This is a genomic window from Rheinheimera mangrovi, assembly GCF_003990335.1.
Classification (GTDB): Bacteria; Pseudomonadota; Gammaproteobacteria; order Enterobacterales; family Alteromonadaceae; genus Pararheinheimera; species Pararheinheimera mangrovi.
In genome coordinates this window covers 3,276,985-3,334,655 of record NZ_CP034683.1, presented here as the reverse complement: position 1 = coordinate 3,334,655, position 57,671 = coordinate 3,276,985, and the positions used below count along the sequence as shown (strand labels likewise).

Annotated in this window: 51 protein-coding genes (2 of these 51 only partly in view); 18 read left to right on the top strand and 33 right to left on the bottom strand. The window is 45.3% G+C overall.

Annotated elements, in window-relative coordinates; genetic code table 11:
- Window positions 1–937, top strand: the 3' portion of a protein-coding gene (locus EK374_RS15070; RefSeq protein ID WP_127025314.1) for a hypothetical protein. It extends 224 nt beyond the left edge of the window; 937 of the gene's 1,161 nt are visible here — the last part of the coding sequence; its start codon lies off the left edge, out of view; its stop codon occupies window positions 935–937.
- Here the strand turns inward: EK374_RS15070 and EK374_RS15065 are convergent.
- Window positions 918–1,271 (bottom strand): PilZ domain-containing protein, encoded by a 354-nt coding sequence (locus EK374_RS15065; RefSeq protein ID WP_127025312.1) that lies wholly within the window; start codon window positions 1,269–1,271, stop codon window positions 918–920. The genes EK374_RS15070 and EK374_RS15065 overlap by 20 nt on opposite strands.
- A gap of 365 nt (window positions 1,272–1,636) precedes the next feature.
- Here EK374_RS15065 and EK374_RS15060 point away from each other — a divergent pair, with 365 nt between their 5' ends.
- The 7 genes from EK374_RS15060 to EK374_RS15025 all read left to right on the top strand — a co-directional run bounded on the left by EK374_RS15060 (window position 1,637) and on the right by EK374_RS15025 (window position 8,859).
- Window positions 1,637–2,395, top strand: coding sequence for a DUF2971 domain-containing protein (locus EK374_RS15060; protein ID WP_127025310.1), 759 nt, complete (start codon window positions 1,637–1,639; stop codon window positions 2,393–2,395).
- Between the two features lies 1 nt (window position 2,396).
- Window positions 2,397–3,053, top strand: coding sequence for a TnsA endonuclease N-terminal domain-containing protein (locus EK374_RS15055; RefSeq protein ID WP_127025308.1), 657 nt, complete (start codon window positions 2,397–2,399; stop codon window positions 3,051–3,053).
- Window positions 3,043–4,914 (top strand): Mu transposase C-terminal domain-containing protein, encoded by a 1,872-nt coding sequence (locus EK374_RS15050; RefSeq protein WP_127025306.1) that lies wholly within the window; start codon window positions 3,043–3,045, stop codon window positions 4,912–4,914. Before EK374_RS15055 ends, EK374_RS15050 begins: the two co-directional genes overlap by 11 nt.
- Window positions 4,911–5,804 carry a TniB family NTP-binding protein gene (locus EK374_RS15045; protein WP_127025304.1) on the top strand — a complete coding sequence of 298 codons (894 nt, stop codon included), beginning with the start codon at window positions 4,911–4,913 and terminating at the stop codon, window positions 5,802–5,804. Before EK374_RS15050 ends, EK374_RS15045 begins: the two co-directional genes overlap by 4 nt.
- Before the next feature lies 1 nt (window position 5,805).
- Window positions 5,806–6,822 carry a TniQ family protein gene (locus EK374_RS15040; protein ID WP_127025302.1) on the top strand — a complete coding sequence of 339 codons (1,017 nt, stop codon included), beginning with the start codon at window positions 5,806–5,808 and terminating at the stop codon, window positions 6,820–6,822.
- Window positions 6,823–7,177: 355 nt separating this feature from the next.
- A protein-coding gene (locus EK374_RS15030; RefSeq protein ID WP_407691844.1) for an IS3 family transposase occupies window positions 7,178–8,289 on the top strand; the annotation gives its coding sequence in 2 pieces (ribosomal slippage) (window positions 7,178–7,439 and window positions 7,439–8,289; 1,113 coding nt in all).
- 60 nt (window positions 8,290–8,349) lie between these two features.
- A complete protein-coding gene (locus EK374_RS15025) occupies window positions 8,350–8,859 on the top strand; it encodes a hypothetical protein (RefSeq protein ID WP_127025299.1) in 510 nt (169 codons plus the stop codon).
- 169 nt (window positions 8,860–9,028) lie between these two features.
- On the opposite strand, the gene EK374_RS15020 is transcribed toward EK374_RS15025, so the two are convergent.
- From EK374_RS15020 to EK374_RS15000, 5 genes are all read right to left on the bottom strand, one after another.
- On the bottom strand, window positions 9,029–9,754 hold the full coding sequence (locus tag EK374_RS15020) for a hypothetical protein (RefSeq protein WP_127025297.1): 726 nt from the start codon (window positions 9,752–9,754) through the stop codon (window positions 9,029–9,031).
- Window positions 9,755–9,771: 17 nt separating this feature from the next.
- On the bottom strand, window positions 9,772–10,935 hold the full coding sequence (locus EK374_RS15015; RefSeq protein WP_127025295.1) for a hypothetical protein: 1,164 nt from the start codon (window positions 10,933–10,935) through the stop codon (window positions 9,772–9,774).
- Window positions 10,932–13,202, bottom strand: coding sequence for a sensor histidine kinase (locus EK374_RS15010; RefSeq protein WP_127025293.1), 2,271 nt, complete (start codon window positions 13,200–13,202; stop codon window positions 10,932–10,934). Before EK374_RS15010 ends, EK374_RS15015 begins: the two co-directional genes overlap by 4 nt.
- Window positions 13,192–14,523 carry an Eco57I restriction-modification methylase domain-containing protein gene (locus EK374_RS15005; protein WP_127025291.1) on the bottom strand — a complete coding sequence of 444 codons (1,332 nt, stop codon included), beginning with the start codon at window positions 14,521–14,523 and terminating at the stop codon, window positions 13,192–13,194. Before EK374_RS15005 ends, EK374_RS15010 begins: the two co-directional genes overlap by 11 nt.
- 76 nt (window positions 14,524–14,599) lie before the next feature.
- Window positions 14,600–15,037, bottom strand: coding sequence for a hypothetical protein (locus EK374_RS15000; RefSeq protein ID WP_127025290.1), 438 nt, complete (start codon window positions 15,035–15,037; stop codon window positions 14,600–14,602).
- 656 nt (window positions 15,038–15,693) lie between these two features.
- Between EK374_RS15000 and EK374_RS14990 the strand changes: the two genes are divergently transcribed.
- A protein-coding gene (locus tag EK374_RS14990; protein WP_407691844.1) for an IS3 family transposase occupies window positions 15,694–16,805 on the top strand; the annotation gives its coding sequence in 2 pieces (ribosomal slippage) (window positions 15,694–15,955 and window positions 15,955–16,805; 1,113 coding nt in all).
- Here the strand turns inward: EK374_RS14990 and EK374_RS14985 are convergent.
- The 15 genes from EK374_RS14985 to EK374_RS14915 all read right to left on the bottom strand — a co-directional run bounded on the left by EK374_RS14985 (window position 16,791) and on the right by EK374_RS14915 (window position 33,017).
- On the bottom strand, window positions 16,791–18,449 hold the full coding sequence (locus EK374_RS14985) for a hypothetical protein (protein ID WP_127025288.1): 1,659 nt from the start codon (window positions 18,447–18,449) through the stop codon (window positions 16,791–16,793). The genes EK374_RS14990 and EK374_RS14985 overlap by 15 nt on opposite strands.
- A 62-nt stretch (window positions 18,450–18,511) precedes the next feature.
- Complete coding sequence (lipA, locus tag EK374_RS14980) at window positions 18,512–19,495, bottom strand: lipoyl synthase (RefSeq protein ID WP_127025286.1); 984 nt, start codon at window positions 19,493–19,495, stop codon at window positions 18,512–18,514.
- A gap of 1 nt (window position 19,496) precedes the next feature.
- Window positions 19,497–20,150: a lipoyl(octanoyl) transferase LipB gene (lipB, locus tag EK374_RS14975; RefSeq protein WP_407691846.1), complete on the bottom strand. Its 654-nt coding sequence runs from the start codon at window positions 20,148–20,150 to the stop codon at window positions 19,497–19,499.
- Window positions 20,151–20,221: 71 nt separating this feature from the next.
- The gene (gene ybeD / locus EK374_RS14970; protein ID WP_127025282.1) at window positions 20,222–20,503 is read right to left on the bottom strand and encodes a DUF493 family protein YbeD; all 282 of its coding nucleotides are present in this window, start codon (window positions 20,501–20,503) and stop codon (window positions 20,222–20,224) included.
- 218 nt (window positions 20,504–20,721) lie between these two features.
- Window positions 20,722–21,894 (bottom strand): D-alanyl-D-alanine carboxypeptidase family protein, encoded by a 1,173-nt coding sequence (locus EK374_RS14965; protein ID WP_127025281.1) that lies wholly within the window; start codon window positions 21,892–21,894, stop codon window positions 20,722–20,724.
- Between the two features lie 57 nt (window positions 21,895–21,951).
- Window positions 21,952–22,953, bottom strand: coding sequence for a septal ring lytic transglycosylase RlpA family protein (locus EK374_RS21085; protein ID WP_127025279.1), 1,002 nt, complete (start codon window positions 22,951–22,953; stop codon window positions 21,952–21,954).
- Between the two features lie 9 nt (window positions 22,954–22,962).
- Window positions 22,963–24,078 (bottom strand): rod shape-determining protein RodA, encoded by a 1,116-nt coding sequence (rodA, locus tag EK374_RS14955; RefSeq protein WP_127025277.1) that lies wholly within the window; start codon window positions 24,076–24,078, stop codon window positions 22,963–22,965.
- A 100-nt stretch (window positions 24,079–24,178) separates the two neighbouring features.
- Window positions 24,179–26,053, bottom strand: a complete 1,875-nt coding sequence (gene mrdA, locus EK374_RS14950; RefSeq protein ID WP_127025275.1) for a penicillin-binding protein 2 — start codon at window positions 26,051–26,053, stop codon at window positions 24,179–24,181.
- Window positions 26,054–26,055: 2 nt separating this feature from the next.
- Window positions 26,056–26,526 carry a 23S rRNA (pseudouridine(1915)-N(3))-methyltransferase RlmH gene (gene rlmH, locus EK374_RS14945; protein ID WP_008900365.1) on the bottom strand — a complete coding sequence of 157 codons (471 nt, stop codon included), beginning with the start codon at window positions 26,524–26,526 and terminating at the stop codon, window positions 26,056–26,058.
- Between the two features lie 4 nt (window positions 26,527–26,530).
- Window positions 26,531–26,851, bottom strand: coding sequence for a ribosome silencing factor (rsfS, locus tag EK374_RS14940; protein ID WP_127025273.1), 321 nt, complete (start codon window positions 26,849–26,851; stop codon window positions 26,531–26,533).
- A gap of 52 nt (window positions 26,852–26,903) precedes the next feature.
- Window positions 26,904–27,566, bottom strand: coding sequence for a nicotinate-nucleotide adenylyltransferase (gene nadD / locus EK374_RS14935; RefSeq protein ID WP_127025271.1), 663 nt, complete (start codon window positions 27,564–27,566; stop codon window positions 26,904–26,906).
- On the bottom strand, window positions 27,547–28,599 hold the full coding sequence (holA, locus tag EK374_RS14930; protein WP_127025270.1) for a DNA polymerase III subunit delta: 1,053 nt from the start codon (window positions 28,597–28,599) through the stop codon (window positions 27,547–27,549). The genes nadD and holA overlap by 20 nt, the downstream gene beginning before the upstream one ends.
- On the bottom strand, window positions 28,599–29,084 hold the full coding sequence (locus EK374_RS14925) for an LPS-assembly lipoprotein LptE (protein WP_127025268.1): 486 nt from the start codon (window positions 29,082–29,084) through the stop codon (window positions 28,599–28,601). The genes holA and EK374_RS14925 overlap by 1 nt, the downstream gene beginning before the upstream one ends.
- A 1-nt stretch (window position 29,085) precedes the next feature.
- A complete protein-coding gene (gene leuS / locus EK374_RS14920; RefSeq protein ID WP_127025267.1) occupies window positions 29,086–31,674 on the bottom strand; it encodes a leucine--tRNA ligase in 2,589 nt (862 codons plus the stop codon).
- A gap of 176 nt (window positions 31,675–31,850) precedes the next feature.
- Window positions 31,851–33,017, bottom strand: coding sequence for a serine hydrolase domain-containing protein (locus tag EK374_RS14915; protein WP_127025265.1), 1,167 nt, complete (start codon window positions 33,015–33,017; stop codon window positions 31,851–31,853).
- 150 nt (window positions 33,018–33,167) lie between these two features.
- On the opposite strand from EK374_RS14915, the gene EK374_RS14910 reads away from it, so the two are divergent.
- The 3 genes from EK374_RS14910 (at window position 33,168) to yjjG (ending at window position 36,971) form a co-directional block, all read left to right on the top strand.
- Window positions 33,168–33,623: a zinc ribbon-containing protein gene (locus EK374_RS14910; RefSeq protein WP_127025263.1), complete on the top strand. Its 456-nt coding sequence runs from the start codon at window positions 33,168–33,170 to the stop codon at window positions 33,621–33,623.
- Between the two features lie 200 nt (window positions 33,624–33,823).
- A complete protein-coding gene (locus EK374_RS14905) occupies window positions 33,824–36,214 on the top strand; it encodes a Lon protease family protein (RefSeq protein WP_127025261.1) in 2,391 nt (796 codons plus the stop codon).
- A 73-nt stretch (window positions 36,215–36,287) separates the two neighbouring features.
- Window positions 36,288–36,971 (top strand): pyrimidine 5'-nucleotidase, encoded by a 684-nt coding sequence (gene yjjG / locus EK374_RS14900; protein ID WP_127025259.1) that lies wholly within the window; start codon window positions 36,288–36,290, stop codon window positions 36,969–36,971.
- Window positions 36,972–36,986: 15 nt separating this feature from the next.
- Here the strand turns inward: yjjG and EK374_RS14895 are convergent, their stop codons facing one another.
- Together EK374_RS14895 and EK374_RS14890 are read right to left on the bottom strand one after the other, a co-directional pair.
- The gene (locus EK374_RS14895) at window positions 36,987–37,262 is read right to left on the bottom strand and encodes a hypothetical protein (protein ID WP_127025257.1); all 276 of its coding nucleotides are present in this window, start codon (window positions 37,260–37,262) and stop codon (window positions 36,987–36,989) included.
- A 165-nt stretch (window positions 37,263–37,427) separates the two neighbouring features.
- Window positions 37,428–38,333, bottom strand: coding sequence for an EF-hand domain-containing protein (locus tag EK374_RS14890; protein ID WP_127025255.1), 906 nt, complete (start codon window positions 38,331–38,333; stop codon window positions 37,428–37,430).
- A gap of 342 nt (window positions 38,334–38,675) precedes the next feature.
- On the opposite strand from EK374_RS14890, the gene EK374_RS14885 reads away from it, so the two are divergent.
- A complete protein-coding gene (locus tag EK374_RS14885; RefSeq protein WP_127025253.1) occupies window positions 38,676–39,317 on the top strand; it encodes a DUF2959 domain-containing protein in 642 nt (213 codons plus the stop codon).
- 12 nt (window positions 39,318–39,329) lie between these two features.
- On the opposite strand, the gene EK374_RS14880 is transcribed toward EK374_RS14885, so the two are convergent.
- On the bottom strand, window positions 39,330–39,824 hold the full coding sequence (locus tag EK374_RS14880; RefSeq protein ID WP_127025251.1) for a hypothetical protein: 495 nt from the start codon (window positions 39,822–39,824) through the stop codon (window positions 39,330–39,332).
- A gap of 217 nt (window positions 39,825–40,041) precedes the next feature.
- Here EK374_RS14880 and EK374_RS14875 point away from each other — a divergent pair, with 217 nt between their 5' ends.
- Genes EK374_RS14875 through EK374_RS14865 form a run of 3 tightly spaced genes read left to right on the top strand, consistent with a single transcriptional unit; the run spans window position 40,042 to window position 42,700 of the window.
- A complete protein-coding gene (locus tag EK374_RS14875) occupies window positions 40,042–41,883 on the top strand; it encodes a glycoside hydrolase family 3 N-terminal domain-containing protein (RefSeq protein WP_206099217.1) in 1,842 nt (613 codons plus the stop codon).
- Between the two features lie 3 nt (window positions 41,884–41,886).
- The gene (locus EK374_RS14870; protein ID WP_127025249.1) at window positions 41,887–42,300 is read left to right on the top strand and encodes an ACT domain-containing protein; all 414 of its coding nucleotides are present in this window, start codon (window positions 41,887–41,889) and stop codon (window positions 42,298–42,300) included.
- Between the two features lie 13 nt (window positions 42,301–42,313).
- Window positions 42,314–42,700 (top strand): DoxX family protein, encoded by a 387-nt coding sequence (locus EK374_RS14865; protein WP_127025247.1) that lies wholly within the window; start codon window positions 42,314–42,316, stop codon window positions 42,698–42,700.
- Between the two features lie 210 nt (window positions 42,701–42,910).
- Here the strand turns inward: EK374_RS14865 and EK374_RS14860 are convergent, their stop codons facing one another.
- From EK374_RS14860 to EK374_RS14850, 3 genes are all read right to left on the bottom strand, one after another.
- Window positions 42,911–45,712, bottom strand: a complete 2,802-nt coding sequence (locus EK374_RS14860; RefSeq protein ID WP_127025245.1) for a putative Ig domain-containing protein — start codon at window positions 45,710–45,712, stop codon at window positions 42,911–42,913.
- A 375-nt stretch (window positions 45,713–46,087) separates the two neighbouring features.
- Window positions 46,088–46,633, bottom strand: coding sequence for a DUF6436 domain-containing protein (locus tag EK374_RS14855; protein ID WP_127025243.1), 546 nt, complete (start codon window positions 46,631–46,633; stop codon window positions 46,088–46,090).
- Window positions 46,630–48,078 (bottom strand): methyl-accepting chemotaxis protein, encoded by a 1,449-nt coding sequence (locus EK374_RS14850; RefSeq protein WP_164731887.1) that lies wholly within the window; start codon window positions 48,076–48,078, stop codon window positions 46,630–46,632. Before EK374_RS14850 ends, EK374_RS14855 begins: the two co-directional genes overlap by 4 nt.
- A 290-nt stretch (window positions 48,079–48,368) precedes the next feature.
- Here EK374_RS14850 and EK374_RS14845 point away from each other — a divergent pair, with 290 nt between their 5' ends.
- Entirely contained in the window at window positions 48,369–50,069 is a 1,701-nt protein-coding gene (locus EK374_RS14845; protein WP_127025239.1) for an alkaline phosphatase D family protein, read from the top strand.
- Between the two features lie 126 nt (window positions 50,070–50,195).
- Here EK374_RS14845 and lnt read toward each other — a convergent pair whose 3' ends face one another.
- The 5 genes from lnt to miaB form a co-directional block, all read right to left on the bottom strand.
- Window positions 50,196–51,716 carry an apolipoprotein N-acyltransferase gene (gene lnt / locus EK374_RS14840; RefSeq protein ID WP_127025237.1) on the bottom strand — a complete coding sequence of 507 codons (1,521 nt, stop codon included), beginning with the start codon at window positions 51,714–51,716 and terminating at the stop codon, window positions 50,196–50,198.
- A gap of 3 nt (window positions 51,717–51,719) precedes the next feature.
- Window positions 51,720–52,598, bottom strand: a complete 879-nt coding sequence (locus EK374_RS14835) for an HlyC/CorC family transporter (RefSeq protein ID WP_127026567.1) — start codon at window positions 52,596–52,598, stop codon at window positions 51,720–51,722.
- A gap of 117 nt (window positions 52,599–52,715) precedes the next feature.
- On the bottom strand, window positions 52,716–53,177 hold the full coding sequence (gene ybeY, locus EK374_RS14830) for an rRNA maturation RNase YbeY (protein WP_127025235.1): 462 nt from the start codon (window positions 53,175–53,177) through the stop codon (window positions 52,716–52,718).
- A 3-nt stretch (window positions 53,178–53,180) separates the two neighbouring features.
- The gene (locus EK374_RS14825) at window positions 53,181–54,245 is read right to left on the bottom strand and encodes a PhoH family protein (protein WP_127025234.1); all 1,065 of its coding nucleotides are present in this window, start codon (window positions 54,243–54,245) and stop codon (window positions 53,181–53,183) included.
- A 194-nt stretch (window positions 54,246–54,439) separates the two neighbouring features.
- The gene (gene miaB, locus EK374_RS14820) at window positions 54,440–55,867 is read right to left on the bottom strand and encodes a tRNA (N6-isopentenyl adenosine(37)-C2)-methylthiotransferase MiaB (protein WP_127026566.1); all 1,428 of its coding nucleotides are present in this window, start codon (window positions 55,865–55,867) and stop codon (window positions 54,440–54,442) included.
- 198 nt (window positions 55,868–56,065) lie between these two features.
- Here miaB and leuE point away from each other — a divergent pair, with 198 nt between their 5' ends.
- Window positions 56,066–56,710 (top strand): leucine efflux protein LeuE, encoded by a 645-nt coding sequence (gene leuE / locus EK374_RS14815; RefSeq protein ID WP_127025232.1) that lies wholly within the window; start codon window positions 56,066–56,068, stop codon window positions 56,708–56,710.
- Between the two features lie 650 nt (window positions 56,711–57,360).
- On the opposite strand, the gene EK374_RS14805 is transcribed toward leuE, so the two are convergent.
- A protein-coding gene (locus EK374_RS14805; RefSeq protein WP_127025228.1) for an ABC transporter permease crosses the window boundary here: on the bottom strand, window positions 57,361–57,671 show its final stretch. It continues 925 nt past the right edge of the window; the window shows 311 of its 1,236 coding nt (coding positions 926–1,236); its start codon lies beyond the right edge, outside the window; its stop codon occupies window positions 57,361–57,363.

The following is a 57,671-nucleotide window of genomic DNA, read 5'->3' as shown; positions in this document are numbered from 1 at the left end:
GAAGCAAGACGGCTTTTTAGCCGCCGCTGGTTATCTTGAGCGACACCTGCAGCAACAGCAGGGTTTAAACGCGGCAGAGACCGATTTAGCCGCCGATTATGGCATCTGGCAGTATGTGCACAACAGCGTTCAATCTCCAATACACACAAATTCTTCTTGTAGCCTTACTTTGCAACCTGTAGTTCAATCCAGAGCCGGTAGTCGGCAGTTGCATTTGTTGCAGCAGCAGTGGCAGCAGGATCCGCAGCTTTCTTCCTTATCTGTCTGTTTTTTGCCTGAAAAGCGCGTGAACAGTACTGACTTACAATGTAGTTACCAGTCAGGGCAACGTATTCAGTGTCAGTATCCGGTATTAATGTCCGATGTTGCAGAGGGTGGCTTTAGTCAGTTACTTGTTGTCGCAGGGGAAGGCAATGCAAATTACAACAATGGCATAGTGCAACTTGCTGAAAGCAGCTCTTTTGCAGTATTCAGACACGAGTTTGCTCATATTCTGGGTTTTATCGACGAGTACAGTTTAAGTGTACAAGTGGCAGACGCTGAATGTAATAGCGATAAAATCCGACCGAACTTGCTGACCAATAAAAACCAGCTGGATGTATTTTTACAGCGCTGGCAATTGCAACCTGATGAAGTACAGCTAATGCCGGTTGATAGTTGTAACAAAGTGGGATTGCAGGCTTATGCACCTGTAAACAACTTAAGCTTTATGCGTTCACATGAGGCAGAAGTGCCAGGCTTGTATTTTGAGTTGATGCAGAAGGTTTTAGCTCAGCCAGAATTGATTATGCCAGTGCAGTATTTTTATGCCTATTTGGCCAGACAGCAGCAGGACTGGCAGAGCTGGCGCTTATTGATGGAGCACGCTGCTCAACAAGGCTATCCGGATGCAAAACACTCTTTACAGGAAGTGTCGGCTATTCCGACAGCTCCGTAAGTTCGCGACTTAACAAATCGGCGTCACCTAAATTCAGCTCAAGCAAACGGCGTAAATGACTAGCGGAGTCGATATCAATTTTATCGCAGCGGACACCGACACAAGAGCCATTTAAATGCGCTACAGTCACATCCATAAACAAATCCACACCAGACTCATTCAGTTGAAATTGCAGTTGGAAGCTTTGGCCTGGTTCTAACTCAGTTGCTGACTCAAACTTTAATAAAGCACCTTTGAGCGACAAATCATGCAAATGACCTGTATACAGAGTGTCGGCATTTTTCAGTTGTACCGGACCGGAAAATAACACCCGGCTAAAACGTCTGTTGTCCATACCAAATCCTTCAGTTCACTGAGTTGAGCATAGTTGTTCCCGGCATGAAAAGACAGGGCAGGCAGCTAAATTTAACTGCCTGCACAAGGGCTTAGTTAGAAAGTGGCCTGTCACTGCTAATGCCTTAACTGTTTTGGTACAAAATAGCACCGTGCAGTACTATTTAGCGTTGTAATTCACAACTATTTCTGTGAATCACAAAAATCTTTGCTACTGGTTATAGCTGTACAGTTCATTTCTACAAAGGTCTTTGCTACTGTAACTCTTGCCCCAGTTCAACCATACCTTTTTTACAACGCTATTTTGTACTGGGTCATGAAATTAAGCCAGAAGTTTAAGGACCTAACTGATCGGAGCATGATGCTATGGTAAATAAAGACCCTTCCAAAAAAGTACTATTCAAGTTCTCCGATCCGAAATCAAAATTTTTCTTGGTTGAATTTAAACGAAAAGAAATTTACTTCGCTGACCCAGCTACTTTTAACGATCCCTTTGACTGTCAGATAGAGTATGAAAGAGTACTTAGGGAGTCCCTAAGCAATTCCATTTTGGCTGAAAGTGTTCAAATTGAGAATATCGTCAGGAAGGTGACAGATATTGTTAGAGGTATCGGAATCTGCTGTTTTAGTCGCGCTAAGAAAAATCAATTAATGTGGGCTCATTACGCAAATTGTCACACAGGTATATGTATAGGATTTGATGAAGAGGTACTCAAGCGCCAGACGAGTTGTAAGGTGAGCGATGTTACCTATGGAAGTAAGCACCCGATCAAAAACCTTGAATGGCAGTTTGAGTTTCTGTCTGAAGACAGAGAACTGGACGAAAAACTTATTGCAGATTGGGTCTTTAAGTCTTTGGTTACATCAAAATATTGGTATTGGACGTATGAACGTGAAAGACGTTTATTAAAGAGAACCCCTGGTCTATCGTCTATTACTCCAGAAGCAATCAACTCAGTTACCATCGGCTTAAAGACGACTCTTAAAACAAAAAAGAAGCTCCATAAAGTTTTAAGTTCGGATGAATGGTCACATATCCTGCTGTTTAAAGCAGCGAAGAAACCAGAAGCTTATGCTTTGGATTTTGACCGAATTCAGCTCAGCGAACTGCTGAAGGGTGACTGATATGCCAGTCCGCAAAATTCCCAAAAATTACCGTAACGTCACCGGCATTGCTGCCTATTCCAAAGCCGACGGGCCAGCGATGTATGAATCTACTTTAGAGCGTGATTTTATTACGTTGTTGGAGTTTGATCCCGGTATCTCGTCCTTTGAAGTGCAACCTTGGCGCATCGATTGGGAGGATGGAAAAGGAAAACCCAGAAGCTATACACCGGATATGCTGGTTTACTACAAAGCTTCAGGCTGTAAACCAATGCTCTGTGAAGTGAAGTATGCGGACGAGTTACGAACAAATTGGAAGGAGTTTAAGCCTAAGTTTAAAGCTGCTGTTAGCTTTGCCAAGAGACAAGGCTGGCGTTTTAAGCTGATCACTGAAAAGCATATCAGAACCCCTAAATTGGCTAATGCTAAGTTTCTTGTTCCCTTTGTGCGTAGAGGTGCGCTAGCAAATTCTGATACTGAAATACTGCTTACCAGGCTAAATAGCCTCAAGCAAACAACACCTGACCTTTTACTGGCTGCAATTTCAGAAGACCCTTGGCAAAGGGCAGCCTTAATCCCCGCGCTTTGGCATTTGATAGGTACTGGAAAAGTTGCTACTGACTTAGATAGCAAACTGACAATGAGCAGCAAAATATGGAGTATTGCTGATGGCCAATAATAAAACTCTGAAGATTGCTGCTGGGCAACAAGTCGTTTATCGAGGACAGAAACACCGAATATCTCAGGTTTTGTCGTTGGCTGAAGTTGAACTACTGGACGAGCAAACACAACAGCTTTGTACTGCAGATATCAGTGAGCTGGAGTCTGTGGTTGCTATGGCAGATGACTTTAAGCCAGACCTTCAGGTTATCACTGATGAAGCCTGGGCTATTGCTAAATTACGGTACGACATTATCAAACCACTGTTAGATTTACCCTCCAGAACACGGTTGCAGATGGAAGATGCGGCTGCAAAACATGGTATCTACGTAACTACCTTGTACCGCTGGATTAAAGACTACAGTGATTCAGGACTGCTTACCGGATTGTTACCTAAACAGCGGCGTGACAAAGGTCAGGTAAGATTTGATGATCAAGTAGAAGAAGTGATCCGGCAGGTCATTGCAACCGAGTATTTATCTAAGCAGAAGAAGTCAGTACATAAGGTTTGCAGCAGAGTTCGTGAACTTTGTCTCGAGAGAGGTCTTGCTGTACCTCACGCCAACACAGTGCGTAATCGTGTTAAAGCGTTAAGTGGCGAACTTGTAGCTGCCGCGAGATTGGGCAGGAAAACTGCTGATCTGAGTTACAAGCCCCATGAAGGCAAATTCCCAGGTGCGGACTACCCATTAGCCGTTGTTCAGATTGACCATACAAAGTTAGACATTATCCTGGTTGATGATCATTACCGGCAGCCAATAGGGCGTCCATGGATCACTTTGGCTTTTGACGTATACAGCAGAATGATCATTGGGTTTTATGTGTCCTTTGACCCACCGAGTGCGTTGTCGACCGGCTTATGCCTGGTGCACGCCATCTTGCCAAAAGATAAGTGGCTGAATAACTTTGATGTCAAGAATCAATGGCCTGTCTGGGGATTACCGGTCAAGGTACATTTGGACAATGCTAAAGAGTTTCGCGGTCAGATGCTGACCAGAGCTTTCGAGCAATATGGGATTGATATTGAATGGCGACCTGTCGGACGGCCAAATTTTGGTGCCCATGTTGAACGAGTGTTAGGCACTTTTTCCAAAGAAATTCACGAGCTGGCAGGGGCGACTTTCGCTAATGTACGCCAAAAAGGTGAATATGACTCAGAAGGTAAAGCAGCCCTTACACTGTCTGAATTTGAAGCCTGGCTGACTACCTGCATTGTGGATGTCTATCATCAGAAGGTGCACAGTAGTATTGGTATGGCACCAATCGCTGCCTGGCACAAAGGTATCTTTGGAGATGACCAGAACCCAGGGGCTGGTTTGCCGGCAAAGATAACAGATGAATACAAATTGCGACTGGATTTAATGCCGTTTGAACTCAGAACTGTGCAGGACTATGGCGTGCAGATTGACGAGATTCATTATTATCACGACGTTTTGAGACGCTGGATTAATGCACCCGATTTGAAAGAGCCATCAAAAAAACGCAAGTTTACCTTCAGGCGTGACCCTCGCGATATCAGTCAGATTTGGTTTTATGACCCTGAGTTGAGTACTTACTATCCCATACCTTACCGTGACACCTCGCATCCAGCGATTAGCATATGGGAATTGCGGGAAGCGAAAAGCAGAGCTGAAGCGGATGGACGTCGACATGTCGACGAGAGAGCTATATTTGATGCCTATGAACGGATGCGTGAAATCGAGCGCCAATCGATAGACAAAAGTAAGGCTGTGCGTCGGCTACATCAGCGGCGAAAAGGCCACAGCGAAGCACATAAACCGCTGAATGACGTTGTTTCTCCTAAACCTGCAGAGCAATGGCCTACTGATACGGCTGTGCCAGATATTCAGCCTTTCGATGAAATGGATGACTTGTTATGAGTGCAGATCATTTGAATCAGGCTGCAAAGGATGCGCTGGAGTTAAGCACTGAAGATCGCATTACCAGAATTTTGACAGATCGCTGGATAGGTTATTCTCAGGCAAAAGAAGTGCTGGCAAGCATGGAGGATTTGCTAAGCCACCCGCGTAACAACCGTATGCCAAGCATGCTGATTGTGGGCGATTCGAACAATGGCAAAACTATGCTGGCCAAGCGCTTTTGCCAATTGCATCCTGCACAGGACAATCCTGCAGGCGAAGGTGTTCTGGTGCCTGTTATGTACATTCAGGCTCCACCAGTGCCGGATGAGGGCCGTTTTTATAATGCTATCCTGGACTCACTCTTTGCACCTTACAAACCCAGTGAAAGAGTGGATAAAAAACAGTTCCAGGTGCTGAAACTGTTGCGTTATGCTCAGTTAAAAGTATTAGTTGTGGACGAGGTGCACAACATACTGGCGGGAAGTATGAACAGGCAAAGAACCTTTTTAAACGTATTAAAGTATCTGAGTAATGAACTGCAGATCAGTATCGTCGGTTTTGGTACCAAAGATGCGTTTCGGGCACTGCAAACAGACCCGCAAATGGCAAACCGCTTTAAACCCTTAGTATTGCCTCGGTGGGAATTTAATAACGAGTTTCTGCGTTTGTTAGCCAGCTTTGAGAAAATGCTGCCATTAAAAAAGCCGTCCACTTTGCATAGCGAAGCTCTGGCATCAAAGCTATACGCGATGAGTGAAGGTTACATTGGTGAACTGTCTAAAGTACTGACTGGTGCTGCTGTATATGCTGTGAAGTCAGGTAAGGAGCACATTACCTTTGATATGCTGGCAGCTATCAACTGGACTCCACCTTCTGAGCGTAAACGCCAGATAGATAAGAACTACTAAGATGCTGACGGGACGTGTCTGGCCAGCACATCCCCATCCATACTCCGGTGAATGTTTATCGTCCTGGCTTATTCGTTGCGCTCATGCCAATGGAATGAAAGTGCAAACCTTCTGTGTCCGGAACTTTGGTCATGAACGCCAGATCTGGAATCGGGATGTTGACCGGCATGCACCTGAGTGGTTACTGAATACTCTGAGTGAGAAGACCGCAACACCGCTGACTGAGGTCGTGAAAACGACCATGCTGTTGTTTGAAGGCCTATTCTTTACCAAAAAACATCTGAGTGGCCAGTTACGCTGGGTTCTCCCTTTGTCCCTCTATCATCGCACTTTTCGTAACTTTGGAGTGCAGTTTTGTCCCCAATGCCTGGCTGAAGATTCTGAGCCTTATTTCCGGTTGAGTTGGCGTCTGGCGTTTTATACCTTCTGCCCTAAACATCACATTTTAATGCACGACCGTTGTCATAGCTGCAAAATGCCTGTGTCGTACCACAGAGCTGAGCTGGGTAAGGCTAATCAGATGGAAGGGGAGCCAATGGATCACTGCTGGTATTGCGGTTTTAAGCTATCTGAAGCCCCAAGCGTCTCAATGGTAAAAGAGTGTAGCCCCGCATTTGCGCAATGGAACGAATTACTGAGCGTGGTCGACCAACAACTGACAGGCTCAGGAGTTTTTCACTACGGCCGAATGCTACTCTTACATCAACTGTGTCGCCTGATCGTAAGTCAATCCCTGGCTCCTGATCTACAAAGTTATGTGTGTGAGCTAACTGGACAGCCGGTGCTTGATTTGATCAAGTCCCGCATGGCGTTTGAACATCGAGCGATAGATGAGCGGCACTACGTTATTGGACTAGCGCTATGGCTAAGTGACTCTGATGCTGAGCATAAGCTGACTACTGCAATACAGAGACGTAAGCTTCCCTCAAATCAGGTTTATCGTGATTTGAATGAGAGCGAGCGAGTCGCGTTAGAAAAGCTTTTTACGCTGCCAGCAAGTAAGAGAGGTAACAAGTGACGCTATAGATTGTTTAATTAACAGGAAGGTTAAATAATAAGCTCATTTTACAAATATCCAAATCTATCCATAATCTATGTGCTGTAGAAAATGTCTGTTTGTTTCTTTTATGTTAACATTTGGCATGTATAAGGATATTTGTATGAAAAAGTTATATAAGCAACTTTCTGTTTTACCATTATTTTTCATAATACTGAGCTGTACAGCTGGGTCAAACGAGATATCGCGAGCACTTGATAAGGCCAACTCTTTTGTTGGCATTGATAAAAAATTAGAAGAAGTACGGTAATCATCCCTTAAATTAACTGACGCTAAAAGTAGAATTTTCTCGTAATATAAACGCAGGAGATTCTGCATGAAAACATCAAAATTTAGTGACAGCCAAATCCTGGCAATTTTAAAACAAGCGGAAGCTGGAGCTCCGGTTCCCGAACTCTGCCGTGAGCACGGTATGAGTTCGGCCACCTTTTACAAATGGCGCGCCAAATTTGGCGGCATGGATGCATCCATGATGGCCCGGCTTAAAGAGCTGGAGGCGGAAAATGCCCGGCTGAAAAAGATGTACGCCGAAGAACGGCTCAAAGCCGAAATCCTCAAAGAGGCCATCGAAAAAAAGTGGTAAAGCCGTCGCGCCGACGGGAATTGGCGCAAAAGGCGGTGCGCGAGAAATCCATTTCTGTCACATTGGCCTGTGCGGTGTTTAGCATCAGTGAAACCTGCTACCGCTATCAGGCCCGTCTGAGGGATGAGAACGCGGAAATTGCGGACTGGCTGCTGCGCTTAACCTCCACTTACCGGAGTTGGGGCTTTGGCATGTGTTTCTATTACCTGCGTAATGTGAAACGCTTTGGCTGGAACCATAAACGTGTGCTGCGGATTTACCGCGAGCTGGAGCTGAACTTAAGGATAAAACCCAAGAAACGGCTCACCCGTGAAAAGCCTGAACCGCTGGCGGTGCCAGAGATGAAGAACCAATGCTGGTCGATGGATTTTATGCATGACCAGCTCGAGGATGGCCGCAGTTTCCGGCTGCTGAATATCATTGATGATTTTAACCGGGAAGGCTTAGCCATTGAGGTCGACTTCTCGCTACCGGCAGAACGGGTAGTCAGAGTGCTCAATCAAGTCATTGAGTGGCGAGGCAAACCCAAGGAAATCCGTAGCGACAACGGCCCTGAATACATTGGTTCTGTCCTCAAAAACTGGGCAGAATCAAACGGAGTGGCCCTGAAGTATATTCAGCCAGGCAATCCGCAGCAAAATGCCTATGTGGAGCGATATAACCGTACAGTTCGCTACGACTGGCTAAACCAATATTTATTCAGCAGTATTGCCGAAGTTCAGGACTATGCGACAGAATGGCTGTGGTTTTATAACAATGAACGGCCAAACAAAGCTTTGGGTGGCATACCACCGAAGTACAAGGACAACTTAGTAACACAGGCTTCTACTTCAAGCGTCCATTAAAAATGGGATGATTACCGTACCAGCTAGAGTAATGTTAAGCGATTTTTTTGCTAATACTCAGTGTTTATTGCCAAAGACTTGCAGGGCAAGTTAGATTTTTCAACGACTGGTGGATATAATTTTGGATTAGGGAGCTCTTCTATTAACATAAACTCTGGAGGAGCAATAACTGAATCATTCAAATTTAGTAATCCTAAAACTGCTATAATAACATTTGGCAGTGAATCAGTTTATTCGAGAGATAAAATTCAACAAGTATTCAAAAACTCAATTGAGAATGTAGATATAAAAAGAATAAGTAGTGTGCCGCTAGTTGTCTCTGCCAGACTATCTCCTAATATTTGTAGAAATATAGGTTGGAGCGTTGATGTTATAGATAAAGCAGATAGATCAATTATAGCATCTGATCTAACAATAAAATCTGAGTATATTAATCAAGAATGCAAGTTTTCCATCGATGTAGAGAAATTCAATTTAAGAGGGGTATCATCGATTATAAATATAAAGCCTACGCATTCTATTTTTGAACGTTTTACAGCAAAACCCATGCTAATTATTCATTACACTTGAGCGTAAGGCGGCGCTTTACGCCGTCTGTCTCCTAATTAGAGTTTTAAGTACGCTTTGTGATTGTAACTACTGTACACATCTATGCTAAAAATTACTATGTCCCTATTTTGTTGGTTGTAAAATAGGATGCTATATTCCGATACTTTGACCTACTCACCATATTTAACGACTATGGATGGCAATACCAACTGATTGAATTTAGATTACCGTAAGTCGAAAGCGGTCCTCTAAATGGTTGTTTACACAAAGAAAAATCTGCCAAAACCATATATTTGTCAATAGAGTCAAGCAAGCTGACGAATGTTTCATATTCTTGTCTTGAAGATTTATCAACAAAATGATCCGCGATCAACATAACTAATGCAGACAATATATCCATTTGAGATGTAGGTACTCGAAATAACCTATTTTCGCCAAGCTGAGGTTGTAACGAAGTAACTTTTTTTTCTACTTTCTCTCGGAGAATAGTATTATCGTGTTGCATGTGAAAAATTGGATGTGCCGGTTGGACATCTACGTCAAAATCAAAATGGAATCCGCTAGACACTTTCAGATTTTTGTAGTCAATAGAACTACATGGATAACAATACAAAACCTCTGTGCAGTACTTGTCTATTCGTACTCTTCTGTCACTTGTTTTCCCTGATATCCTCAGATAACCATCAATATAAGCACAAATTCTCTTACTACCAGCATTCCCTTTCTGAGATATTGCCGTTAGTGTAAATGGTTCCGATGGGCGAATGAGCTTGCTATTATTATTACTCACTGCTTCATCTACAATCCATCTAGTTGGCATTGTTACTATCGCTTTGCTATCAAGTTTAATGATTGCGCTACTAACTGCATTTTTGAAATGAGAGAAGTTAGTCTCGAAGGTTCTTACATAAGACATTAACTTAATCCTTTATGTTAGAAGCCTAAAAATGGAGCAACTTCGTCGTATAGATCCTTACTGACGCGACTAAGGTCTGCGCCATTCGGCATCCAACTAAGGCTTCCTACAGAATGCTCTAGCGATATTGGAGACTTTGTGAAAAGGCAATAAAAACCTGCAGGTGTGTCTTTTGACACATGGCAAACACTGGGTTTTAAATCATCTATACCCTGGCTTTGTAGGTAATTGATACCATCTTCGCAATCGTTATCAATTAAGATATCATCCAGTTTATATCTCCACCAATAAGAGTGATTGTTCATCTTTGAGAAAGGCCCTTGATATTTAGCGTCGCTAAATGCGTCTTTATTCTTCAAAAAACAATCTACATCAAGGTTTACATATGATGACGCGGCAACTTCATTGAGTAGAATTCCAGGATATTTCAATATTACATTGTATAACCAAAAACCGAGAATATATGAAAGCCTGTGTCTAATTATGGGTTCAAACTCAGTCTTAGTGTCACCATCCATAATCTCTCTAATTTTAAGTATTTCAGCCATCACGGAATATGATGTTGCATATTGCTGAAACATGGGCTCTAAACCTGGATAACCCAAAATAGAGGACAGGATAGCGGCTGGCCCTTTGTTTAACATCTCTTTGTCCATTCTGAATATTAAACATCTCAGTTGTTCAAAGCCTTCATATATGTTCCTAATAGTGGATAAACATACTGGTTGGTTACCAAAGTCAAAAGACTCTATATCTCTAATATCAATTTTAATAGAGTATACTTGGCTTTTTTCGACTAGTTCTAATAACTGCTGTCGAGTAGTTTGAAAGCCAGTGGTTCTTGAGTAACGACAATGTGGGACTCCAGCATTTTGACATGCCGCAGCGACAACAGACTCAGACATCTGTGATTCTAATAATGAAAGATCATGATCGACTATAACTAGTTTAATATTCGGATTATTCTGTAAATAGAAACTCAATCTGTCTTCTGGTGCTCCAGAACGAATACCTTTATTTAGACCATCATCTTTTACAGGAAGGTACTCATCAACATTTTGATCTGTTACAGTTTGTATATGTACACTTCCATCTGCAAACTCGTCCTCAAGAGCTTTCAGAAGCAACTCTCTCTTACTTGGAGTATCATCAATTAATAATATGGAATCTTTTAATTTCAATTGTCTTCTCTCCGCGTTGGTAACTCTACATGGAAACATGTCGAAAATCCCTCAGGAGGTTCAACAAGTCCAACAGTCCCTTTTTTTGACATCACGAGCTTTTTAACTAACGAGAGCCCAAGTCCCATACCAGATCCTAGCGGGTTATTTTGATTTGATGTCGTTGTAAATAAAGGATCCCAGATCAACGCTCTTACACCAGCTGGGATACCTGGGCCATTGTCACATACTGTTAGTATATGTTTGTGTCCAGAATTATAGGCAGAGATCTTAATTGTTTTTTGAATGCTCTTATGATCTGCAAGGGCCTTTATTGCATTTGAATATAAATTATGAACGATACCCTTATACATTGCGACGGGCATATTAGGGCCAATCATTTCAGGATCAATACCAGAAATATCTACTTCTATATTTCTTTCTTCACGAAATTTCGCAAACGTATTTTTGATTGATCTAATTTGTGCCAAAACTTTATATGGAGTATCACTATTTGAATGCGTACTGCTAATAAATGCTTGTGTATAATCAATATATCCATTGAAACTTTCAATAGAGCTTGCAATTTTATCTGCATGTTCCTTGAGTTCAGGATGTTGTTTACTAAGAAATAATAATCTCTGCTGCGCCAGTTCTAGCTCATGTAAAGTGCTTTGGTATTCATGAGTCATAAAGCCTGCGACAACACCAAGTAACCCCATAGTAACTAAGTTTTCTCTAGACTCTCTGTCGTGCTCGTTTAGCCTTACATAATCACTTCTTAATCTTTGATATTCGTTAGTGAGTCTAGCTTTATCAAATGACGATAGAGAGGGGACACTTTCAATTACTTCAATCGTTCTATCTATATCGTCCCATGCTTGCTCGTATTCTTTTTTTCTTATTTCTCTTTTTAATTCTAATCGTAGCTGCCTATCGAACTTTGCTATCAACTCTACAGCAAACCGAACCGTATCATACAGTTGGTGGAAGCCTTCATTCTCCAAGAATCCCTGTCTATCCATTGTAGGTGAGAGCGCTTTGTTGTCTAGGGAGTTCCTTGTATCAGATGCTTCAACAAAAATCCCTCCAACTATCTGATGGGATTCTGGAATAGCTAGCATTGGGTTAATGCCGGGATTTATCATCTCTTCACTCGTAATTGGAAAAAGCTCTTCCATACGAGCTGTGCGCCACTTCCTCGCGCTTTTTGAGGTATCCGCGTCGATGTTCAACCAGTCGTCACTTCTTTGACCATACGGAACTACTCTAAACCCCTTATCAAAAACCGCCACTCCACTGTTTTCTTTAACCCAAGCTCTAGCAACATTCCCATCGACAGGTTTATTTAAAAATACACCTTCCCGAAGAGGAAAATAATGTATGCTTCCATAGATATCGCAACCCATGACATTAATAAAAGGAAATTGTTCACTAAAACAATTCTGCTTCAATTCATGACTTACGTTTATATGAAGGATTGCATTGTTTTTATTTTTTCCATCTGAAATAGTTTCTGTATGGAAGTTTACTTTAGAGACGGATAAACTCAATATTATTTCTGAAAGACCCTTGGCGTCATCAGTACTTGTTTCATTTTCTAGTAGATTTGAGTCGAAACTTAAGGTGAAGCCAGGATCATCACTTTCGGATTCCTTGCTAGCAATCTTTTTGATGTAGTCTGGAGCCTCATTCAAGAGGGCTTTAATAGGAGAAACCATTTTGAGTGAGCTGGACCGAACCTGTTTCAGAATCGATTCATTAGGTTCGTATCTTAAGTCAGATATACACAGTGTGGTGCCTGTAGCCTCAGACACATTCGGATAATATTTGTAGCGGATCTCAAGATTTTCGATTTCCGTTGCTTCATCGAGCTTTTTCCAATTAAAAAACGCAATAAGTTTGGTATTTGTATTACTTTGGGGATCCTTTGCAATAGTAATTAAAGTTAATCTGTGGCCTAAAAATCTAACTGCGAATCGCCCAATTCCCTTTGAACCTGTAAGTTTTCTGTTATATAGAGTAGAGTTTTTTCTCTCCCCTTTGTTACCGGTCGCAATCCTCATCCAACGAGATTTAAACTCTGTAAGAGTCATTCCATGACCAGTATCTACTATTACGATTCTCTTTCTGTCCCATTTTACATGACAATCTGGAGAGTCGGCGTCGTATGCATTTTTAATTAGTTCTGTTAGTGCTACGTCTGGCCTGCTTACCAGTTGCTCTCCTAGCTCCCTTAAGATTGCGCTTTCAACAGAGAACCTAAGGATCTTCTTTTCAGGTATCATTCAAAATTGTCCCTATAACTGAATTCATCTGATTTACTTCAATTTTTTTCAAAACACCTGAATGGCTTACTATACGACTCTCAAACTCAAAGGTTCTAAGAGCCTTCCTTAATTGTATCTTGGATATTCCCTTAACCTTATGTATTCCATGTACGGCACCCACCGCAACCGCCCCAATCTCATTAATAAATATTTTAGGGCCATGTTTCGTGAAACCGGAGCCATACAACAAATCAGGAACAGGATGGGCTCTATAACACCACCATGGACTTTGATTGCGGCAGGTGTAGGTATCTCTATCCTCTGCCGATACACTATCTAAATAGGTTTTTAGTTCTTCACTTGGCGTAACGGTTGGCGTTATAAGCCAACATTTCTCGCCTGCGTTAACTAGATACTTTTGGAAGCTAGTTGTGTTCAATAAAGCTATTTTATCAGGCACTGGCCTAATGTTAGTTAAACAAGGTACAACATCAATACCTATTTTTAGCTTAAAGGCGAGTCTGATTTCTTCCGTGAGACAAAATATTTTTTGTCCGCCAGGACTGAGTCCGCGTTGTGCGTAGTTGAATGGAGATCTGCTTTTATAACTCAAAACTTTTTCATTTGAGCCTGTTGCGGACTGAACTCTTACAGCATTGAACTGGTTATCAATTGTATAAAACTCCCAAATACCATTTTTGCCTGTTTTATCGATTACCGTAATGCTTGCAGTGGTTAGAACTTTAGAGTGAGCAAAAACGTCTTGTTCAAACCTATATACTTTAACAGTCCATTTTTTATCTTCGACGTACTTCCTTAAGAAAGAACATGATGGTCTAGATACCCATTCATATGGTATGACTTGGACAATAAGAGCTGTGTCATTCGTTTTCAGTATTGCTTGGCATAAGAAATAGATGAAAGCATTAGATCTCCTATCTAACCTTATACCTAATTCATGGCTGAGTTGATTTGCAATTTTGTTTTGCCACTCATCATTTAACTCATGGTGCCTTACGTAAGGGGGATTACCGATACATAAATCAAAGTTACCTTTAACGTCTGAGAATGCGCATTTATGGATGATTTCTGCATTGCTCGGTAGGCTGGTATGTTTGGTTCGTCTAGAGTCAATCTCATATCCGACATAATTAGAATACTGACCACCGTGAGCGAATTTACCGTCGCCAGCTCCAAAATCAACAACACTTAAAAACTGCTGTCTGTGCTGAAATGCTATTTTCCAAGCCTGTTCTACGATATCAATAGGTGTATCAACTTGACACTTGGCAAGATAGTGATCATTAAAATATTGTGAGTCGGAAATTACGTCGAGCATTTTTTATGACCATCTGGTTGGTGCAAATTGTGTTTAGCAATTTAGCTTTTTTTACGTTCGTGCACAAGACTGTGGTTTAGACTTCTGTCTCATTCAGAAAATGCTTATTGAGTAAAGTCATCATTTTCCCTGTAACGGAACCGGTGCTAAATAGAGATTTTGTAAACATGAAACCTTTATTCATATTACCTATGAGTACCTGACCGGTTTTTGACGAGATACTTTCAGTCTTTAGATCAAGTGTTATACGGTCATTGTCAACAGCGTTTTCTTTTTCCCGCGCCCACAGAGCTTTTAGGAGGTTTTTTTCTGTGTCATCTACGACAAAATACATACGTTCCGACGTAAACACTAACCAGCATTGTTGTGTATCGCTTTTAAATACCAGCAGGGCTTCCGCCAACGACAAATCCTCAATTTTCTGTTGGAAAAGAGAAAAATCTTTGATTGACTCAATGACCTCATCGGTACTACGAAACTCTCGTCGCCCGAGCAATATTCTTGTTAAGCTCATACTCTCGTCTCAAACGTCTAAGCGTTCTGGTGAATTTGAATTGTTGAGTGATTCGACTAACCTGGGAAGGACTGTTGTCCAAGACAGTGCTACGAATACACTTGCGACCCTAGTTATCTCGAAAATACCGATAGCGGCCCCCAGATAGCCGCCAATGAAAGCTCCAAGGCCCCATATTATAAATACAAATATGGTGTTATACCCTGAATATGATAACTTCAATACGCTATTTCTGTCTGTAGCTTTTACAAGTAAGCAATCGAGAGTCACGACCATCAGTCCGATCACTGCTGAGGCAATGCTAAATATGAGTAAAGACCATTGAGCACTTACTTGGAAATCACCAGATGAACTAAACAAAAATCCTAATAAATCTTCAATCACGTTTAAGCACCAAAATCCCTATTCTAACTCCAGTATATACTCACCCCCTCACTTCTCATAGCCCTAGATTGGGGCAGAAAACGAGTTTTCATGTAAGTATGATTAAGCCTTTTACTATTTTACTTAATGCTTCAGCAAGGCCATCAGCAGAGCTCCAAGTGTGTTTGTATGATGTAACTGACACTTTATATAGGGCTGATCGGTAATCATCCCTTAAATTAACTGACGCTAAAAGTAGAATTTTCTCGTAATATAAACGCAGGAGATTCTGCATGAAAACATCAAAATTTAGTGACAGCCAAATCCTGGCAATTTTAAAACAAGCGGAAGCTGGAGCTCCGGTTCCCGAACTCTGCCGTGAGCACGGTATGAGTTCGGCCACCTTTTACAAATGGCGCGCCAAATTTGGCGGCATGGATGCATCCATGATGGCCCGGCTTAAAGAGCTGGAGGCGGAAAATGCCCGGCTGAAAAAGATGTACGCCGAAGAACGGCTCAAAGCCGAAATCCTCAAAGAGGCCATCGAAAAAAAGTGGTAAAGCCGTCGCGCCGACGGGAATTGGCGCAAAAGGCGGTGCGCGAGAAATCCATTTCTGTCACATTGGCCTGTGCGGTGTTTAGCATCAGTGAAACCTGCTACCGCTATCAGGCCCGTCTGAGGGATGAGAACGCGGAAATTGCGGACTGGCTGCTGCGCTTAACCTCCACTTACCGGAGTTGGGGCTTTGGCATGTGTTTCTATTACCTGCGTAATGTGAAACGCTTTGGCTGGAACCATAAACGTGTGCTGCGGATTTACCGCGAGCTGGAGCTGAACTTAAGGATAAAACCCAAGAAACGGCTCACCCGTGAAAAGCCTGAACCGCTGGCGGTGCCAGAGATGAAGAACCAATGCTGGTCGATGGATTTTATGCATGACCAGCTCGAGGATGGCCGCAGTTTCCGGCTGCTGAATATCATTGATGATTTTAACCGGGAAGGCTTAGCCATTGAGGTCGACTTCTCGCTACCGGCAGAACGGGTAGTCAGAGTGCTCAATCAAGTCATTGAGTGGCGAGGCAAACCCAAGGAAATCCGTAGCGACAACGGCCCTGAATACATTGGTTCTGTCCTCAAAAACTGGGCAGAATCAAACGGAGTGGCCCTGAAGTATATTCAGCCAGGCAATCCGCAGCAAAATGCCTATGTGGAGCGATATAACCGTACAGTTCGCTACGACTGGCTAAACCAATATTTATTCAGCAGTATTGCCGAAGTTCAGGACTATGCGACAGAATGGCTGTGGTTTTATAACAATGAACGGCCAAACAAAGCTTTGGGTGGCATACCACCGAAGTACAAGGACAACTTAGTAACACAGGCTTCTACTTCAAGCGTCCATTAAAAATGGGATGATTACCGATCTATGTAACTCTAAGTTATTCCATACGCCGCGAACTTGAGCCAGCTTTGACAAAATCGTATGAATGTCCTTATTGCAGATCTTTTTGTCGGGCAAAAAAATAAGCCCTATTCTGCATTTGTCTGTATGTCGATGCTCAAATTCAGTCACAGTGAAACTACTATTGTTAAAAAAGACGTCTCCAATGACTATTTGTCTGCGTGTACAGGTTTTTGAATCCAAATAAGACCACTGCCAAAATCCTTCAGGCTTTGTCAGCGGTATGTATTGGATCTGCTCGTCAGGCGCTCTTATTTTCGCAGTAAAGCCATCCAAGGTGTTTAAGTATTCAATGGCCTTGATAAAGGTATCAAAGCTTGCAGGAAGCGCTTTGGCGCGTTCGTAAGTGCTGTAAAGTCTGCCAATCCCAACTTTTGAGTCATTGCTTTCACCTTGGGCACTACCTAACTCGTCTGTTTTAACTGCTGGGATCACTTTAGGTTTGGATTTATGGTTGCATTGTGCTTTGGTTGGTTTATCGGCTTTTTTGCCTTCGATATCAGCAAAGCGATTTGTTGGCAGGTTAAAAACCTCTGTCGCACTGTTTTTATTGGGGGCTTGCTGGCTCTGGAATTGTCTTCCTCGCTGTCCTTTAACAATGCCTGGGTTGCCCCAGCCTTCACGTTTTTCACTGTCAGGCTTATCAGTTTCAGCGTTTGCCCTATTGTTGTCGTTGTCACGCATCACCGTCAGATACTTAAACGGAAATGCTGCAGAACATTGCACTAAGGACATTACTAAGTAACGCCAACGGCTGGGGTCTGAAGTCGGAATTAATTTGCAACGGGCAACCAGATTAGTTTCACCACTGAATGGAAAACTGGTTTCAAAGTGTGCAGCCTTTCTATTCTGACGTTGCTTTAACATTTCGTCATGAACTCTGGTTGCACCTTTCCAGGCTTCAGGTGAATTCATTATTCTGGCCAGTATCCAGCCGTCTTCATCAGAAAAACGTTGCCGCAAGCCAATTACGGCTCTGTCATTTTCAGGTTCAAGCCAGGTATTTTCGGTATTGAGTACTGAATCTATGTCGTGCTTCAGTGCACCGGAAAAAATTACATTAGCCAGATCGGTTGATACCGCATAGTAGAAACGTACCAACTCAGCCATGGGGATTAAAATGCCATAAGGGTCTGAATTGTATTGCACAGCCATAACTTTGCTGTGGAAACCAGCACTACCTAAACGATAGTGCGTAAACGGAATAATATAGTTACCATCATCTTTAGCGCCTGCGCTTAGAATTTGAGTGGTCGCCTCAGTAACCAGCACGTTATCCAGTCGTACTGTGTTTCCTGCACAAAGGCTTGTATATTCCTTGTTCCTCCAAATTGATCCGGGGCATATCATTGGTAACTGGCCGACGCCAATTTCAAAGGTTTTCTGCTGGTCGTAATCAACTATCTGAACTGAAGCGAGTTTGCCAAAGTCCAGCAGGAAGAAGTCAGGTTTGACTATGGGGGAGATGATAACCTGGAAGGTGGGTTCTAAATGCACAGAGGGGTTGTATTGGAGTGCGCCAAACCAATCAACCCGCCAAGCTTTGTCATCTGACGGAAATTCCTTAATCCCTGGAATTCCCGCCATCAGCTTTGCGCCTTATCCAGTCGCAAATTGCGTTGTATAGTTGCAAAGATCATTGTTCAGTACTATTTAGCGTTGTAATTCACAATTTCTTCACCTGCCGCCTGACGATCTGCATGATAGCTGGAGCGTACAAAGGGTCCTGAGGCAACATGTTTAAAGCCTAACTCATAACCAATACGTTTTATTTCGTCAAACTCGTCCGGAGAGACATAACGTTTGACCGGTAAATGGTGTTTGCTTGGCTGCAGGTATTGGCCTACAGTCAGCATATCAACGTTATGAGCTCGTAAGTCGCGCATCACTTCGATGATCTCTTCTGTGGTCTCGCCTAAACCCACCATCAGGCCTGACTTGGTAGACACTTCTGGATGGGCTTCTTTGTAGCGACGCAGCAGTTCCAGCGACCATTTATAGTCAGCGCCCGGACGAGCCAGTTTGTATAAACGTGGTGCTGTTTCCAGGTTGTGGTTAAACACGTCTGGTGGTGTTTGCGTCAGAATGTCCAGTGCTGTATCCATACGGCCACGGAAATCCGGTACCAGCACTTCAATTTTTATCGCCGGGCTTTCACGACGGATAGAGCTGATGCAGTCGGCAAAATGCTGGGCACCGCCATCACGTAAATCATCACGGTCTACCGACGTAATTACCACGTATTTTAATGCCATATCTTTGATGGTTAATGCCAGTTTTTCCGGTTCTTCTGCGCTTGGAGGAAGCGGACGACCATGAGCAACATCACAGAATGGACAACGTCTGGTGCAGATGGCACCTAAAATCATAAAGGTTGCTGTGCCGTGGTTAAAGCATTCTGACAAGTTAGGGCAGGAGGCCTCTTCACAGACTGAATGCAAACCATGTTTACGCATAGCGCCTTTGATTTGCTCTATCCGGTCTGTGCTGCGTGGTAATTTGATTTTTAGCCAGTCTGGCTTACGTAACATTTCGTCACGTTCTGTTGGCAAGACTTTGACTGGGATCAGGGCCATTTTTTCGGCATCACGTAACTTGACACCTGGTTCCATACGAGCTGTTTTGATGGTCATATTATTCACTTAACCCTGTTTTGTGCTCAGTCTGGCTAACCGCCAGTTGAGCCACAAATTGTGACTGCAAAGCTTGTTTTGCCTCATCCACAGTCTGTGGACCTGCAATATCTTTGGTTTGGATCATCTGCATGCCGGCATAACCGCATGGATTGATCCTGGAAAAAGGTGACAAATCCATATTCACATTTAAAGCCAGACCATGAAAGGTACAGCCTTTTCTCACCCGCAATCCCAGCGAGGCGACTTTTTGTTCTTGTATATACACACCTGGGGCATCTGCTTTGGCATAGGCTTCTACGCCATAGGGGGCCAGAGCCTGAATGATCACCTGTTCAATTAATGTGACCAACTCGCGCACACCCAGCTTACGTCTTTTGATATCCAGCAACACATAAGCGACCAGTTGACCAGGACCGTGATAAGTCACTTGTCCGCCTCTGTCTACTTGTACCACAGGAATATCACCTGGCATCAGCAGATGTTCTGCTTTACCGGCCTGACCCTGAGTAAATACCGGGTCATGTTCAACAAACCACAGCTCGTCCGGACTGAGTTCAGTCCGCTCATCTGTGTATTTTTGCATGGCTTGCCATACCTGAACATAAGGCTGGCGCCCTAAATCCCGTATCACTAAGCCTTGAGGATCAACCACAACGAACTCCGGTTCAGTTGAAAGTGCCGGCATTATACCCGCACCGGCACTAAAAAGGGCAGTGCCACTCGTCAGATCACATAACGGACCAGTTCTAAACGGCCAAGTTCTGTATACAGCAGCTCCATATGTTCCTTGCTGGTAACTGTGACAGCGACACTAACGGAATGATAGTTGCCTTTGCTGCTTGGTCGTACCTGCGGGTTGTAGTCGTCTGCCTTGGCATGTTGCTGCAACACGACCACTATATGATCTACCAGTTCAGGCACTGCGACACCCAGCACTTTAAAGTTTACTGAACATGGAAACTCTAAAAATTCATCAAAGCGGGTGTCTTTTACTTCAATTGTCATGATGTTCTACTCACAAAAATAATCTTGATCTATTTTAACAAAAAGTCCCGGCTTTGCCGGGACTGTTTTTATCTCTGGCTATGTTGTTTACATACCCAAAGTAATTGGAGTTGCAGGATGGCGACAAGTGCTTGAGACCTCAGGAGCATAGTATCCTATGTGACTTCGGCGAGAGCACGCAGTCAACAAAGCTGCAGCTTCAAGTACGATGGGTATACTTATTGGAAGCGCATCTTCACCATATCTACTAATCGGCTGAATAAACCAGCCTGCTCGATATCTTCAAGCGCTACTAATGGAAATTCGGCGATATCTTTGTCACCTAGCTTCAGGTAAACAGTGCCCAGTACCTGACCCTTAGATATGGGGGCAATCAGTTCCTGATTCAATTTAAAGTCGGCTTTTAAATCTTTACGTTGATTACGTTGCAGGGTAATAGGCGTTTCTGCCAGTACACCTAAAGTGATGATTTCTTTAGTGCCTTGCCATACCCGTTGTTCAGCAAACTTCTCACCTGCTTTATAAGGGGAGAAAGTTTCGAAAAAACGAAAGCCATAGGTCAGTAACTTTTTGTTTTCTGCCTCACGGATTTTCGCGCTGTCTGTGCCCATGACCACAGAGATTAAGCGCATATCGTCTTTGGTCGCAGAGGTGATCAGGCTGTAGCCGGCTTCTGAAGTGTGGCCTGTTTTAATACCATCCACATTCAGGCTTTTATCCCACAATAAACCGTTACGGTTGTATTGTTTGATGCCGTTAAATACATACTCTTTTTCTGAGTAAATTTTGTATTCGTCCGGTGTGTCACGAATAAGTGCAACCGACAACTTTGACATATCACGGGCCGTGGTGCGCTGAGTTTCATCAGGTAAACCATGGGCGTTAGCAAAATGGGTATTGTCCATACCTAAACGCACAGCGTGAGCGTTCATCAGCTCCACAAAGGCGCCTTCAGTGCCCGCAATATGTTCGGCCATAGCCACACAAGCATCGTTGCCTGATTGGATAATAATGCCACGGTTTAATTCTTCAACGCTGATGGTTTCACCCACTTCGATAAACATTTTCGACGAGTCGGAATATTGCTTAGCCCAGGCGTTTTCAGTGATAGTGACAGGATCGGACGGCTTAATAGTACCGTTTTTGATTTCTGTACCAATGATGTAGCTGGTCATCATTTTGGTCAGGCTTGCAGGCGCTAATAAACCATCGGCATTGCCTTCAGCCAGCACTGCACCTGTATGGTAATCAATCAGTATGTAGCCTTTGGCATTCACTTCCGGAGGTTGTGGCGTCATCTGTGCCGCTGTCAGTGGGGCTGTTTGTCCGGCTGCTAAAAAACTAGCAACACCAAAGGAGCAAGCAATAAAAATTCTGGAGTACGTATTCATGAGACCTTTCTTATGTTGTTGAGCTGAGTTCATTTTTAAACGAAATCAACCGTGGTTTTAACCACAGCTTTTTTTATCTGTAATATAAGCCGATGGATAATCGGCACTTTTAAAACGTTCCAGCCAGCTGTTCGCTTCTGCCGCTGATGGCATTGGACCCGCCAATAAACGGAAAATTCCATTGCCATCATTAATTTGTGTCGACACAGACCAGTGCTGCTGCAGATCTGCGCCCAATTTCTGTAATTTTTCTCTGTTGCCACTGGCCACCAGTTGAATAAAACAGCCTGTTACTTTACTGGAAGTGGATACAGGTGCAGAGACTGCAGTCGCAGGAGCTGAGCTTACTGGTGCAGAAACCGAAGCCGCAGCTGGCGCTGCCACACTGCCAGGTCTTGGGCCTGCTGGGTTCGAGGCTATAGTGGTTTCTTCAAACTGATTGCCTCTGCTGCCTAAACCCATGGCATAACTTTCCTGACTGGTCATGGCGGGCGAGGCTAACAGCTCTACCTGAACACGGGCTGTACCTTTGCCCATCATGCCAATTTTATAAGCCGCAGAATAAGATAAGTCGATTACTCTGTCCTGATGAAAAGGACCACGGTCATTCACTCGAACGACTGCTGTTTTACCGTTGTCCAGGTTGGTCACCCGCACATAAGAAGGCAAAGGTAAGGTTTTGTGTGCAGCAGACATAGCAAATACATTGTAAGTTTCACCGTTGGAGGTCAGGTGTCCATGAAATTTATGGCCATACCAGGAGGCTATACCTGTTTCTTTGTATTCCATCAGGTCGGTGCGGGGTGAATAGTCTACGCCATAAATATTGTAAGGTTTATTGCCACCGCGGCTTAATGCTTCTGCGCGCGGTTCAGGATCGGTCATTTCCAGCAAAGTGGGCAAACGAGTCGGGTGACTGTCTGTCGCTTGAGAATAACGGCCTTTGTTTGGTTCTTCCCAGTCAGGAGTAACTTTTGAAGATGCTGATTTTGGCTCTGGTGTTTGTGAACAGGAAGCCAGTATCAGAGTACAGCATAGAGTACTTAATTTTTTTATCATTGATTCTTTCTACTGCTGAGCTAATAGTCGTTTATGGGTGCTGATCGACATTAGAATACCAAAACCAGCCATTAGTGTAACCATGGATGTCCCACCGTAGCTAATCAAAGGCAAAGGCACACCTACTACGGGTAACAAGCCTGATACCATACCAATGTTAACGAAGACGTAGACAAAAAATGTCAGAGTGATGCTGCCAGCCAGCAGCTTGCTGAAGTTGTCCTGTGCACGACTGGCGATAATTAAACCGCGGGCGATAATAAAAGCATACAAAGCCAATAAAAACAGCACACCTATCATGCCTAACTCTTCACTAAATACTGCAAAGATAAAGTCGGTATGACGCTCAGGTAAAAACTCCAGCTGCGATTGAGTACCATGCATCCAGCCTTTACCTTCAAAACCACCTGAACCTATGGCAATTTTCGACTGAATAATATGGTAACCAGAACCAAGTGGGTCACTCTCAGGATTTAAAAAGGTTAATACCCGGCGCTTTTGGTAGTCGTGCATAAAAAACAACCACATCGTATAAGACGCGACAGGAATAATCATGCCGATTGCTGTAATGATTCGCCAGCTCATGCCACCTAAGAACAGCACAAAAATGCCAGCGACAAAGATCAGAATAGAGGTACCTAAATCCGGTTGTTGTTGTATCAGCACTGTAGGGATAGCACACATGATAAAACCAATAATCAGGTGCTTAAACTTAAGCGGCAAGGGATGAGAAGATACATACCAGGCGACTGCCATAGGCACGGCCAGTTTCATCACCTCAGAGGGCTGAAACTTCATAAAACCTAAGTCCAGCCAACGTTGTGCGCCTTTGCCTATATGACCAAAGGCTAACACCATCACCAGCATAACGGTACCAGCCAAAAACAACGGGACTGCCCAAAAGCTAAACGTTTGAGGTTTCACTTGCGCCAATAACAACATAGCGCCAAAAGCAATGAGCAGGCGGGTGCTGTGCGCCGCCATCATATCCCAGTGTTGGCCACTGGCACTGTAGAGTACAAATAAGCCTGTGAAGCACAAGGTCAACAGGCCAGCAAACAAAGGACCGTCCAAATGTAATTTAGCCAAAAAACCTTTATGGCTCGGATCTTTTAACAGGGTCATGGTTGAGCTCCTGCGGCACTTTGACGGGTAGAGATAAATAGTGATCCATCCTGATGGACTAGCGGCTGAATGATCATTCGTTGCACTTTTTTTCGTAAACTCATGGTTGTGCTCCCGCCGCGCTTTGACGGGTAAAGTAATGATCCATCATTTTACGTGCTATAGGACCAGCGTTGGTACCACCACCACCGGCGTTTTCTAAGGCCACTGCCACCAGAATAGTGGGATTTTCTGCTGGAGCATAAGCAATAAACATCGCGTTATCGCGATGAATTTCTTTAATGGCATTTGCATCATATTTTTGGTTCGCGGCCATATTAATAACCTGTGCTGTGCCCGACTTACCGGCAGCGCTATAGCTGATGCCTTTAAAAGCATTAAAACCTGTACCACCCTGAACCATAACAGTCTGACGCATGGCCTCTTTGGCAATACGCCAGTTATTGTGATCTTTGACCTCCATTGCAGTTTGCAATGGCGCTATCAGGCTGGTGTCCTTGCCTTGACTGCGAAAATAACGGCCCATATGAGGGGTAGGTTTTTGACCATCGTTCACCAAAATGGCAGTCGACAACGCCAGTTGCATAGGAGTCACACTCCAGTAGCTCTGGCCTATACCTAAAGACACTGTATCACCCGGATACCAGCTTTGTTTGTGTCTGGCTTTTTTCCATTCTTTAGAAGGCATCAAACCTGCACTTTCTTCCATCACATCTATACCTGTGCGGGAGCCAAAACCAAATTTTTTCATATAGTCGGAAATTTTATCTATGCCGAGTTTTACCGCCAAATCATAAAAGTAAGTGTCGCAGCTTTTGGTAATGGCAGTGTAGACATCAACCCAGCCGTGACCCCATTTCACATGGTCGCGGTAAGGCCGGCTGTAGTTAGGTAACTTGTAAAAACCTGGATCCGGAATTCGGGTTTGTTCCGTCACTGTGCCGTTTTCTAATCCAAGTACCGCCATATGGGGTTTAATAGTTGAAGCTGGTGGGTACACCCCTTGAGTCACCCGGTTAACCAGAGGACGATCGGGAGAATTCAGCAGTTCACGGTAGTTTTTGCCACTGATCCCATGCACAAATAAATTCGGGTCATAACTTGGGTTACTGTAAAAGGCCAATACAGCGCCATCACGCGGGTCCATCGCCACTATGGCGCCACGGTTGTCGCCAATCAGTTCCTGAGCTTTTAACTGCAGGCTCATATCAATAGATAAGATTAAATCGTCACCTGAGGTCGCAGGTTTAGAGTCAAGAACCCGAATCACCCTGCCTCTGTTATTCACTTCCACTTGTTCAAAGCCGACCTGACCATGCAGTTGGCTTTCGTAAAAACGTTCCAGACCAATTTTGCCGATATCGCGACTGGCAGCGTAATTCGCGCTGACGCCATCTTCTTCCAGCTTCGTCAGTTCTTTGGCGTTAATTTTGCCGATATAACCTAAAGCATGGGTAAACAGCTCGCCAAAAGGATAATGCCGGGTTAAGCGCGCTTCTAAAGTAACGCCTGCTAATCTGTGCTGATTCACCGCAATGATAGCGACTTCCTGCTCTGTCAGATGCTCTTTAACCGCTATGCTGACAAAACGTCTGTGGTGTTTTACTTCTTTTAAAAACTCTTGTTGGCGTTCTGGTGTGATTTCAATCAGGCGTGCAATTTCAGCAAGAGTTTCAGGAATGTTTTTCACTTGTTCGGGAATAAGTTCAACCGAATGAATAGGGCGGTTTTCTGCTAACAAAATACCGTTGCGATCATAAATCAAACCACGATTTGGCGGCTGAGGAATAAGTTTAATACGGTTGCCATCTGCACGGGTCATGTAATGTTCGTGCATCACCACCTGCAACTTGTACTGATTAAATACCACCACACAAAAGCAAATCAGCACTACCGCAAAACCAAACAAAGCCCTTTGATTAAACATCTGGCTTTCGGCAGCAGGATCCTGAATGGATGGGCGTTTTTTAATCATGGTCATTCGCGATGGTAAGGGTGATTCGTACTAATGCTCCAGGCGCGGTACAAGCTTTCTGCCAATACCACACGCACCATAGGGTGGGGCATGGTCAGCGCAGATAACGACCATTTACCTTCACTCGCAGCTATGCAAGCTGGAGCTAAGCCTTCAGGGCCACCCACCAGTAAACAGACATCACGGCCATCCATTTGCCATTGCGTCAGTTTTTGTGCCAGTTGCGGACTGCTCCAGTTGGCTCCTTCTACCTCCAGCGTAATAATGCGGGCACCTTTGGGGACAGCGGCCAGCATTTTTTCGCCTTCGGTTTCGAGAATACGTTTAATGTCCGCATTTTTCCCGCGTTTACCGGCCGGAATTTCAATTAAATCCAGTGGTAAATCACGCGGAAAACGACGGGCATATTCTTCATAAGCCGTAGTGACCCAATCAGGCATTTTTGTGCCGACTGCAATCAGCATTAACTTCATGCCGTTAAACGCTCCAGAGTTTCTCTAACTGGTAAAAACTGCGGCTTTCTTCCTGCATTACATGGGCAATGACTTCGCCCAAATCGATCAGTACCCACTCACCTGAAGCTTCACCTTCAATGCCTAATACACTGATACCTGCTTTTTTCGCTTCTTTGGCCAGATGATCGGCAATAGAACGGGTATGACGATTTGAGGTACCTGAGCAGATCACCATGGAGTCTGTCACATTGGATTTTTCTCTGACATCCAGGCTAACGATATCCTTGGCTTTCATGTCGTCCAGCTTGTCGAGGACGAAGGCTAATAACTCTTGTGCTTGCACTTTTAACTCCGGGGTCTAAAAACGCGACATGTTAACACTTTTTATTCTGATCTTATATGCCGCAGTACAGCCTTTGTGTTTTTATATACTGCAGCACTTCGGCTGGTATCAGTTGATTTAGTTCGCTGCTTTGCTGGTTTTTTTCCAGCAAGGTGCGAATCCGGGTTGCACTAAGATCCAGCGGTGGGTTATCGAGCAACATAATTTTGCCAGCGTCGAGTAAATGCAGATCTTGCAGTGCCTTAGTGCCATAGTGTTGCAGTAGTGCAGGGCAATCGCCATCGTCAGCCGAAGTGCCTGGTCTTTGACAAACCACCAGATGAGCCAGTTGTAAAATACTTTGCCACTGATGCCACTGCTTAAAATAGGCCAGTGAATCCATCCCCATCACAAATAACAAGCCACCACGCGGATACTGTTCGCGCAATAAACGCAAACTATCGACAGTGTACGAAGGGCTGTGCTTATTTAACTCCAGACTCTGTAGCGACAAACCAGGAATATGCTCAATGGCGAGTTGCACCATGGCCGCTCTGTGTTCAGCGCTGACGCCAGGGCTAGCACGATGAGCAGGCAGATGGCAAGGCATCAGTTGCACTTCACTGACAGCACAGTGTTTTAATACGTATTGAGCACAGGCTAAATGCGCTTTGTGCACAGGGTCAAAAGTGCCGCCAAAAACGGCAAAAGCGCGATCAGGGCGTGAAGTCGGCATAACGCTGCTGCAATGAAAATACTTTAGACACAGGGCTGACCAATAAACTGGTTAAATGCGCCAACGCCAGTTCAGGGCTATTTAACGCGCCGGACTTAAAAGCCCGGTCAAAGGCGGCCAGTTCCTGCTGCACATAACCCAGCCATTTGGCAGGTAAACGTGATACTGCTGTCTGATACATAGGCTGACGTTTAGGCCAAATTGCATTTTTTTTGAAAAAATCTGCCAGCGGTTTACCTTGCTGTTGGGCCAGATGCATTTGCATCAATGTCGTGACTTCTTTTTGCAACTGCCAGGCAATAATCACAGGCTCAGTGTCCTGCTGTAACAAACGGTCAAGCCGGTGCAAGGCTTCGTTACCCTGGCCAGAGAGTAAGGCATCTACTAACTGAAACACCGAAAAGTGCGACTGGTCAGCTAAATGTTGTTCCAATAGTTCAGCATCTATGGTGCCACTGACCAGACTTAAGCCCAATTTTTCCAGCTCCTGCGCTGCAGCCAATAAATTACCAGCGCAGTGATGCTGCATTAAGGTAATGGCATCCGGGGTTAAATGCAGTTTAAGTTGCGAAGCACGTTGTTGTAACCAGCGCTGAAACTGCTGATCGTCCAGTGGGTAAAACTGCACCTGCACTGCTTGTTCCGCCAGCGTTTTAAACCAGGCCGATTTTGCATAATCATTGGCATTTTTGGCAGCATGCAACACCAGAATTAAATCCTGGTGCAGTAAAGCGGGCAGTTGTTTTAATAAATCGCTGACGCCTGTCGGTAATTTGGCCGGCAGTTCCAGCTCGAATACACGACGGGGTGAAAATAACGATAAGTTATTCAGCTCCATCAGAAAGTCGTTCCAGCTGAAACTATTGTCCCAGCTGTAACTTTGTCTTTCTTCAAAACCTTGCTTTTTTGCAGCAGCCCGAATCAAATCTATGCTTTCTTGCTTTTGCAGCGGTTCTTCACCAAACACCAGATACACAGGTGCCAGGCCTTTTTGTAACTGTGCAGCAAGCTGATTGCTATACAGCTTCAGCATCATTTGATCCGGTTTAACTGACGGATAATGCGGCTTGCCGCCTGATTTCTCAGCTCCTGCAATAACAAATCCAGCTCTTTGGCTTTGGCAAGCGCAAGGTTTGGATCGTCCTGATAGTCACGGGTCAGTTCGAATTGAAACTCCTGAATCTCTTGATCCGGCAGCAGTAACTGGTACTTCACTCTATAAATCAGCTCGTATTCGGCGACCTGACCATTAGGGAATAAAGATAAAGTCCGGCGTTCCAGACTATCCTGCTGCAGCATCAGAGCTGGTGCTTTCGGATCCAGTTCGGTCAGCAATTTCACTTTATTGCTTTCCAGTTGGTCCGATAGCAAGCTGGCCAGTTCAGAGTGCTTTTTGGCATCCACAAAAATGGCCGGATAACGCTCCAGCGGCAGGCTACCACGTAAGTGGAAGCCACAGCTGGTCAGAAGCAGGCTGCCTGCAAGCAGCAGCCCTGTCCATACGGAGTGCTTTTTCATTTTATCCTACGGCCAGACTCAGCAATTTACCCGGAACATAAATCACTTTACGGATAGTGACACCCTCCAGGAAACGCTGCACGTTTTCTTCAGCATGAGCAAGTTCCAGCACCTGAGCTTCAGTCGCATCCACTGAGACTGTTACTTTGGCGCGGACTTTACCGTTAATTTGTACCACCACCAGCTTTTCGTCTTCCACCATAGCAGCTGCATCAGCCACTGGCCATGGGCTTTGTTCCAGCGCAGTTGCAAAACCTAACTCTTTCCACAGGTACTGCGACAAGTGTGGTGTGATTGGGTTCAGTAACTGTACTAAGGTCTGAATACCTTCACGTTTCACTTGCTTGTCAGCATCTGTATCCACAGGCGCTTTTTGTACTTTGTTGGCCAGTTCCATAATAGCGGCAACAGCAGTGTTAAACACGTTACGACGGCCTATATCGTCAGACACTTTGGCTATGGTTTTGTGAATATCACGGCGCAGTGCTTTTTGGTCTGAGTTTAATTCCAAAGAGGTTAGCGCTGTGCTGAACAGCTCTTTATGATCGGCTGCCAAAGTCCAGATGCGGCGTAAGAAACGGTTTGCACCTTCTACGGCTGAATCCTGCCACTCCAGAGTTTGCTCTGGTGGCGCAGTAAACATCATAAATAAACGCACTGTGTCGGCGCCGTATTGGTCTATAACCAATTGCGGGTCAATACCGTTGTTTTTCGACTTGGACATTTTGCTCATGCCAGCGGATAACACCGGCTTGCCGTCCGTTTTTAAAATTGATGCGGTAATACGGCCTTTTTCGTCACGTTCCGTCGCAACATCGGCAGGAGAGAACCACTCTTTGCCACCGTTTTCTGTTTCACGGTAGAAAGTGTCTGCTAACACCATGCCTTGGCACAATAAACGTTTGAACGGTTCGTCGCACTGCACTAAACCTACGTCACGTAACAGTTTGTGGAAGAAACGTGAGTACAGTAAGTGCAAAATGGCGTGTTCAATACCACCAATGTACTGATCAACCGGCAGCCAGTAGTTGGCTTTGGCTGGGTCCAGCATAGCTTTGTCATGATCAGGGCTGCAGTAACGGGCATAGTACCAGCTCGATTCCATAAAGGTATCGAAGGTGTCAGTTTCATGCAAAGCGGCCTGGCCGTTGTAGGTGGTTTTTGCCCACTCCAGATCGGCTTTGATTGGCGAGGTTACACCGTTCATCACCACATCTTCAGGTAAACGCACCGGCAGCATATCTTCAGGAACAGGCACTTGAGTACCATCTTCCAGCGTCAGCATAGGGATAGGCGAACCCCAGTAACGTTGACGGGATACACCCCAGTCACGTAAACGGTAATTCACTTTGACCTGACCAATACCCATGGCCGTTAACTTGTCAGCTATGGCTTTAAAAGCAGCTGCGAAGTCTAAACCATTAAATTCGTCAGAGTTCACCAGCATGCCTTTTTCAGTAAAGGCAGCAGTGGTTAAATCGCACACTGCAGTGCTGCCAGCTTCAGGCTGAACTACTTGTTTAATCGCCAGACCGTATTTAGTGGCAAATTCATAATCGCGTTGATCGTGACCAGGCACGGCCATCACAGCACCTGAGCCGTAATGCATCAACACAAAGTTAGCAACCCACACCGGTACCTGTTCACCTGTTAATGGGTGAATAGCAAACAAGCCTGTTGGCGCGCCTTTTTTCTCCATGGTTGCCATGTCGGCTTCGGCCATTTTGCCGCCTTTGCACTCGTCAATAAAAGCCTGTAATTCTGGATTATTAACTGCTGCTTGTTGGGCTAATGGATGCTGAGCGGCCACTGCTACGTAAGTCACGCCATATAAAGTGTCCGGACGTGTGGTGTAGACAGTCATGGATTGATCTGAACCTGCCACTTTAAACTCGATCTCTACGCCTTCTGAGCGGCCGATCCAGTTTTTCTGCATGGTTTTGACTTGCTCAGGCCAGTCGTCTAACTGGTCTAAGTCTTGTAATAATTCTTCGGCGTAATCTGTGATTTTAATAAACCATTGCGCCAGATCACGCTGTTCTACCAAAGCACCTGAACGCCAGCCGCGGCCATCAATCACTTGCTCGTTGGCCAATACGCACTGATCCACTGGGTCCCAGTTTACTGTGGCCATTTTTTTGTAGACCAGGCCTTTTTCGAATAACTTGGTAAAGAACCATTGTTCCCACTTGTAGTATTCAGGTTTACAGGTCGCGACTTCACGGTCCCAGTCGTAACCAAAACCTAAGCGTTTCAGCTGGCCTTTCATGTAGTCGATATTGGCGTAGGTCCATTTGGCTGGTGCTGTTTTATTGGCAATAGCAGCGTTTTCTGCTGGTAAACCAAAAGCATCCCACCCCATAGGCTGCATGACGTTTTTGCCTTGCATACGCTGGAAGCGGCTGATCACATCACCGATAGTGTAGTTACGCACATGGCCCATATGTAAACGGCCACTTGGGTACGGGAACATAGAGAGGCAGTAGTATTTTTCTTTCGAAGCATCTTCTACTACTTTAAAGGCGTTTGTTTGTTCCCATTCCTTTTGCAGCTGCTGTTCAATCAACTGCGGATTATATTGTTCGTGCATTAAAAACCTTCCAACATGACGTCAAAACCAGACCGATAAAACCGGCGGGAAAAATTGCCGCTAGCATACCGCAAGCGAGGGGGGCGCAACAACAGGCACTCTTGGGAATATCACTATTGCACGGCACAAAAAATAGCGCCGTGCAAAAAGCTTAACCATGAAAAAACACTCTTGTTCTATTTGTGGGGACGGTTTGGCAATGACTTCAGTACTTTGCCAACCAGTTGATTCAGTTCATCGCCATTGCCAATCCAGCGCGCCACCATCAGCAGATCGTTGTCTTTGTCGATGTAAATAATATTGCGGCCCGCGCCCTGAAAAGTAACAGCGGTTGCTGGCGCATTGGGCAGAGCTTTACGGCCCGGGTTTAAAAACCAGTTGGCAAAACCGTATTCAGGGTTGGCAGAACCGCCAGTGCTGGCAAGCCGGATCCATTCTTTATTAATTAGCTGTTGGTCCTGCCACTTGCCATCGTGCAAAAATAAATAACCAAAACGGGCTAAATCCCAGGCGTTGATGAACATGCCGCCGCCCCAATGACCGCCTCCTGATACAGACTGTATCTTCTGACCATCCAGCTCAATCCAGCTATTGTCATAGCCATACCAGCGCCAGGTCGATGACGCGCCAATAGGGGTCATGATTTGTTCGTTCAGCACTTGAGGCAGAGGTTTACGCCAGACATACAAAGTCGATAGCGCCAGCAGATTCACCCGCACATCATTGTATTTGTAATGGCTACCCGGCGTGCGTAAAGGCCGCTTTGGCCAGTCGGCCGGCGTTTTGCCTTCAGGTCGGTCAGCCCAGTCCGGTTTGCCCCATAAGGTGCCTTGCCAGTCGCTGGTTTGACGTAGCAGATGATCCCAGCGGATTTGGCTGTTGTGTGCGCCCTGATATAAATCCACACCATGTGGCATATAGCCATCTACTTTGTCCTGCAGGTTACGAATTAAGCCCTGTTGCCAGGCAAGGCCTGTCACTGTGGTTAAAAAGGTTTTAGTGATGCTATGGGTCATATCCACGGCCAGGGTATCACCCCACTGCGCTATTACTGCGCCTTTGTAAATAATAAGGCCGTTGGCAGGAGAGCGGGTTTTCATAGGGCCAATGATCTGATCGTACGGCTCTTTGGCGCCAAAAGTAGTGGCCTGATTAATGGCCTGATCCGGATCCGCTTGGTTTTCAGCCTGAATAGCGTAGTCCACAGCCTGTTGCAGCAAGGTGGCGTCCACTTTTAATTCGGCCGCTGGTATTTGTTGCCACTGACCTGCAGGAGGAAAGTAGTCGGCTGCATGGGCACTGCTGAAGGCGGCCACTGCGATAAAAGCACAAAAAAGTTTCATGGGTATATCCTGATAAAATTCTGCCATCAGACTGAGCTTTAGTAGCCAAAGCTGCAATAGAGTCTGCGATTAAACAACCCGGCTACAGGTTTAAAATCCAGCCTGCTGATTTTGTCCGTCTATACTAAGACTAAGCAGTAAGGAGGGATTATGTCCGAATTTAAAGAAAAATATCAGAATTGGCTCAATGAGTTAGCCACTATGTTTAAAGAAGGGCGGCAGCAGCAACTGGATAATCTGGTGGGTTTTGCCGACACAGTTAAAGCTTATATCAAAGCAGGGAAAGAGCTGACGGCTTATGAAACTCAGCTTTTTATCGAAACCTTTAAACGTCAGGCCACAGAAGCAGAACAAGCGCCATCTCTCTGGCCTGAAACCCTGTGGTACGAGCTTTCGCTCATTACCGATAAAACCCAGATCGAATGGCAGGAACTGATGCAGGATTTGGATCATCAGGGTACGTATCTGCAAGGTGAAGAAGTAGGTATGGGACTGTATCAATGCCAACAGTGTCAGCAACAACAGGCCTTTTACCATCCGGCTGAATTGGGTGCTTGTGTATATTGCGGAGGGACTCATTACAGCCGTCAGGGTCTGCCTTTTTAAAACCGTCGTCCTTGAAGCTGCAGCTTTGTTGACTGCGCCACTCGCCCTAGTCACATAGGTTAACTATGCTCCTGGGGGCTCACAGGTTTGTCGCTTCCCTGCAACTCCAAGTTACTTAGGTTTACATCCTTCATTTTATTCAATGATTTGTTAAGATGACGGAAATTGTAGTTTTCATCTTTTAACACTGAGCAGGTTGCATGACGCACAACAGCCATAAATATGCTTTAACCGCCGAACATTTAGGCCCACAACTTGATAAAAACCTGATCCAGCAAGCGCTGGATGTCACTGGTTTATCCAGCACTTTTATTGGCCAGGACAGAGCAAAGGCAGCATTAAATTTTGCCATCGGCATGGATATGCCGGGTTATAACCTCTATGTGATGGGCGAGCCCGCTTTAGGCCGTTACACCTTAGTGCAGGATATTTTGCAGCAAGCGGCCAGCGAAAAAGCCACGCCAGACGACTGGTGTTATATCAATAACTTTGATGATGAACGTATTCCGGGCACTTTACGTTTAGTGCCGGGTGAAGGCAAAGTGCTGGTGAAAAAGGTCGAAGCCTTAATAGACGAGCTGCTCGATACCTTTCCGGCCGCTTTTGATAACCCGGGCTATCAGCGCAAGAAAAAAGCCATACATCAGGCCTTTGACGACAAATACGAAGCAGCTATTGCTTTGGTGGAACGCAAAGCCTTAGAGCAACAAGTAGTGCTGTACGAAGAAAACGGTGCGGTCAGCTTTTCTCCTGTGGTCGATGGCAAAGCACTGGATGACAACGAGTTTGCCAATTTGTCGGAAGAAAAAAGGCAGTTTTTCTATGACTTAGTCTCTGAGCTTGAAACCATATTAAACGAGCAGTTGCTGGAATTACCGCAGTGGAAACGTGAACTGTCGGAAAACCTGCGTGCCTTGCGCCGTGAAACCATAGAACAAGCCATTAAGCCATTGCTGAAACAACTGGAACACGACTATGCCGGTGAACTGGGCGTGTTGCGTTATCTGCGGGATATGAAACCGGCCTTGGTCAAAGCTATGCTGGAGCTGCTGCCGGAAGAAGCCGAAAGCGATAAACTGGAAGAGCTGGATATTCGCAGCATTTTTGTCGGCGACTTTGTGCCTAATGTGCTGATGCATCACGAATTAATGGACGGCGCTCCTATCATTTTTGAACCGAACCCAAGCTATGGCAATTTATTTGGCCGGGTGGAATACAGCTCGATGCAGGGCTCTTTGTACACCAATTACCGTATGATCCGCCCTGGTGCTTTGCACAAAGCCAATGGTGGTTATCTGGTATTGGATGCGGATCGTTTATTGTCACAGCCCGGTGTCTGGGATGCATTAAAGCTGGCACTGAAAAGTGGCGAAATTGTTATCGACACCTTAAGTGATCATGCGGTGACTAACTCCACCATCATTACCCCAAAGGCTATCCCACTGAGCGTTAAAGTCGTACTGCTGGGATCGCGCGATTTGTATTATCTGGTGCAGGACGTGGACGACGAATTCAACGAGCTGTTCCGCGTCTTAGCTGACTTTGAGCATTATCTGCCTTTTAACGAGCAGACAGTGCGCTATATGTCGCTGCAAATTCAGGATCAAATCCAGCAAATGGAGATGGAAACCTTGTCCGCCTGCGGTTTAAAGCAGTTACTGAATTTTAGTTTCCGTCAGGCCGAACATCAGCGCAAACTGTCAGCCCGTTTTGCTGAAGTGCTGGAGCTGGTGCGCGAAGCCTGTTTTTACGCTGCTCAGCACGATTCCACAGAACTGCGTGCTGAACATGTGCAAATGGCGTTGCAAGGCAAACAGTACCGCACAGGTCGCATCAGCGAGTCCTTTTTGGAAGACATTCAGGAAGGTCAGATTTTAATAGACACGGACGACTGGGCTGTTGGCAAAATTAACGGTTTAACCGTACTGGAAATTGGCGATACAGCTTTTGGTACTCCAGCCCGGATCAGTACCACTGTCTTTGCCGGTTCTACCGGTGTGGTGGATATTGAACGTGAAGTTGAGCTGGGTAAATCCATTCACTCCAAAGGCGTAATGCTGCTGACAGGTTACTTAGGTGCGAAATACGCCCAGCATTTTCCACTGACCTTGTCGGCCAATATTGCCATGGAGCAATCCTATGGCTTAATAGATGGCGACAGTGCGTCCCTGGCTGAGGTTTGTGCGCTGATTTCCGCTATCGCTGATATTCCTATTACCCAAAGTCTGGCTGTGACAGGTTCAATTAACCAACATGGTCAGGTACAAGCTATAGGCGGTGTCAACGAAAAAATTGAAGGTTTTTTCCGCTTATGTCAGTCCCGTGGTTTAACAGGGAAACAAGGCTGTATTATTCCAGCCAGCAACCAGTTGAATCTGGTGCTAAATGATGAAGTGATTAAAGCGGTAGAGCAGGGCCAGTTCCATATTTATGTGGTCAAAGGGGTGGATGAAGCGTTGGAACTTCTGATGGATATGCCAGCAGGTGAGCGCAATAGCAAAGGCCAGTATCCAAAACGCACCATCAACTACCTGGCGCTGCGCCGTCTGGAAGACATCGCCGATATAGTCAACGGCTCTTCTGACGATTAACCTTCTGGGTCAGAGCTATCCGCTCTGACCCGCAAATCTTAGGTTTCCTCTACTACACAATAAGAGTATTTACGTGAAAGCTTTTAACTGGATTTTATTCGACGCCGACGAAACCTTGTTTCATTTTGACGCTTACGCAGGTTTGCAGCTGCTGTTTAAGGGGTATGGCGTGGATTTTACCGCCCAACATTATGATGACTATCAGGCGTTAAATCAGCCACTCTGGTTGCAGTATCAAAGTGGTGAGATCAGTGCAAAACGCTTGCAGGAACAACGTTTTAGCTATTGGGGGCAGCAGTTAAATGTCGCGCCTGCAGCACTGAATGCAGGTTTTTTACAGGCCATGGCCGAAGTTTGCACCCCTTTGCCTGGTGCTGTCAGTTTACTTAATGCACTGCAGGGGAAAGCCAAATTAGGCATTATCACCAATGGCTTTACCGACTTACAGCAAATACGTTTAGAGCGTACAGGCCTGCATAATCACTTTGATATTCTGGTGATCTCCGAACAGGTTGGAGCTGCTAAACCTCATCCTCAGATCTTTACACACGCCAAACAGCTGATGGGGCAGCCTGATCCAGCCACAGTGTTAATGGTGGGGGATAACCCAATAGCGGATATAGGCGGTGGTAAAGAGGCTGGTTTTTATACCTGCTGGCTGAATCGTTTTGGTGCGACTTTGCCAACAGGTATCACTGCAGATTTGGAAGTGCAGTCTCTTGCAGAGCTTGAAGCAGCATTAAGCGCTTTTCTCTGATCCAAGGACAGAAAGTTAAAACATGGAGTTCAGTTTACCGCTGAACCATAAAGCGGCGACAAAGGCTGGTGTTGCTGTCAGCTGTACCAGCCATAAGCCGGTTTTTTGCGCCTTGCCTAATGGGCCAAAACGACGGATCAAAGTAAACAGGCTTCCCATCGCCGGCAGGTAACAGACCAGCGGCATAAACCAGCCTGAGCTGTAGCTGCAGGCCATATTAAAAGCAACTGCAGCAGTAATAGTGGCGGCTATATGGAACTGGGTAGACGCTGAAACAGTTGTTGATTTCATGGTTGAGTCCTTAATGTTTGTTGAAGTAACTTGCGTTAATACAAAGACACCAGGACCACTAAAACTGTGACAAGAATTTTTAAATTTATTTTATAAAAGGGGCCAGCCTCCTTGCCTGATGCCCCGAAACTCCTGACTTTTACACTCTTTTATCTGATGCTTTTTTCAGGCTCTCATGTTTACTGCTGAGCCTGATTGGCTATTTGTTTTGGTAAATCCACCGTAAGTGTCCATCAGCTGTTGCATGGTACGGCTAAGCAACTTACTGATACTTTCACTCTGGTCTGAACCAGTGCTGACCTTGCTGGCTAAAGACGACTCAGCCTGTTGGCTTTCTCTGAAGCTGTTCGCTTCCTGCATCGTTACTTTGCCATCACCATCGCTATCGGCACTGTCAAAGTTATCGATCAGAGACTGTAAAGTGGCGGCCATCTCTGAGTCCGTTTCTCCTGTTGAATCCAGCAGTGCGGTCAGCTCTTCCGCTGTTATTCCACTATCTTGATTAGGGCTGCCCATAGCGCCAGGAGGAGGTGGTGGCATAGCCTGGGCTGAACTTGCGCCAGCACTATCTTCAGTACTTTGCTTGTAAGCCATAGCTTCTTGCATTGTCACTTTGCCATCACCGTCTGTATCGGCAGTATCAAAGTTATCCAACAAGGATTGCAGGCCTTCGCTGGACTTTTCATCGTCCTGCTCCAACTCTTCCAGCATAGCTGTCAGCTCGTCTTTTGATTTGCCATTGTCCTGAGGTGGCGCAGGTCTGGGACCCATAGTACCCTGAGCGCTGTACAGTAAATTGCTGAAATTATCGCTGAACTCATAGCTGGTCAGTTGACCATCTCCATCAGAGTCCAGTGAGCTAAACAACTCCTTACTTTTTGTGCTGGCTTCGTCGTTTTGCAGACCGCTCAACAGGCTCGAAAAGTCGCTTTGCTCTAAATAGCCTTTATTTTGACTGTCTAATTTACCGAATAAATTGCCAGCAGCTTCAGTCAGTTGCTCCTTACTGAGTTGCGGCCTTGTGGTGTACCCCGTGTTGTATGCACTCTGGGCAGAGAATTGAATGCTCATTCATGCTCTCCATTGAATACGATCGGAATTGATCGCCCAAATAACGCTGCAAAGTGCCGACCAAGACTGGTTTAGATTTGTGTGTTACGGGTAAAGTTGGGTAAGGAAAGGTTGGTAAAGGTTTGTCGGCAAGTGCTGTTGTTTAACAAAAGATGTAAAAACGCTTTTGAGCATGACAGTTTTTTGGCAGCCCCTGAGCAAGTGGCAAGGTTTTGCCTGCCTCTGGTTTGCCTGTCGAACATTACAAGTTGGGGTGCATTCTCAGCCTAAGCTCTGTACTATCTGTACTTTAGTATAAAGTTTTATTCCAACGATAATTCGTGTGAAAGAATGGAGTGATGGATGCGTCGAATTCCTGTATTACTGCTGCTTAGCCTGTGTTTGGGCGGCTGCCAGCAAGCTTACTTCGCCACTATGGAAAAGTTTGGTGTAGAAAAACGCGAAATTCTGGTGGACAGGGTAAAAGATGCCCGTGACGCTCAGGTGGAAGGGCAACAACAGTTTAAAGATGCGCTGGATGAATTGAGTCAGTTACTGAAGTTTCATGGCGGCGACTTGCAGACTAAATACGAAGAGCTGGACTCTGAGTATCAGCAAAGCGTGAAAGCTGCTGAACTGGTCAGCAGCCGTATCAACAAAGTGGAATCAGTGGCTGACGCTTTGTTTGATGAATGGCGTGACGAATTAGACCAGTACCAAAGCGCCAGTTTAAAAGCCCAAAGCAAACAAAAGCTGGTCACTACAGAAAAACAGTTTGATGTACTGTTGAAAAAGATGCGTTCCGCTGAAAAGAAAATGCAGCCTGTGCTTAAAATCATGCACGATAATGTACTGTTTTTAAAGCATAACTTAAATGCCAAAGCCATAGGCTCTATTCAGACTGATTTTGCCGGTTTACAGCAGAACGTCAGTAGCCTTGTCAGCGAAATGAACAAGGCGATAGCGGATTCGAATAAGTTTATTGCGCAGATGCAGACGGAATAGGTCGCAACAGGCCTATTGGTTAATTGGCTCTTGTTGTGTTGTGGTTGGGGCTGGTGCCCCAGCCGGTTTTAACAATTCCAGCTGAGCTTTGGCTTGCTGCTCTTCATCTTTTTGTTTAATACGCACTAACGAAGCGTAAAACTGCGCCGCAGTAAAAGACTGAGTGGATTGGATCAGATCACTGACATCCGCTGTGCTTTGCTGCAACATCTGCTTAAATATCTCCAGATGACCATTTTTCTGCAGTAAAGGCGCTAAGTTCGTTTCCTCAGCACCATCTCTGATGGTGTAGTACTTCAGTAATAACTCGGCTCTGGCCGCTAAAGTCAAAACAGGAGCATCTGCAGCACGAACCGGGCCGGCCGTTGTTTGTTTTTGTTCCGTTTGGACTGCCGTTTTTTCTGGCTTCACTTCGGTTTGAGTCAGGGAATTAAACAAAAAAGCGGAGACAATCAAACCACTAAACAAACCCCAGAAATAGCTTAACAATGGTGTGGGCTTATACATAACAACCTGTCCGGATACGGCATAACAACAAAAGACTAGGGGGATTATAACTGTCCAGACCTGCATCAATGCAAACTTTTATCGGTTTTTCTGCTGCAGACCCATAGATTTTCCGCTATCGGGTTGGATTTTATACAGTGGCTATAGAAAGCTGAGCCTTTGCCCTGATCCTCCTGCCTGATATAGTGGCGCCATAAACTCAGGATGTGGTGACAAGATGAAACAATATGCACTGCTGCTGGCTGTAATGACGTTAAGTGCAGGAGGTTGTATGGGACAAAAATCAGTAGATCCGCAAGAATTACGCCGTCAGATTGGGCAAAAACTGATGATTGACCTGCGCCACTTTTGCGCTGAAGGCTCCTCAGCTGCATGCAAAACCGACTTAACTGAATTACCTAAAGAATTTGCCGACGCCATAACGCAGCTGCATTTAGGTGGCGTGATTTTATTTGCCAATAATTTAAAAGATAAAAACCAAATCCGTCGTTTAACTACTGATTTACAGCAAGCCAGCAGTGATGGATTGCCGTTGTTGATAGGTATCGATCAGGAAGGCGGTCGGGTGGCTCGTCTGCCAACTCAAGAGTTTCCGGCCTTTGCAGGTAATATGGCTATAGGTGCTACTTTGGCATCGTCAGGCAATAGTTTTGCCACTGATGTAGGTAAAGCCATAGCGCAGCAATTAAGCTCCCTTGGTATTAACTTAAACTTCGCTCCTAGTCTGGATGTAAATAACAATCCGGCGAATCCAGTGATCAACGCCCGCTCTTTTGGTGACAATGCTGCTGCAGTAGCGCAGGCTGGAGGCGCCATGCTCAGTGCCATGCAGGCTGCAGGCGTACTTGGCACCATTAAACATTTCCCTGGCCATGGTGATACTCATGTTGATAGTCACACTGGTTTGCCTTTGGTGGAACATGATAAAGCGACCGTTGAAGCAGTCGATTTGTATCCGTTTAGGCAACTTATCAAGCAGCATCAACCCGCTATGGTGATGACGGCTCATATTCAGTATCCGGCGCTGGATAACAGCAGTTTGACCACGAAATCCGGCGAAGCTGTGATCAAACCCGCTACCTTATCCCGCGCTATTCTGACCGACTTATTGCGTGAAGATATGGGGTTTGACGGCATCATTATTACCGACGCGCTAAATATGGCTGGTATCAGTCAGTTTTTTACCCCAGCTGAAGCTGTGATCCAAACCTTTGCTGCTGGTGCAGATATAGCGCTGATGCCTTATGAAATGAAAACGCCTGCTGATATCAAAGCCTTGGCTGTATTGATTGATCAGGTGGTGGCCGCAGTGCAACATGGCAAACTCAACGCTGCCGAAGTCGCAGAATCGGCTCAACGTATCACTCACTTACGTCAGCAACTTTCGACCAAACAGCATGCGCTTGTATTACCGGACAACGAACGTTTAGCCGATGATTTGAAACTAGAGCAACAACTCGCAGAAGCCAGCCTGACGTTGGTTGGTGATAATAAATTACAGTTACCGCTGAATTTAGCCGCTTTAAAGCTACACCTGATTGCTCCTGATCAAACCAAATGCCAAAGCTGGTTACAGGCATTGACTTTATGGGGCGTGAAGCCAGAGTCAGTCACATGCAGTGATTTAACCTCTTTAGAGCAACATCTGGCGTTACGGCAGATTAAGCAGGCTGATCTGGTGCTGGGCTCACTGATTTCGCCCGCTCAAAGTGCTGCTGAACTCGGGGTATTGGCTGACTTACAGGCCTTGCCCGCTATGAAGCTGACTGTGTCTGAACAAAAACAGTTGTTAGTCCAATTGTTACAACAGGCCAAAGCGCAAGGCAAAAAGACGGTGATGGTATCGCTACGCACCCCTTATGAGCTGGCTGAGTTTGCAAAGAGTGCAGACGTACGACTGGCAACTTACAGCTATAACCAGAAAGGTCAAACAGCGCTGCGACCATTTTCAGGCCCGGCTTATGATGCGGTGATAGCATTTTTACTTGGAAAAATTCAAGCCCGCGGTCAGCTGCCTGTGTCTTTAACGACAGCAGACGGCCAGGCTCAAAGGAGATAAGAAATGACAGCTGCTATCAAAGCACTGGATCAGTTAATCAGTACTATGCAGCCAGAGTTGCAGCCGGAGCTTTATGTGTATTGTGTTTGGCCTTTAAATAAAAGCTGGCACGGGCCTTTGCCTCTGGCCACTTTTAGAGAAAAAGAAGGCCTGACCCTGGTGCTGACAGAACAGCAGGCACAAGACTATCAACTGGATATTTTATTCAGAGCACGTTGGATCAGCCTGACAGTGCATTCAGATTTAGAAGCTGTAGGTTTAACTGCAGCTTTTGCTAAAGCCTTAGCTGATAGAGGTTTAAGCTGTAACGTATTTGCCGGTGCTTACCATGATCATCTGCTGGTGCCTGTGCATCAGGCGGAGGAAGCTCTGTTGGCATTAGAGCAACTACAACAAAGTAAGCAAAACAAGACGTAGAAAGGGAAGGTGAATGTCATTACAACAAATTTTCGGCTGGGGCACCTTACGCCTGGCCGTCGCGGGATTGATAGGCGCACATGGCTGGCACAGAGCGTTAACCGGAGGCGTCGAACCTTTTGGTCAATGGCTGGATAATCACGGCTGGCCTATGGGCGTATTAATAGCTGTTGCTATCACTGCCTTTGAAATCATCGGGACTTTATTTTTGGCATTAAACCGTTATGTCACTTTGGTTTGTTTGGGCTATGTAGGTATTTACGCGACCGGAATTGCTATTTTACACGCCAAAGCCGGCTGGTTTGTTGTGGGGCCAGGCCGTAACGGTGCTGAATTTAGTGCTTTACTGATTTTGGTGTTGCTCTGTGTGGCAGTTCATCATTGGCCATCAAGGCGATAGTGCAGGAGCTTCACTTATACCTAATCTCTGACTCAAGAGAGCCAAAAAGGTGTGGTCACTACTCTAAAATGAACCGCCATAAAGAAGGTACCGCAGCTTTAGGGAGAAGGTATTTAGTGGAATCAAAGGCAGGGAACACACTATCCCAGAGAGCGGGTTACTGAAAAGAACAAGGGGCTCAATGAGCCCCTCAATTTAGATCATACGCAGTTAAACTTGTCTGGTTCTGCGGCTAAACGTCAGTGCAGCTAAAGCAAATAAAACATACCAGCCTAAACTACCGCTTGAACCTTTTGGTTGCACTACTGGTGGTGGCGGCGGTGGCTCTGTTGCTTCAAACTTCAGGGTTGTCTGTGATACAGCTCCTGCGCTGTCTGTTGCGGTGATCAGGCTGCTGAAACTTCCTGCAGTAGTCACTTTTCCGGCAATTGTGCTACCAGACAGAGTTAAACCTGCTGGTAAGTCGCTTGCGCTGAAACTAATTGCATGCCCTTCAGCATCAGTGAACAGACTGTTTAGGTCAACAGATACAGTTTGTACAGTGGTCATACTCAGACTGGCAGATCCTGTCAGGGCTGGTGCCGCGTTTACAGCTAAGGCCAATGTATGAGTGCTGGTTGCACCTTTATTGTCTTTAATTACGACAGTCAATTGATGAGACTGACCTGCAGTGATAGTGCCGCTGATTATTCCTCTGCTGGTAACAGTCAGTTCAGCTGTTGAGGTTATTTCATACGTTAAAACAGAGCCTTCAGGGTCAGCAAAGTACTCATTTAAATCAAGTAAAAAAGTCTTATTTTGATTCAGTTGTGGAACCACCCATGCCTGAGTAGGGGCTGGAGCCTTATTGTTTTGAAAACTCAAACTAATATCAGTATATAAACCTTTACTATCTGTCGCTCTGACAATAACTTCATTGGCAGAAAGAGTGCTGCCATCATAGCTAAAAGTACCTTTATCTGACAGTGACATGCCTGAAACCGGAGTAAACAGGCTGAACATTACTGTATCTCCAATGTCTTTGTCTGCAACCAGGCTTGCTAACTCTGTTGTGTAGCCAATACCTTCATGTAATTGCATAACTGCAGGCTTGGCTAACAAGTCTGGAGCTCTGTTCACCATGAATTGTTTGAATGCTACAACATTGTCTGAACTTTGCAGGTAAAGGTAAGAACCTAACATAAATGCATTTCGTAGATTCCATGAATCACCAACATCAATACCATCTATTGTGGTTGGAATTCCTGAAGTTTTATCAAACTGCAGTACGTCGATCACCTCTGAATTGTATTGGTTTAACGCGAAGTTATTATCAATATAAGCTAAGGCATTCTCATTGATATTGTTGACAGACAGCAGGGTAAATTTAGAATCTATCTGCTGAAAAACATAAAGTGTGGCGCCATACTTCACATGTAATTGTTGTCCGGCTGCCGTGATCTGTACTGCACCCCAACCTGAAGACGGCATATCAAACACTTCTTTTTGCTTCAACCGGCCATTTTCAACACTGAGTTCGTGGATTGCGTTGTAGCCGCTATTGTATATGTACAGTTTGCCGTTTAACTCTGCACTGTTATTCAGTTCCGGAATTGCTGTGAAGTCATTTACACCAGCAACAGCACTGTCCAGATAAGATAGGGTACTGTCTGCGATCTGGAATAAATGTAGTCTACCTCCACCGTCTACCAATAAGTAAGAACCCAACATACGGATGCCGGATGAGTAACCTATTCTGTTTACGTCCGAAACAAGTCTATTTAAATCAAATTCTTTGACCAAAGTAACAGTTTCAGCGACCGGGTCGAAGTTAAAAAGACGTACCAGATTGCCTCGTGCGGCGACCAGTGAGGTCTCATTAAGTTTGGCTATGGTGCCGGAACCGTTTCCATTTGCAGGTAAAATTTCGTCGGAAAAAAATGTCTTTATATTGCTTAGCTTGCCATTTGTGTCAGCTTTATATAAATCACTTAGGTTTGAGTCTGATCTGAGTAAATAGCGGTCAGCAAACTGAATTTGACTGCCTAATGTTAGGTCGTGTTGTAACCATGCCAGACTTTGCTCACCACGGTTCAATGATATTTGCGGAGCATTTAGTCCTTGATTGAAATAATGGATACCACCATTCTCGATAGTCAACAAACGGCCATTGAGCTGTGCCATATTGACAAGGTTTTGAGTGTAGATGCTTTCGCTACCTGTTATAGCGGTACCGTTTAAGGTTAAAGCATGGATCTCATTACTGTATGCTGCAAATAATGTATCTGCAGACAACGAAATTTTACTTGGGCTGTAATTCGGTAAATTAAAACCACTGGTGTTGGTGATTTCTTGTAACACTCCATCAGCCTGCACATGAAGTTGCGTGATGGAGCCATTCGCAATAAACAAATTACCTGAAGATCCGGAGTAGGCAATGTTGTTCTGGTCAGGGAAACCTGATGGAAGCTCGAAAGTAGAAATCAAACTAAATTGATTGAGTGCATCGCCTTTGTAACTTTTTATTTCATATCTATAAGTCGTGTACGAATAACCACCGGAAATCAGCAAGTTTTTAGTTTCGTCGTAGACAACAAAACTAAGATTATCCGGCCGGCGAAACAGTTCTTTTGATATAAAGCTGTTGGTACTGGTATTAAAAGTGGTAAGAACAAAATTATAATCAGGATAGCGGAATACAGAACCAATGTAACTATTTCCCTCTGAGCCATAGCTGTTGACGAAACTGCTGTCGATTTGACGCCTTGCCAGCTTATTAAGACTTCCATCTGCCGCAACAGAAAAAGCCTGTATTTCTCTGTTGTTTTGTATGAAAAGGACAGATGCGTCTGAGTTAAAGCGCACTGCTGAACCTGAGTCAACCTCTAATTCTGCAAAAGTATAATTCTTCAGCGTTGTGTATTGCCCGTCAGTAAAACGCAAAAGACTTAAGCCATTCGTGCTGTATGCTGCTATCAGATTGTCGCCAACAGCCAAGGCTGTGGATTTATGCAAAAAGCCTTCTTGTTGCACTATCTCATTCGACAATAGCAAAGGTTGAGGACTGACAGCTTGAAATGAGCTGTTTGGTATTTGTTTGTACAGTGGTATGTCAAAGGCGGATACTGAGGAGGATAAAAGCACGGCAATAGCGCATGCAATAGATTTAACACGCAACATCTATACAATTCCTTGTAATTTTTAAAGTAGTGGGGTTATAAAAAAAAGAATCATACAATTGCGCTTAATATAAAATCAATTTTTTTGTTTAGTACAGTTCACATCTTTGTTTCTTTTGTTTGTTTTTTGTTGGTTTAATACCGGCATGTATTTATGTGAGGATTGTTAATAGGTGCATACGTATTGGTATAGTCTAACTGAAGTCAATTATAGAAAGCTTTGCTCAAGCTATTCTTCAATTAAACACCTGCATGCCGTACTTTCGCCATTGAGCCAAAAGCCGGGTAATTGAGTGGTGCCGCTAACAATGCCATCTAGTAGGCTGGCGTTATCGCTGCATAGCAAATCTGTAGCTAAGGGCCCGGCGTAAAGTAGCTGTTGATTTTGAAACAGCAGCAACAGCGGGGCTGCAATAATATCCAGCCCCAGTGTCAGTCCCAGCGCTTTGGCTTCATCCAGTTCCAGCTCTTTTACTATTAAATCAGGCTGACGTTGTTGGATCCTCTGCAGATGCTCTTTGGCAAAAGAGCTGCAGTTGCAGCTGGAGTCTGTGATCAGTACCGCTTGCCAACGATGGTTGGGCAGCAGTTGATGGCTTAGTTTGTGTTGTACTTGCTGTGGCAGAAGTGGTTGTTGTTGCCACAAACCTTGCTGATCGAATACGCCATAATGGCCTAAAAAAAACCAATAAAAAGCTGCAGCACTGCCTGCTATCCAAAGCATAAGCAGAGCTACAGCAGCTTTCAGCCGAAGGGGCATTCGTTGTTGTTTCAACAGCTGAATCTGTTGGCTTCAGTCGCCAGTTGGTTGGCTACCTGTTCAATTTGGGTTGTGCTTTGTTTAACTTTTTCACTAAGCTGCAGCTGAGCTGCAGCACTGTCATTCAGATATTGTGCACCTTGTGCCATCTCAGCGCTGGCATGGCGTTGTTGTTCTAAAGACCCCGCCATAATATCTGCGGAACGGGCGACAGACTGCGCTTCGCCCGTGATGATATTCAGTAACTCATCACTGCGTTTCGCCAAACTGACGGTATGGTCAACCTGACTTAAACAGTGTTGTACTGATTTCACTGAGCTTTGGCTGGCTTCAGTTAAAGTTTGGATCATGCGCTGAATTTGCTCTGTAGATTGTTGTGTGCGGCCTGCTAAAGTACGGACTTCATCCGCAACCACTGCAAAACCCCGTCCTTGTTCACCGGCCCGTGCAGCTTCAATGGCGGCATTTAATGCCAGCAGATTGGTTTGTTCTGCAATACTCTTAATGACTTCAAGTACAGTAGTGATCTCTTTGCTGGATAACGCCATGCTATCCACTTTTTGTCCTGCATCCTGCAAGGTCACCGCCAAAGTCGAGATAGCAGCTATGGTTTGATCCACAGACTCCTTACCAGATACCGAACTAAGTTCAGCCTGTTTTGCGGCACCCAATACTGCTGCTGCCAGTTCGCCTAGCGCCTGAATGCTTTGCGCCATTTCTTCAGAAGCCGCGGCTATACGTTTGACCTGTGTATTTTGCTGATGCATGCCTGACGCCAGTTGCTGGCCATCGTCAGACAAATGTGCGCTTTCGGTATGCAGCAAAGCCACAGACTGGTTAATGGTTTGAACTGTGTGCTGAATGCCGTCCAGCGCCTGATTAAACTGCTGCACCAGGCGGGAGCGGATATCAGGGCAACGTACTGTTAAATTAATATGGGCAGGGTCTGCAACCAGCTCTTTGGTGGTCTCTGAAAACGCCAAACCCACCATAGCTTCTTTGTAAGAATTTAGTGTGATAACAATAAGTACAGCAGACTCTACCACCACATAAGCTGCATGTACCATAACGTTGCTAAAGGTTGCGTCCTGAGCCGGTACTAAAAATACAGCGCTGTGCTGGGTTTGCAGATAGGCAAATAACAAATGGTGCACCGCGATAGTGCCCGCTGCTACAGCAATCACCATCCAGTCACGAAAAGCGCTTAGCACGGCAAGCAATACAAAAATACCAAAATGCAGCTCTGTCACACCATTAGACTGATGAATATGCAAAGCACAAAACAGCATAAAAGACACACCAAAAGCAATACGTGACAGACGGTGGTCTCTTAAAGTTTTGTATAGCACAAAAGGCACAATCAAAGCGGGCAGGCCAATCAATAACGCCGCTCCCCAGCTTTGATGCCAGCTGGCCAAAGCCAAGGCCAGCACCATCAGCACCAGATTGATACTATTCATAATTCGAAAAGCTTGTTGGCGGAATGGATAAATGTGCATAAAGACCTCGTTTCAACCGCAAGCCTGGCTTGCCGTTACTGTGACTACAATTGCGTCCTGCACTTGGAAGAATACTTAGTGTTTAACAACAATAATTTTTTAACTAAGGCGCAATTTTACGTTGTTGCACTGCTTTGGATCACAAGCTGAGTTGAATAGCGTTTTTGGATAGACAAAGTGTAGCCCAGCCTTGTTTTTCGTCATTAAAAAATCATCAAGGCCAGACAGAATAGTTTCTTTTTGGAGGAACTATGGCCAACTTTAGCAGACGGAATTTTCTTAAAAACAGTGCTTTTTTAACCGGGGCAGCCTGGTTAAGCAGCAGTGTATTTGGTTGCAGCAGCAAAGCTACAACAGCGCACAATAGCAGCAAGATCCAGTTTTTACATGGTGTCGCCAGTGGTGACCCTTTAACGGACAGCCTGATTTTATGGACTAAAGTCACTCCGTCACAACAGCCAGATGCAGTGCAATTGTTACTTGAAGTGAGCGAAACCGCCGATTTTTCTGCGGTAAAACATCAGCAGCTTTGTCTGGCGCGTAAAGACGCTAATTATTGCTGTAAGGTTGATTTAAGCGGTTTGTTGCCCGGCCGTAGTTATTATTATCGTTTTAGCGACAGCAATACGGTATCCGCAGTTGGGCATGGTAAAACTTTGCCAGCAGGTTCGGTGTCACAAGTACGTTTTGCTGTGCTGTCTTGCTCCAATTATCCTGCCGGTTATTTCCATGTGTATCAACAAGTTGCTCAGCAACAGCTCGATGCAGTGCTGCATTTAGGTGATTACATTTACGAATACGAGCAAGGTGGTTATGCCACAGAACGCTCTGTTGAATTAGGCCGGGCATTAGCAGCAGACAATCAGGCTGAAATGGTGAGCTTACAGGATTACCGCAAACGTTATGCTTTGTATCGTAGCGATAAAGATTTACAGCAGGCTCATGCCAGTCATAGTTTTATATGCGTCTGGGACGACCATGAAATAACTAATGACGCCTGGACAGATGGTGCCGAAAACCATCAACCCAATGAAGGCGATTATCAGGTCCGTAAACTAAACGCGCTGCAGGCTTATTACGAGTGGATGCCGATACGGCCTCTGGTATTGGGGCAGCAACAAAGTTTATGTCGTAGTTTTGCCTTTGGTGATTTAGTTGATTTGCATATGCTCGACACCCGTATTGAAGGTCGTAACCAGCAGTTGGACTACAAGCATTACACAGATGAAAAAACCGGAGCCTTTGACACTCAGCGTTTTGTCGGCGATTTAACTAATCCAAACCGTACTTTGCTTGGACAAAAGCAGCAGCAATGGTTGCAAACTCAGTTGATGCGATCTAAAGCTCAATATCAGGTGCTGGGGCAGCAGGTGTTGATGACGAAGATGATGTTTCCATCTGAGCTGTTGTCAGCTTTTTCTAAACCTGGTCCTGAACTGGTGGCGCAAATTGCTGAATTATCAGCATTAAAGCAGCGTGTTGACAGAGGTGATTCCAGCCTGAGTGCAGAGGACAAAAAACGTATTGAGTCTGTTGTCGCTTATAATCTTGACGCCTGGGATGGTTATCCCTATGAGCGCGAGCTGGTTTATAAAACAGCTCAGCAGCAGAACAAACAACTGGTGGTGCTGGCGGGCGATACTCATAATGCCTGGGCTTCGACTTTACATGATCAACAAGGTAATAAAGTGGGCATAGAGTTCTCCACACCTTCGGTCAGTTCTCCAGGTATTGAAACATATCTGAAGTTGGATACAGCTCAGGTAGAGCATTTAGCTGATGTATTACCTCAACTTATTAAAGAGCTGGAGTACTGTAATTTGCATCAGCGGGGTTATTTGTTGGTGGCTTTTAGCAAAGAGCAAATAGATGCGCAGTGGTTTTTTGTTAATGACATCACCAAAGCGCAATATCAGACCAGGTTAGGGTACCAGCAGAGCTACAAACTCTAGCGGTCAAAACTAAAAATGATAGCTAAAGTAATTGGAGTTGCAGGGAGGCGACAAGCCAGCTAGACCCCAGGAGCATAGTTACCTATGTGACTGGGGCTAGATGGTGCAGTCAACGAAGCGGCAGCTTCAAGTACGAAGGCTATAACGTCTGAAACTTAACAGTCCAACACACAATAAGCTGATGGCAAGCAAAGGCCAGTCGCTCCACAGGCTGTATAAAGTGCGGCCTTGCACTTGCGGTACTTCGGCTGTTAATACGCCTTCTTCAAACTGTGGCAAACGCGCCTGTTCTTTACCATCAGCTGTGACTGTGGCGGTTATGCCGTTATTGGTTGCACGGAGCAAGGGGCGGCCTAACTCCATCGCTCGCATCCGGGCTATTTCTAAATGTTGATGTGGGCCAATAGAATCACCAAACCAGGCGTCGTTGCTGACCGTCAGCAGAAAGTCAGTGTTGTCGTTGATATTGGCAATCATCTGACGAGGAAAGGCAATTTCAAAACACAAAGCGGCCAGCAGCGAATAGCCATTGGCTTGCAAATTCGGCTGCAGCCAGTCACCGCGGCTGAAGGAACTCATAGGCAAATTGAAGAAGGGCGCGACGTGTTTCAGCACGTCCTGAAAAGGCACAAATTCGCCAACAGGTAATAAATGATGTTTCTGGTACCTGTTGCTGGTGCTGTATCTGTAATCGCCGCCCGTGGCTTCTTTGCCTGATTTACCTAAAACAATCATGCCGTTATAGGCATCACCGTTTTCTTTGTAATCCAGAATACCTGTTACTACAGCTGTGTTGTTTTCTGCGGCCAGCATATCCAGATTAAACAAATAAGCCAAAGCTAAAGGCTCGAGTTGTGGAATAGCAGCTTCAGGCCAAATCATAATGTCAGCATTCAAGTGTGGACGGCTCAGCTCCATATACTTGCGCATCGTGATAGCTTCTTGCTCCGGATCCCAGCGTAAATCCTGCGCTATATTGCCTTGAACTAAGGCAACCTTGACCTGCTCGCCGGTCTCTTGCCAGCCTTTGATTGTGCTCAGCGCTGGGCTGACGATCAGGACTATGGCGGCTATAGCAGGCCAGACCCATAACTTACGTTGCACAGCAACAGCAACAGAGCCTGCTATTAAGAGCATTAAAAAGCTGATACCGGTTTCGCCTATAACAGGTGCCCAGGGCGCCATCCAGCCATCGGTCTGGCTATAACCTACAGACAACCAGGGGAACCCCGTTAAGAACCAGGAGCGGATATTTTCAACGATAAACCAGCTGGACGCCAACAGCAGCGGATACCAAAAATTGCCACGAAAACGCCAGCTAAACCAGATGGCAAGGGCAGGAAATAGCGCCAGATAACCTATCAGCAGCGCCATAATGGCCAGGCTGGCAATCAGTGGCATACCACCAAAAGTGGCGATACTGACATGCACCCAGCTAATGCCTACACCAAACCAGCCTAAGCCATAGGCATAACCAAAGATGGCCGCCTGTTTTGGGTTTTGTGCCTGCAGCAGGCAAAACGCCAGCACTGACAAAGTCAGCAGCGGCAACATATGGTAGGTAAATGGGGCAAAAGCTAAGGTATTTAATGCACCCAGCCCTGCTAAAAGCAGGGCTGGAAACCAGGTGGTTCTCGACAACAGCAAAAGTTAGTCCTTCTGTAGCGCTGAAGTTTCTGCGGCAGTTTTAGCGCGGATCACCTGCAACTGCACCAGCCTTCTGTTATTGGCTTTGCTGACTTTAAAGGTCAGATTTTGCAGTTCAATGGTTTCGCCTTTTTCCGGCATATGACCAAAAGCATGCAGCACAATACCGCCTATAGTGCCGGCTTCTTCTTCATCGAAGGTTGTGCCGAAACTTTCGTTAAACTCATCCACAGGGGTTAAAGCACTGACCTGATAAACATGGCTGGCCATTTTTTTGATATCGACATCTTCTTCATCGTCGTGTTCGTCTTCGATTTCGCCGACAATTTGTTCCAGGATATCTTCAATGGTAATAAGACCTGACACGCCACCGTATTCATCGACCACTATGGCCATATGGTAACGTTTCTGACGGAATTCTTTCAGTAAGGCATCCACTCTTTTACTTTCAGGGATAATGACAGCAGGGCGTAATAAATCGCGCAAGCTCCATTCGGTGTTGCCTTGTAGGGTGTGCTGCAGTAAATCTTTGACCAGCAGTATGCCTTCGATATGGTCTTTGTCTTCATTGACCACAGGATAACGGCTGTGGTTATTCTCCAGTAGCAGCGGCATCATTTGTTCAAGCGACTGATCAATGTTGATGGTGGCCATTTGAGAGCGGGGCACCATAATGTCGCGGGCGCGCATTTTGGATACATCCAAAACACCTTGCAACATACTTTGAGTGTCGTTATCAATCAGCTTGCGCATGGCCGCTTCATTGATTACTTCAACCAGATCAGATAAATCTTGTGGTTCTGCAGTAAAAATCGCTGCTATTTTATCCAGCCACGATTTTGCGGCAGAACCCCGACTAGAGTGGGAATGGTCGTCACCCATGAGTGAACTTAAGCTCCAAATAAAACAAAAGAAAATACCCAAAGTCATATGAGTTGCAGCCAGACATCAGTGTCAGTACAGCTGCAGCTTCAGGTACGCAAAGAATTAAAATACCAGTTAATCTTCTAAAATATAAGGGTTCTTTATACCCAGCTGCTGCAAAATCAGAATTTCTTCTGCTTCCATTTCTTCTGCATCTGCGTCATTTATATGGTCAAAGCCCAATAAATGCAAGCAACCGTGCACCACCATATGAGCCCAATGATGAGCCAGTTCCTTGCCTTGTTCTTTCGCTTCGGCTGCAACCACCTGAGCACAAATGACTAAATCACCTAATAATGGCAATTCTTCCACACCTGGTGGCAGCTCAAAAGGAAAGCTCAGTACGTTGGTTGGTTTATCTTTTTCACGATAATCAAAGTTTAATTGCTGACTTTCTTCTTCGTCCACAATGCGCACTGTGACTTCTGCTATCTCCTGAAACGGCAGAATAGCCGCTTCCAGCCATTGCTGAAATTGGGCTTCTGTAGGCAGGTTTTGCGCTTCGCTTGCCAGCTGTAAATCCAGGGTAATGCTCATGTTTTATTCTTTACTCGTGTTGGATGCAGCTTGGGCGGCTTCTTTTGCGGCTAGTTTTGCAGCTTGTTTTTCAGCCTCAAGCGCTTGTTGCTTTTTCTCTTCAAAAGCTTCGTACGCCATAACAATTTTTTGCACCACAGGATGACGCACCACATCTTTGGCTTTAAAGAAGTTAAAACTCAGATCCGGCACTTCGGATAATACGTCCATCGCGTGTTTTAACCCAGAGTACTGGCCTCGTGGCAAATCGACCTGGGTGATATCGCCAGTGATCACGGCCTTGGCATTAAAGCCAATACGGGTCAGGAACATCTTCATTTGTTCTACTGTGGTGTTCTGGCTTTCGTCCAGAATAACAAAAGCATCGCTTAAAGTACGGCCACGCATATAAGCCAAAGGCGCAATTTCAATCACACCACGTTCTAAGTACTTTTCTACTTTTTCAAAACCTAACATTTCAAATAAAGCGTCGTACAAAGGCCGCAAATAAGGGTCGACTTTCTGCGCTAAATCACCAGGTAAAAAGCCCAACTTTTCACCAGCTTCTACCGCTGGGCGGGTTAATACGATACGACGCACTTCGCCTTTTTCCAGCGAGTCGACAGCACAAGCCACAGCTAAATAAGTTTTGCCTGTACCTGCAGGGCCAATACCAAAAGTCACGTCGTGGCGCTGAATATTGCGCACATAAGCACTTTGATTGGCGTTGCGGCCTTTAACTGCACCTTTTTTGGTTTTAATGCTGACCTGTTCTTCGTCAAACTGCTGCTCTGTGGGTTCCTGCTGCTGTTGCTGGATCACCATATGCACCTGCTCAGGGCTTAAAGGCACAGCTTTGCCCTGGGCATTGGCGGTTTCGCCATACAGAGTTTCAATAATGTGTTTTACCGGTTCAAGCTGGTCAGTTAAGCCGACTAAACGCAACTGATTGTCGCGGTAGGACACTTGCACACGGTAACGGCGTTCAATCTGACGTAAGTTGTCGTCAAAGGGGCCCCATAAAAAAGCCAGACGCTGAGGTTCAAAAGGGGAGAGAGAAAATTCTAAACTGGTTATTGGATTATCCAAAAGTCCTATCTCTTATCTATTTACCCTTCATACTTGACGCCGCAGCTTTGTTGACTGCGCTACTCGCCCCAGTCACATAGTGAAGTGAACTATGCTCCTGGGTTCTCGCTCGCTTGTCGCCTCACTGCAACATCAATTATTTGGGGTAACGCATAGAAGCCAGTTTTTCGCTGACCTCCATCTGCTGTTCTAAATTAAGGAGTAAAAGTTGCCACTCCCAATTCGTCTGTTTTTGCCGCTTTCGCCGCCATAATTTGTTGTGGCGATACTTCGCGGCGTAAATCCATATCTTTTTCAGTGCGGATCACTTTACCTTTTAACGAGTTGGTAAAGACATCCGTCACTAACACATCAACAAACTGACCAATCATATCCGGTGAACCTTCAAAGTTCACTACACGGTTGTTTTCCGTGCGTCCGGTCAGCTCCATAATGTCTTTTTTCGACGGGCCTTCCACCAGAATACGTTGTTCAGTGCCGAGCATAGCACGGGCAATTTGTAATGACTGCTGGTTAATACGGTCCTGCAGTATATAAAGACGTTGTTTTTTCTCTTCTTCTGACACGTCATCCGGTAAATCAGCAGCAGGCGTACCAGGACGGGCGCTGTAGACAAAGCTGAAGCTCATATCAAAGTTAATGGCTTTGATTAAGTCCATAGTGGCTTCAAAGTCTTCTGCGGTTTCACCGGGGAAGCCGATGATAAAATCAGATGACATGCATAAATTAGGGCGTACTTTTTTCAGCGCACGAATTTTTGACTTATATTCGATGGCGGTGTGGTTCCGTTTCATCAGCGCCAGAATACGGTCAGAGCCAGATTGCACAGGTAAATGCAGATGATCCACCAGCTCAGGCACATCACGGTAGACTTCGATAATATCGTCTGTAAATTCAACAGGGTGCGATGTGGTGTAACGAATACGGTCAATGCCGTCTATGGCCGCCACTAAACGCAGTAATTCAGAGAAATGGCAAATGCCACCGTCGAAGGTTTCACCACGGTAGGCGTTAACGTTCTGACCTAACAGGTTGACTTCACGCACACCTTGCTCGGCCAGCTGAGCAATTTCCAACAGGACATCATCCAGCGGACGACTGACTTCCTCTCCACGGGTGTAAGGCACCACGCAGAAGGTACAGTATTTAGAGCAGCCTTCCATAATAGACACGAAAGCTGTTGGACCATCGGCTTTAGGTTCTGGCAGACGGTCGAATTTTTCGATTTCAGGGAAAGATACATCCACCACTGGCGACTTATCGCCACGCACTGCGTTAATCATCTCAGGTAAACGGTGCAGAGTTTGTGGCCCGAACACGATATCAACATAAGGAGCTCGGTCGCGGATGGCCTTGCCTTCTTGCGAAGCTACACAACCACCAACGGCAATAATCAGATCCGGGTTTTTCTTTTTCAGCGGACGCCAGCGACCTAACTGGTGGAATACCTTCTCCTGAGCTTTTTCACGAATAGAACAAGTGTTCAGCAGGATCACGTCTGCTTCTTCTGCTTCTTCAGTCAGTGTGTAGCCATGAGTTGCATCCAAAAGGTCCGCCATTTTGGATGAATCGTATTCGTTCATCTGGCAGCCCCAGGTCTTAATGTGCAGCTTTTTGCCCATTTGTGTTGTAGCCCGTAAAAAGTTAACGCCAAGAAAAAGGACGCGCATTTTATCCTAGTGGGGCCTGAAGTGCCAGCAGTGGATACAGACGAACAAAATCTGATCACGGGAAGTGACTTTTATCCATCTCTGGCCTGATAATAGCTGACGCTGAATAAACAGCGCAAAGCCACATGAACTAAGGCGCAGAGGATAATAATGGAAAGCTTGGGTGTAATTCAGTTCTGGACCTTTTTGGCCGGTGTGGTAGTGATTATATTGATGCCGGGGCCAAATAGTCTGTTTGTGCTGAAAACCAGCATGGTGCAGGGACCCAAGCATGCCTGGTGTGCACTTGCAGCTGTGCTGTTGGGTGATGCAACTTTGATTTTGTTGTCTTACCTTGGCCTTGCCTCTGTTTTGCTGGCTTCACCCGAGTTGTTCCGCTGGATACGTTACTTAGGTGCTGCCTATTTACTGTTTATCGGCGTACAAATTTTATTAAGTTTGCGCCAATCTAAAGCAAGTGAAGGTGCACAAGTACCAGTGGTAGTCGCCGCAGCCAGCTGCGCTTCAGTGTTTCGTAAGTCTTTGTTATTAAGCCTGACCAACCCAAAAGCCATTTTGTTTTTCCTGTCGTTTTTTATCCAGTTTATCGACTCCAGCTTCAATCCCAACTGGGTGCCTTATTTAGTACTGGCGGTGGTGCTGGAAATAATCAGCCTGCTGTACCTGACGACTTTAGTCTACGCAGGCGCCGCCATAGCTAGTTTCTTTAAAGGCCAACCTAAAGCAGGGCAGGCAGGGAATTTAATGTTAGGGCTGTTATTTACCGGCTTCGCGGTGAGATTGGCTTTGGCTTAAGGTTTACTGCTTATCCCTGTTGGGTATACGCATTGGGTATGGTTACACTGATTTTAATCCTTATCTAAAGCGTGTGATTTTCATTTTGGCTAACGGTTTCGCCGTTGGCGAGATACTTTCTTTTGCGTCGCCAAAAGAAAGTATCCAAAGAAAAGGCGACCCCAGGTCGCTGCGAAAGCCCGGCTCAAAATCGTGCGCCCAAGGCGATTGTGCAACTCGTTCGTCGCTACCGCTCCTCGCTCAAACACTCCTCGTATTAAAACCTTGGTCACCCAATTTTGCCCGGCTTGCGTCCTAATGGGGCCCATTCAGATTCATGTTTCTATTGCTGTGGATACTTGGATTTTTCGGAGATAAAAATAAAACCCTTTCAGCCGAAGAACACAGAGCTGAGGGACATGTTGTTCATTTTTTACTTGCCGTAGATTCTTTCGGAGCTAAAAACAAAAATCCCTCAGCCGAAGGACAAAAAAGCTGAGGGAAAGGTTGGTCACTTTTGACTTACCAGGGATCTAACGCATCCCCAAAGTAATTGGAGTTGCAGTGAGGCGACAAGTATTTGAGACCCCAGGAGCATAGTTAACCTATGTGACTGGGGCGAAAATACGAAGTCAACAAAGCTGCGGCTTCAAGTACGAAGGGGAAAGCTTTTAAGCCCGTCCTCTTGTTGCAGTCGCAGGCGAAATTTTCGATGCCACTAAGGCCGGGTAACTGACAGCTAACTGACCTACTATCAGCAAGGCCACTACACCTATCACCAGCAAGACAGGGCTTAATGGGCTCATGCTAAAAGTCGCTACCAACCAGATATTTAAACCCACTGCTCCTGCTGCGCCTAATATCACACCAGCGAAGCTTATCAGCAGGTTTTCCAGCATAAAGTAGCGCATCACTTGCCACTGGCTGGCACCTAAAGCGCGGCGGGTGCCGATTTGACGGGTGCGTCTGTTAATGCTGAACA

Bases quoted from the DNA above. Each gene is read 5' to 3' on its own strand.
- EK374_RS15065 (WP_127025312.1), bottom strand. From the start codon at position 1,271: ATGGACAACAGACGTTTTAGCCGGGTGTTATTTTCCGGTCCGGTACAA.
- EK374_RS15060 (WP_127025310.1), top strand. From the start codon at position 1,637: ATGGTAAATAAAGACCCTTCCAAAAAAGTACTATTCAAGTTCTCCGAT.
- EK374_RS15055 (WP_127025308.1), top strand. From the start codon at position 2,397: ATGCCAGTCCGCAAAATTCCCAAAAATTACCGTAACGTCACCGGCATT.
- EK374_RS15050 (WP_127025306.1), top strand. From the start codon at position 3,043: ATGGCCAATAATAAAACTCTGAAGATTGCTGCTGGGCAACAAGTCGTT.
- EK374_RS15045 (WP_127025304.1), top strand. From the start codon at position 4,911: ATGAGTGCAGATCATTTGAATCAGGCTGCAAAGGATGCGCTGGAGTTA.
- EK374_RS15040 (WP_127025302.1), top strand. From the start codon at position 5,806: ATGCTGACGGGACGTGTCTGGCCAGCACATCCCCATCCATACTCCGGT.
- EK374_RS15020 (WP_127025297.1), bottom strand. From the start codon at position 9,754: ATGTCTTATGTAAGAACCTTCGAGACTAACTTCTCTCATTTCAAAAAT.
- EK374_RS15010 (WP_127025293.1), bottom strand. From the start codon at position 13,202: ATGATACCTGAAAAGAAGATCCTTAGGTTCTCTGTTGAAAGCGCAATC.
- EK374_RS15005 (WP_127025291.1), bottom strand. From the start codon at position 14,523: ATGCTCGACGTAATTTCCGACTCACAATATTTTAATGATCACTATCTT.
- EK374_RS15000 (WP_127025290.1), bottom strand. From the start codon at position 15,037: ATGAGCTTAACAAGAATATTGCTCGGGCGACGAGAGTTTCGTAGTACC.
- EK374_RS14985 (WP_127025288.1), bottom strand. From the start codon at position 18,449: ATGGCGGGAATTCCAGGGATTAAGGAATTTCCGTCAGATGACAAAGCT.
- lipA (WP_127025286.1), bottom strand. From the start codon at position 19,495: ATGACCATCAAAACAGCTCGTATGGAACCAGGTGTCAAGTTACGTGAT.
- ybeD (WP_127025282.1), bottom strand. From the start codon at position 20,503: ATGACAATTGAAGTAAAAGACACCCGCTTTGATGAATTTTTAGAGTTT.
- EK374_RS14965 (WP_127025281.1), bottom strand. From the start codon at position 21,894: ATGAATACGTACTCCAGAATTTTTATTGCTTGCTCCTTTGGTGTTGCT.
- EK374_RS21085 (WP_127025279.1), bottom strand. From the start codon at position 22,953: ATGATAAAAAAATTAAGTACTCTATGCTGTACTCTGATACTGGCTTCC.
- rodA (WP_127025277.1), bottom strand. From the start codon at position 24,078: ATGACCCTGTTAAAAGATCCGAGCCATAAAGGTTTTTTGGCTAAATTA.
- mrdA (WP_127025275.1), bottom strand. From the start codon at position 26,053: ATGATTAAAAAACGCCCATCCATTCAGGATCCTGCTGCCGAAAGCCAG.
- rlmH (WP_008900365.1), bottom strand. From the start codon at position 26,526: ATGAAGTTAATGCTGATTGCAGTCGGCACAAAAATGCCTGATTGGGTC.
- nadD (WP_127025271.1), bottom strand. From the start codon at position 27,566: ATGCCGACTTCACGCCCTGATCGCGCTTTTGCCGTTTTTGGCGGCACT.
- holA (WP_127025270.1), bottom strand. From the start codon at position 28,599: ATGCTGAAGCTGTATAGCAATCAGCTTGCTGCACAGTTACAAAAAGGC.
- EK374_RS14925 (WP_127025268.1), bottom strand. From the start codon at position 29,084: ATGAAAAAGCACTCCGTATGGACAGGGCTGCTGCTTGCAGGCAGCCTG.
- leuS (WP_127025267.1), bottom strand. From the start codon at position 31,674: ATGCACGAACAATATAATCCGCAGTTGATTGAACAGCAGCTGCAAAAG.
- EK374_RS14915 (WP_127025265.1), bottom strand. From the start codon at position 33,017: ATGAAACTTTTTTGTGCTTTTATCGCAGTGGCCGCCTTCAGCAGTGCC.
- EK374_RS14910 (WP_127025263.1), top strand. From the start codon at position 33,168: ATGTCCGAATTTAAAGAAAAATATCAGAATTGGCTCAATGAGTTAGCC.
- EK374_RS14905 (WP_127025261.1), top strand. From the start codon at position 33,824: ATGACGCACAACAGCCATAAATATGCTTTAACCGCCGAACATTTAGGC.
- EK374_RS14895 (WP_127025257.1), bottom strand. From the start codon at position 37,262: ATGAAATCAACAACTGTTTCAGCGTCTACCCAGTTCCATATAGCCGCC.
- EK374_RS14890 (WP_127025255.1), bottom strand. From the start codon at position 38,333: ATGAGCATTCAATTCTCTGCCCAGAGTGCATACAACACGGGGTACACC.
- EK374_RS14885 (WP_127025253.1), top strand. From the start codon at position 38,676: ATGCGTCGAATTCCTGTATTACTGCTGCTTAGCCTGTGTTTGGGCGGC.
- EK374_RS14880 (WP_127025251.1), bottom strand. From the start codon at position 39,824: ATGTATAAGCCCACACCATTGTTAAGCTATTTCTGGGGTTTGTTTAGT.
- EK374_RS14875 (WP_206099217.1), top strand. From the start codon at position 40,042: ATGAAACAATATGCACTGCTGCTGGCTGTAATGACGTTAAGTGCAGGA.
- EK374_RS14870 (WP_127025249.1), top strand. From the start codon at position 41,887: ATGACAGCTGCTATCAAAGCACTGGATCAGTTAATCAGTACTATGCAG.
- EK374_RS14865 (WP_127025247.1), top strand. From the start codon at position 42,314: ATGTCATTACAACAAATTTTCGGCTGGGGCACCTTACGCCTGGCCGTC.
- EK374_RS14850 (WP_164731887.1), bottom strand. From the start codon at position 48,078: ATGAATAGTATCAATCTGGTGCTGATGGTGCTGGCCTTGGCTTTGGCC.
- EK374_RS14845 (WP_127025239.1), top strand. From the start codon at position 48,369: ATGGCCAACTTTAGCAGACGGAATTTTCTTAAAAACAGTGCTTTTTTA.
- EK374_RS14835 (WP_127026567.1), bottom strand. From the start codon at position 52,598: ATGGGTGACGACCATTCCCACTCTAGTCGGGGTTCTGCCGCAAAATCG.
- ybeY (WP_127025235.1), bottom strand. From the start codon at position 53,177: ATGAGCATTACCCTGGATTTACAGCTGGCAAGCGAAGCGCAAAACCTG.
- miaB (WP_127026566.1), bottom strand. From the start codon at position 55,867: ATGGGCAAAAAGCTGCACATTAAGACCTGGGGCTGCCAGATGAACGAA.
- leuE (WP_127025232.1), top strand. From the start codon at position 56,066: ATGGAAAGCTTGGGTGTAATTCAGTTCTGGACCTTTTTGGCCGGTGTG.